The 57226-nt window shown below is 67.8% G+C and carries 50 protein-coding genes and 1 other RNA gene (2 of these 51 cut by a window edge); 18 read left to right on the plus strand and 33 right to left on the minus strand.

Annotated features, from left to right (window positions below; all coding sequences use genetic code 11):
* Positions 1–1135, minus strand: partial view of an aromatic ring-hydroxylating oxygenase subunit alpha gene (locus PI990_RS25150; RefSeq protein ID WP_271658818.1) — the 5' portion only. 68 nt of this gene lie to the left of the window's left edge; 1135 of the gene's 1203 nt are visible here — the first part of the coding sequence; the start codon lies at positions 1133–1135; the stop codon falls past the left edge of the window.
* A gap of 24 nt (positions 1136–1159) precedes the next feature.
* Complete coding sequence (locus PI990_RS25155; RefSeq protein ID WP_021219470.1) at positions 1160–1762, minus strand: TetR/AcrR family transcriptional regulator; 603 nt, start codon at positions 1760–1762, stop codon at positions 1160–1162.
* 101 nt (positions 1763–1863) lie between these two features.
* On the opposite strand from PI990_RS25155, the gene PI990_RS25160 reads away from it, so the two are divergent.
* Both PI990_RS25160 and PI990_RS25165 read left to right on the plus strand, forming a co-directional pair.
* Complete coding sequence (locus tag PI990_RS25160; protein WP_271658819.1) at positions 1864–2697, plus strand: crotonase/enoyl-CoA hydratase family protein; 834 nt, start codon at positions 1864–1866, stop codon at positions 2695–2697.
* A 33-nt stretch (positions 2698–2730) separates the two neighbouring features.
* Positions 2731–4464: an AMP-dependent synthetase/ligase gene (locus PI990_RS25165; RefSeq protein ID WP_271658820.1), complete on the plus strand. Its 1734-nt coding sequence runs from the start codon at positions 2731–2733 to the stop codon at positions 4462–4464.
* A 128-nt stretch (positions 4465–4592) separates the two neighbouring features.
* On the opposite strand, the gene PI990_RS25170 is transcribed toward PI990_RS25165, so the two are convergent.
* Together PI990_RS25170 and PI990_RS25175 are read right to left on the minus strand one after the other, a co-directional pair.
* The gene (locus PI990_RS25170) at positions 4593–7667 is read right to left on the minus strand and encodes an efflux RND transporter permease subunit (RefSeq protein WP_271658821.1); all 3075 of its coding nucleotides are present in this window, start codon (positions 7665–7667) and stop codon (positions 4593–4595) included.
* 6 nt (positions 7668–7673) lie between these two features.
* Positions 7674–8777 carry an efflux RND transporter periplasmic adaptor subunit gene (locus tag PI990_RS25175; protein WP_271658822.1) on the minus strand — a complete coding sequence of 368 codons (1104 nt, stop codon included), beginning with the start codon at positions 8775–8777 and terminating at the stop codon, positions 7674–7676.
* A gap of 93 nt (positions 8778–8870) precedes the next feature.
* Between PI990_RS25175 and PI990_RS25180 the strand changes: the two genes are divergently transcribed.
* Positions 8871–9533, plus strand: a complete 663-nt coding sequence (locus tag PI990_RS25180; RefSeq protein ID WP_271658823.1) for a TetR/AcrR family transcriptional regulator — start codon at positions 8871–8873, stop codon at positions 9531–9533.
* Here the strand turns inward: PI990_RS25180 and PI990_RS25185 are convergent.
* The 9 genes from PI990_RS25185 to ppc form a co-directional block, all read right to left on the minus strand.
* Positions 9511–10788 carry a cytochrome P450 gene (locus tag PI990_RS25185; RefSeq protein ID WP_271658824.1) on the minus strand — a complete coding sequence of 426 codons (1278 nt, stop codon included), beginning with the start codon at positions 10786–10788 and terminating at the stop codon, positions 9511–9513. The two genes, PI990_RS25180 and PI990_RS25185, sit on opposite strands and share 23 nt — an antisense overlap.
* Before the next feature lie 19 nt (positions 10789–10807).
* A complete protein-coding gene (locus tag PI990_RS25190) occupies positions 10808–11590 on the minus strand; it encodes a class I SAM-dependent methyltransferase (protein WP_271658825.1) in 783 nt (260 codons plus the stop codon).
* Positions 11591–11661: 71 nt separating this feature from the next.
* Positions 11662–12357 carry an extensin-like domain-containing protein gene (locus tag PI990_RS25195; protein ID WP_271658826.1) on the minus strand — a complete coding sequence of 232 codons (696 nt, stop codon included), beginning with the start codon at positions 12355–12357 and terminating at the stop codon, positions 11662–11664.
* A gap of 4 nt (positions 12358–12361) precedes the next feature.
* Positions 12362–13189, minus strand: a complete 828-nt coding sequence (locus tag PI990_RS25200; RefSeq protein ID WP_271658827.1) for an isocitrate lyase/PEP mutase family protein — start codon at positions 13187–13189, stop codon at positions 12362–12364.
* 61 nt (positions 13190–13250) lie between these two features.
* Positions 13251–14111 carry a DUF72 domain-containing protein gene (locus PI990_RS25205; RefSeq protein ID WP_271658828.1) on the minus strand — a complete coding sequence of 287 codons (861 nt, stop codon included), beginning with the start codon at positions 14109–14111 and terminating at the stop codon, positions 13251–13253.
* Positions 14111–14452 (minus strand): hypothetical protein, encoded by a 342-nt coding sequence (locus PI990_RS25210; RefSeq protein ID WP_271658829.1) that lies wholly within the window; start codon positions 14450–14452, stop codon positions 14111–14113. The genes PI990_RS25205 and PI990_RS25210 overlap by 1 nt, the downstream gene beginning before the upstream one ends.
* Before the next feature lie 109 nt (positions 14453–14561).
* On the minus strand, positions 14562–15242 hold the full coding sequence (tsaB, locus tag PI990_RS25215) for a tRNA (adenosine(37)-N6)-threonylcarbamoyltransferase complex dimerization subunit type 1 TsaB (RefSeq protein ID WP_271658830.1): 681 nt from the start codon (positions 15240–15242) through the stop codon (positions 14562–14564).
* Positions 15243–15330: 88 nt separating this feature from the next.
* The gene (gene adk, locus PI990_RS25220; RefSeq protein ID WP_043244036.1) at positions 15331–15978 is read right to left on the minus strand and encodes an adenylate kinase; all 648 of its coding nucleotides are present in this window, start codon (positions 15976–15978) and stop codon (positions 15331–15333) included.
* A 156-nt stretch (positions 15979–16134) separates the two neighbouring features.
* Positions 16135–18771, minus strand: coding sequence for a phosphoenolpyruvate carboxylase (gene ppc / locus PI990_RS25225; RefSeq protein ID WP_271658831.1), 2637 nt, complete (start codon positions 18769–18771; stop codon positions 16135–16137).
* Positions 18772–18973: 202 nt separating this feature from the next.
* Between ppc and PI990_RS25230 the strand changes: the two genes are divergently transcribed.
* The 4 genes from PI990_RS25230 to PI990_RS25245 all read left to right on the plus strand — a co-directional run bounded on the left by PI990_RS25230 (position 18974) and on the right by PI990_RS25245 (position 21725).
* Positions 18974–19318, plus strand: coding sequence for a hypothetical protein (locus PI990_RS25230; RefSeq protein ID WP_021219485.1), 345 nt, complete (start codon positions 18974–18976; stop codon positions 19316–19318).
* 303 nt (positions 19319–19621) lie between these two features.
* Positions 19622–20032 (plus strand): DUF4398 domain-containing protein, encoded by a 411-nt coding sequence (locus PI990_RS25235; RefSeq protein ID WP_442969299.1) that lies wholly within the window; start codon positions 19622–19624, stop codon positions 20030–20032.
* Between the two features lie 41 nt (positions 20033–20073).
* Positions 20074–20853 carry an OmpA family protein gene (locus PI990_RS25240; RefSeq protein ID WP_271658833.1) on the plus strand — a complete coding sequence of 260 codons (780 nt, stop codon included), beginning with the start codon at positions 20074–20076 and terminating at the stop codon, positions 20851–20853.
* A 134-nt stretch (positions 20854–20987) separates the two neighbouring features.
* Positions 20988–21725, plus strand: a complete 738-nt coding sequence (locus PI990_RS25245; protein WP_271658834.1) for a hypothetical protein — start codon at positions 20988–20990, stop codon at positions 21723–21725.
* Positions 21726–21835: 110 nt separating this feature from the next.
* On the opposite strand, the gene cadR is transcribed toward PI990_RS25245, so the two are convergent.
* On the minus strand, positions 21836–22303 hold the full coding sequence (cadR, locus tag PI990_RS25250; protein ID WP_271658835.1) for a Cd(II)/Pb(II)-responsive transcriptional regulator: 468 nt from the start codon (positions 22301–22303) through the stop codon (positions 21836–21838).
* Positions 22304–22378: 75 nt separating this feature from the next.
* Between cadR and PI990_RS25255 the strand changes: the two genes are divergently transcribed.
* Positions 22379–24658, plus strand: a complete 2280-nt coding sequence (locus PI990_RS25255; protein ID WP_442969300.1) for a heavy metal translocating P-type ATPase — start codon at positions 22379–22381, stop codon at positions 24656–24658.
* A gap of 819 nt (positions 24659–25477) precedes the next feature.
* On the opposite strand, the gene PI990_RS25260 is transcribed toward PI990_RS25255, so the two are convergent.
* The 19 genes from PI990_RS25260 to PI990_RS25350 all read right to left on the minus strand — a co-directional run bounded on the left by PI990_RS25260 (position 25478) and on the right by PI990_RS25350 (position 47006).
* Positions 25478–25978 (minus strand): O-acetyl-ADP-ribose deacetylase, encoded by a 501-nt coding sequence (locus tag PI990_RS25260; RefSeq protein WP_271658836.1) that lies wholly within the window; start codon positions 25976–25978, stop codon positions 25478–25480.
* Between the two features lie 7 nt (positions 25979–25985).
* A complete protein-coding gene (locus tag PI990_RS25265; RefSeq protein WP_021219492.1) occupies positions 25986–26309 on the minus strand; it encodes a hypothetical protein in 324 nt (107 codons plus the stop codon).
* Positions 26306–27187: an alpha/beta hydrolase gene (locus PI990_RS25270; RefSeq protein ID WP_271658837.1), complete on the minus strand. Its 882-nt coding sequence runs from the start codon at positions 27185–27187 to the stop codon at positions 26306–26308. Before PI990_RS25270 ends, PI990_RS25265 begins: the two co-directional genes overlap by 4 nt.
* On the minus strand, positions 27184–27930 hold the full coding sequence (locus tag PI990_RS25275) for a TIGR00266 family protein (RefSeq protein ID WP_271658838.1): 747 nt from the start codon (positions 27928–27930) through the stop codon (positions 27184–27186). The genes PI990_RS25270 and PI990_RS25275 overlap by 4 nt, the downstream gene beginning before the upstream one ends.
* A 94-nt stretch (positions 27931–28024) precedes the next feature.
* On the minus strand, positions 28025–29320 hold the full coding sequence (locus PI990_RS25280) for a flavohemoglobin expression-modulating QEGLA motif protein (RefSeq protein ID WP_021219495.1): 1296 nt from the start codon (positions 29318–29320) through the stop codon (positions 28025–28027).
* A 2-nt stretch (positions 29321–29322) separates the two neighbouring features.
* Positions 29323–29877, minus strand: a complete 555-nt coding sequence (locus tag PI990_RS25285) for a hypothetical protein (RefSeq protein ID WP_021219496.1) — start codon at positions 29875–29877, stop codon at positions 29323–29325.
* 70 nt (positions 29878–29947) lie between these two features.
* Complete coding sequence (locus tag PI990_RS25290) at positions 29948–30661, minus strand: TetR/AcrR family transcriptional regulator (protein WP_021219497.1); 714 nt, start codon at positions 30659–30661, stop codon at positions 29948–29950.
* A gap of 114 nt (positions 30662–30775) precedes the next feature.
* Positions 30776–32281 carry a lysine--tRNA ligase gene (gene lysS, locus PI990_RS25295; protein WP_021219498.1) on the minus strand — a complete coding sequence of 502 codons (1506 nt, stop codon included), beginning with the start codon at positions 32279–32281 and terminating at the stop codon, positions 30776–30778.
* A gap of 74 nt (positions 32282–32355) precedes the next feature.
* A protein-coding gene (gene prfB, locus PI990_RS25300) for a peptide chain release factor 2 (protein WP_184487585.1) occupies positions 32356–33451 on the minus strand; the annotation gives its coding sequence in 2 pieces (ribosomal slippage) (positions 32356–33378 and positions 33380–33451; 1095 coding nt in all).
* A gap of 103 nt (positions 33452–33554) precedes the next feature.
* On the minus strand, positions 33555–34901 hold the full coding sequence (gene xrtQ / locus PI990_RS25305; RefSeq protein WP_271658839.1) for an exosortase Q: 1347 nt from the start codon (positions 34899–34901) through the stop codon (positions 33555–33557).
* Entirely contained in the window at positions 34898–36937 is a 2040-nt protein-coding gene (locus PI990_RS25310; RefSeq protein ID WP_271658840.1) for a VIT domain-containing protein, read from the minus strand. The genes xrtQ and PI990_RS25310 overlap by 4 nt, the downstream gene beginning before the upstream one ends.
* A 374-nt stretch (positions 36938–37311) precedes the next feature.
* Positions 37312–38340 (minus strand): diguanylate cyclase, encoded by a 1029-nt coding sequence (locus tag PI990_RS25315; RefSeq protein WP_271658841.1) that lies wholly within the window; start codon positions 38338–38340, stop codon positions 37312–37314.
* 180 nt (positions 38341–38520) lie between these two features.
* Complete coding sequence (locus PI990_RS25320) at positions 38521–39510, minus strand: chemotaxis response regulator protein-glutamate methylesterase (protein ID WP_021217170.1); 990 nt, start codon at positions 39508–39510, stop codon at positions 38521–38523.
* Positions 39507–41780, minus strand: coding sequence for a hybrid sensor histidine kinase/response regulator (locus tag PI990_RS25325; RefSeq protein ID WP_271658842.1), 2274 nt, complete (start codon positions 41778–41780; stop codon positions 39507–39509). The genes PI990_RS25320 and PI990_RS25325 overlap by 4 nt, the downstream gene beginning before the upstream one ends.
* Positions 41777–42457, minus strand: coding sequence for a chemotaxis protein CheW (locus tag PI990_RS25330; RefSeq protein ID WP_184487579.1), 681 nt, complete (start codon positions 42455–42457; stop codon positions 41777–41779). The genes PI990_RS25325 and PI990_RS25330 overlap by 4 nt, the downstream gene beginning before the upstream one ends.
* Complete coding sequence (locus PI990_RS25335) at positions 42447–43712, minus strand: CheR family methyltransferase (RefSeq protein WP_271658843.1); 1266 nt, start codon at positions 43710–43712, stop codon at positions 42447–42449. Before PI990_RS25335 ends, PI990_RS25330 begins: the two co-directional genes overlap by 11 nt.
* Entirely contained in the window at positions 43709–44200 is a 492-nt protein-coding gene (locus PI990_RS25340; RefSeq protein ID WP_271658844.1) for a chemotaxis protein CheW, read from the minus strand. Before PI990_RS25340 ends, PI990_RS25335 begins: the two co-directional genes overlap by 4 nt.
* 1 nt (position 44201) lies before the next feature.
* Positions 44202–45821 (minus strand): methyl-accepting chemotaxis protein, encoded by a 1620-nt coding sequence (locus tag PI990_RS25345; protein ID WP_271658845.1) that lies wholly within the window; start codon positions 45819–45821, stop codon positions 44202–44204.
* Positions 45822–46286: 465 nt separating this feature from the next.
* Entirely contained in the window at positions 46287–47006 is a 720-nt protein-coding gene (locus PI990_RS25350) for a tellurite resistance TerB family protein (protein ID WP_271658846.1), read from the minus strand.
* Between the two features lie 317 nt (positions 47007–47323).
* Between PI990_RS25350 and PI990_RS25355 the strand changes: the two genes are divergently transcribed.
* From PI990_RS25355 to PI990_RS25400, 10 genes are all read left to right on the plus strand, one after another.
* A complete protein-coding gene (locus PI990_RS25355) occupies positions 47324–48235 on the plus strand; it encodes a LysR family transcriptional regulator (RefSeq protein WP_021217177.1) in 912 nt (303 codons plus the stop codon).
* 104 nt (positions 48236–48339) lie between these two features.
* Positions 48340–49845, plus strand: coding sequence for a gamma-aminobutyraldehyde dehydrogenase (locus tag PI990_RS25360; protein ID WP_271658847.1), 1506 nt, complete (start codon positions 48340–48342; stop codon positions 49843–49845).
* A gap of 77 nt (positions 49846–49922) precedes the next feature.
* The gene (ydcS, locus tag PI990_RS25365) at positions 49923–51074 is read left to right on the plus strand and encodes a putative ABC transporter substrate-binding protein YdcS (RefSeq protein ID WP_184487573.1); all 1152 of its coding nucleotides are present in this window, start codon (positions 49923–49925) and stop codon (positions 51072–51074) included.
* 61 nt (positions 51075–51135) lie between these two features.
* Positions 51136–51210, plus strand: a non-coding RNA gene (locus tag PI990_RS25370) — sX9 sRNA.
* 150 nt (positions 51211–51360) lie between these two features.
* The gene (locus tag PI990_RS25375; protein ID WP_271658848.1) at positions 51361–52389 is read left to right on the plus strand and encodes an ABC transporter ATP-binding protein; all 1029 of its coding nucleotides are present in this window, start codon (positions 51361–51363) and stop codon (positions 52387–52389) included.
* A gap of 1 nt (position 52390) precedes the next feature.
* On the plus strand, positions 52391–53341 hold the full coding sequence (locus PI990_RS25380; RefSeq protein WP_184487571.1) for an ABC transporter permease: 951 nt from the start codon (positions 52391–52393) through the stop codon (positions 53339–53341).
* Positions 53331–54137 (plus strand): ABC transporter permease, encoded by an 807-nt coding sequence (locus PI990_RS25385; protein WP_021217182.1) that lies wholly within the window; start codon positions 53331–53333, stop codon positions 54135–54137. Before PI990_RS25380 ends, PI990_RS25385 begins: the two co-directional genes overlap by 11 nt.
* Positions 54138–54204: 67 nt before the next feature.
* On the plus strand, positions 54205–55629 hold the full coding sequence (locus PI990_RS25390; RefSeq protein WP_271658849.1) for a gamma-aminobutyraldehyde dehydrogenase: 1425 nt from the start codon (positions 54205–54207) through the stop codon (positions 55627–55629).
* Positions 55630–55917: 288 nt separating this feature from the next.
* On the plus strand, positions 55918–56394 hold the full coding sequence (locus PI990_RS25395) for an ester cyclase (protein ID WP_021217184.1): 477 nt from the start codon (positions 55918–55920) through the stop codon (positions 56392–56394).
* Between the two features lie 67 nt (positions 56395–56461).
* Positions 56462–57226: the 5' end (the start) of an NAD(P)/FAD-dependent oxidoreductase gene (locus tag PI990_RS25400; protein WP_271658850.1), read on the plus strand. Its footprint extends 1098 nt past the window's final position; 765 of the gene's 1863 nt are visible here — the first part of the coding sequence; it begins with the start codon at positions 56462–56464; the stop codon falls past the right edge of the window.

The raw sequence follows: 57226 nt of genomic DNA on the forward strand, positions 1-57226 counted from the left end.
GGGAATCCCCCAGCGCCTCATCCAGCCCCTGGTGGAACCAGCGCAACGCCTGCTCGTAGCGCCCGTGCCAGAGGCGGTCGCTGGCGCCGGCGCGGATGCCGTCCTGCACCCGCGCGGCCATGGCGAAGTCTTCCTCCAGGGCGGAATAAAGAATCTCGTTGTTCTTCTCGAAATAGCGCCGGGCCTTGTCCGTCGCCGGTTCCTCCAGCAGCAGGTTGTAGCCCAGCACGCGGGTGGCCAGCGGGCCGCCGGGAAAGACGCTGGAGAAGTCGATATGGTCCGGCTCCACCAGCACCAGGGTGTTGGGCCAGATGAAGTACAGCAGGTTGCCGTGGCGCCGCAGGTCCCACTCGGATTCCGGCTGTTCCAGCACCTCGCGCAGGTTGCGCTTCACGTAGTAGTTGCGGATGTGCCGGCCGAAGCGCTCGAACAACCCCAGGTTGGGCCAGAACAGGGGGTCGATGGTGGCCTGGTGCGCCTTGGCCACGTGGTAGTTCTCCAAGAAGGTGTCGATGGTCAACTTCCAGTTCACCGGCCGGCGGATGTCGCGCGGGTCGAAAAGCACCTGCCCCTCCAGGGCGAAGCTGCTGAAGTCGGCCATCAGCTCGGGGCCGAAGAACGCCGGCATGTCCAGTGCGGGGCCAGGCGAGTGCCGCGCCCAGATGGCGCCGAAGCACTCGGCCACCGGCACCTCGGTGAGGTTCAGGCAGCCCCGGTCGACGCCCTCGAAACCGTAGCCATGGGGAATGCCGCGCAGTTGCCCATCGGGGTTGTAGGCCCAGGCATGGTAGGGGCAGACGAACACCCGGTTGGCCCCTTCCGCCTCCGCCACCAACTGGGTACCACGGTGCTTGCAGACGTTGAGGAAGCCGCGCAACCGTCCCGCCTCGTCACGCACCAGCAGCAATGGCGCCAGCAGGTCCCGAGTGATGAAGCGCCCCGCCGTCACCTCGCTGGAGCGTGCTACCAGCAGCGGTTCGCGGCGCAGCACCTCGTCCCGCTCACGTCGGTAACGCGTCTCGTCGAGGTAGCTGTCCACCGCCAACGATGAAGGCGCTTCCAGGCAATCGGACTGGCCCCGTTCGGCCAGCGCCAGCGTCTTCTTCAGCAGTTCCACCTGTGTCGCGTGCTGCATGCCTGCCTCTTCTTGTTGTTGGGGTCATGTCGGCTGGAGTGGCGCCAGGGCACCCCGGATGAAATGCCAGAGCTGCCGCGACAGCTGATCGGCCGGCGGGCGCGGCGAACGGCCGAGGGCTTCGAGCAGGGCCTGGTGCATGCCACCGAGGATCATCGCCGAGACCAGCTCCGGGTCGAGGCTGGCGTTCAGCTGCCCGGCAACCTGGCCCCGGCGGATGTTGTCGGCGCCCTGGCGCACGTTCTCAGTGATGCGCCGGGCCTCCAGCGCGGCCACCTCCGGCTCCCGCGCCAGGCTCACCAGCAGCAGCGGTGCCAGGGGCTCGGCATAGACGAACTGCACTGCGCGGCGCACCCGCTGCTCCTCGCGGCTGCACCAGTCCTCGGCGCCGGGCAGCGGGTCGGCGACCATCACCTCGGCCTGGTAGCGGTCGTGGAAGTCCTCGGCAACCGCGGCCAGCAGCCCGGCGCGGGAGGCGAAGTAGCGGTAGATCAGCCCCACCGAGACGCCGGCCCGCTCCGCCACCCGCCCCACCTCCAGGCCGCCGCCGAGCTCCAGCAATTCGTCGCGGGCGGCGTCCAGCAGGCTGGCACGGGTTCTCTGGGCCTTGGGGGAAAGATCGGTCATGGGGCTCTCGATAAAGCGCTGGACAGGAAAAGTGAATTCAGTTTACTTATTTCTCCCGACACGCCAAGCCCCGATCCAATAAAAAACCACGGAGCGCTTCCATGACCGATTCCACCGTCCACTACGCGGTCGACGGCCGCATCGCCACCCTCACCCTCAACCGCCCCGAGCGGCTCAACGCCATCGACGACCGCCTCCCCGCCGACCTCGAAGCCGCCGTGCTGCGCGCCAATGCCGACGACGCGGTGCACGTGATCGTCCTCACCGGGGCCGGCCGTGGTTTCTGCAGCGGCTACGACCTCAAGTTCTTCGCCGAGAACCCGCGCGGCATCTACGGCAGCCAGGAAATGCCCTGGGACCCGATGGTCGACTACGCGCTGATGAAGAAGAACACCGAGCACTTCATGAGCCTGTTCCGCAGCTACAAGCCGGTGATCGCCAAGGTGCACGGCCCGGCGGTGGCCGGCGGCAGCGACATCGCCCTGTGCTGCGACCTGATCCTGATGGCCGACGAAGCGGTGATCGGCTATCCGCCGGCGCGGGTCTGGGGCTGCCCGACCACCGCCATGTGGGTCTACCGCCTGGGCCCGGAGAAGGCCAAGCGCATGCTCCTCACCGGCGACCTCATCGACGGCCGCGAGGCCCAGCGCCTGGGCCTGGTCTACCAGAGCGTGCCCCTGGCCGAGCTGGACGCAGCGGTGGAAGCGCTCAGCGCGCGTATGCAGGGCATCCCAAGGAACCAGTTGATGATGCAGAAGCTGATGATCAACCAGGCCTTCCACAACATGGGCCTGGAAACCACACAAATGTTCGCCACACTGTTCGACGGCATCACCCGCCACAGCCCGGAAGGCGTGCGCTTCAAGGCGCGTTGCGAGGAAGTCGGGTTCGCCCAGGCGGTGAAGGAGCGCGATTCGGGCCAGCCCATTCCCTGAGCCCCGCCGTCCCACGAGTACAGGAGGTGTTCGATGACGACGCAACAACCGCCGGCCGAGCTTCCCAGCATCCCCGCCCTGCTCGCCTGGCGCGCCCGGCAGACGCCCGACTGGCCCGCCGCCCAGGTGCGGGCAAACGACGCCTGGCGCAGCCTCGACTGGGGCACCGTGGCACAGCGCAGCGAGGCCCTGGCCAGGGCCCTGGTCGCCGCCGGCGTCGAGCCCGGCGACCGCGTGGCGATCTGGTGCCGCACCCGCCTCGAATGGAGCCTGCTGGACTTCGCCGTGCTCATGGCCGGCGCCGTCAGCGTTGGCCTCTACCAGAGCCTCACCCTGGCGCAGGCGACCCAGCAACTGCAACGGGCGGATTGCCGTCTGTTGTTCGTCGAGCGCCTGGAACAGGCCCGTGGCGTCTCGCTGCCGGGCTTGCGCGTGGTGGCCATCGACACCGAGGCGGACGGCGCCGCGACGGGCCTGGACGCCTTCATCGCCGAGGGCGACAGGGTGAGCGCCGAGCAAGTCCGCCAGCGGTGGCAGGCCCTCGACCGCCAGGCCCTGGCCAACCTGGTGTTCACCTCCGGCACCACCGGCGAGCCCAAGGCCGCCATGCTCAGCCACGGCAACCTGCTGGCTGCCATCAGTGCCTACCAACTGCCGCCCCCGCGCTACACCGGGCTCGCCTTCCTGCCCATGGCCCATGTCGGCGAACGGGTGATTGGCCACTACCAGCGCCTCTGGTGTGGCGCCCAGGCCGCCTACGTGCCGGATATCAATGATGTGCCCCGGGCCATCGCCGAGGTGCAGCCGGACTTCTTCGGCAGCGTTCCCAGGCTCTTCGAAAAGCTCCACGCCGCCGTCATGGCCCAGCGTCAGACCCTGGCGCCCGGCAAGCGCCGCGTGCTCGACTGGGCCCTGCGCACCGGTATTCGCCAGCGCGGCGGGCTGCGCCTGCAACTGGCCCGGCGCCTGGTGCTCAACGGCCTGCGCCAGCGCCTGCTCGGCTCGCGCATCCGCGCCCTGGTCAGCGGTGGCGCGCCGCTGGACGCCGAGCTGGTGAACTTCTTCGCCGCCCTCGGCCTGCCCCTGTACGAAGGCTGGGGCATGTCCGAGTCCACCGCCTTTCTCACCAGCAACGAAGGCGGCCCGACCAAGGCCGGCTCGGTGGGCCGGCCCTTGCCCGGCGTGGAAGTGCGCATCGCCGACGACGGCGAGGTGCTGGTGCGCGGCCCCCATGTGTTCCAGGGCTACTTCCAGCAACCGGAGAAGACCGCCGAAACCTTCACCCTCGATGGCTGGCTGCGCAGCGGCGACCTGGGGCGGATCGACGCCACCGGCTACCTCTGGCTGACCGGCCGCAAGAAGGAACTGATCATCACCGCCGGCGGCAAGAACATCGCCCCGACGCCCATCGAGACGCGCCTCAAGCAACACCCGCTGGTGGAACAGGCCCTGGTCCACGGGGACCGGCGCAAGCACCTCAGCGCCCTGCTCGCCCTGGAGCCGCAGAGTCTGGCCATCTGGGCGAAACGCCAGGGCCTGGCGGGCGATGCCGATGCCTGGCTGCAGGCGCCGGCGCTGCTGGCGGAGCTGCAGGGGCACATCGACACCATCAACGCCGAGCTGTCCCAGGTGGAGCGGATCAAGGCCTGGGCCCTGCTGCCGCGCCTGCTCAGCCAGGAGCAGGACGAACTGACGCCAACGCAGAAGCTCAAGCGCCCGGTGGTGGAGCGCAACTTCGCGTTGCTGCTGGATGGGATGTACGAATGAATCGATGGGTTTCGCTGCGCTCTACACCACCCTACGGACAGTCCGTAGGGTGGCGCCGAGCGCAGCGAGGCCCAACGCGCGATGCCTGAGGTGGCATCGCAACGTTGGGCCTCGTACCTCAGCCCGGCCTACACGGCCCTGGGCACTTCCTTGACCCGGAACCAGGCCGCGTAGAGCGCCGGCAGGAACAGCAGGGTCAACGCCGTGGCGACGATCAGGCCGCCCATGATGGCGACGGCCATGGGGCCGAAGAACACACTGCGCGACAGCGGGATCATCGCCAGCACCGCCGCCAGGGCGGTGAGCACGATGGGGCGGAAGCGGCGCACCGTGGCTTCGATGATGGCGTGCCACTTGTCCAGGCCGGCGGCGATGTCCTGCTCGATCTGGTCCACCAGGATCACCGAGTTGCGCATGATCATCCCCGACAGGGCGATGGTGCCGAGCATGGCCACGAAGCCGAAGGGCTGGCGGAACACCAGGAGGAACAGGGTCACCCCGATCAGCCCCAGGGGCGCGGTGAGGAACACCATCGCCGTACGCGAGAAGCTCTTCAGCTGCAGCATCAGCAACGTCAGCACCACGACGATGAACAGCGGCACGCCGGCGTTCACCGACTTCTGCCCACGGGTCGAGTCTTCCACGGTGCCGCCTACATCCAGCAGGTAGCCGCTGGGCAGTTCGGCGCGAATCGGCTCCAGGGTCGGCAGAATCTGCGCCACCAGGCTGGCCGGCAGCGACTTGTCGTAGATGTCGGCGCGCACGGTCACGGTAGGCAGGCGGTTGCGGTGCCAGATGATGCCTTCCTCGAAACCGTATTCCAGGGTGGCGATCTGCGACAGGGGCACGCTCTTGCCACTGTCGGTGGGCACCGCCAGGCTCGGCAGCAGGGCCAGCTCCTGGCGCTCACGCGGGGTGCCGCGCAGGAGGATGTCGATCAACTCGTTGTCCTCGCGGAACTGGCTGACCGTGGAGCCGGTGAGCGAGCTCTGCAGGAAGCGCGACAGGTCGGCGGTGCTCACGCCCAGGGCGCGGGCGCGGTCCTGGTCGATGTTCAGGCGCACCACCTTGCTCGGCTCTTCCCAGTCCAGGTGCACGTTCACTACGTGGGGGTTCTCGCGCACCTTGTCGGCCACCTTGCGGGCGTAGGCGCGGACTTCGTCGATGTGCTCGCCGGAGACGCGGAACTGCACCGGGTAACCCACGGGCGGGCCGTTCTCAAGGCGCGAGACGCGGGTGCGCAGGCTGGGGAACTCGTCGTTGAGCGTCTGGATCAGCCAGCTGCGCAAGGCCTCGCGGTCCTCGATGGTCTTCGCCAGCACCACGAACTGGGCGAAGCTCGCCGCCGGCAGCTGCTGGTCCAGCGGCAGGTAGAAGCGCGGCGAACCGGTGCCCACGTAGGCCACGTAGTTATCCACACCCGAGTGCTCCTTGATCATCTTCTCCAGGCGCGTCACTTCGGCTTCGGTGTTGCTCAGCGAGGAGCCTTCGCCCAGCTTCAGGTCGACCATCAGCTCCAGGCGCCCGGAGGCCGGGAAGAACTGCTGGGGCACGAAGCGGAACATCGCGATGGCGGCGACGAAGGCCACCAGGGTCAGCACGATCACCGTCTTGCGCCGACGCACGCACCACTCCACCACGCGCCGCACGCGCTGGTAGAAGGGCGTCGCGTAGGGGTCGTGGGCGCCGCTGCCGCCATGCTTCTCGGCGTGGCGCTTGGCCAGGTCCGGCAGCAGGCGGTCACCCAGGTAGGGCACGAAGACCACGGCGGCGATCCAGGACACCAGCAGGGCGATGGTCACCACCTGGAAGATCGAACGGGTGTATTCGCCGGTGCCCGATTGCGCGGTGGCGATGGGCAGGAAGCCGGCGGCGGTGATCAGGGTGCCGGTGAGCATGGGGAAGGCCGTGCTGGTCCAGGCATAGCTGGCCGCCTTGAGCCGGTCGTAGCCCTGCTCCATCTTGATGGCCATCATCTCCACCGCGATGATCGCGTCGTCAACCAGCAAGCCCAGCGCCAGCACCAGCGCGCCGAGGGAAATCTTGTGCAGGCCGATGCCCAGGTAGTACATGGCGGCGAAGGTCATCGCCAGTACCAGGGGGATCGACAGCGCCACCACCAGGCCGGTGCGCAGGCCCAGGGAGAAGAAGCTCACCAGCAGCACGATGATCAGCGCCTCGGTGAGCACGCGGACGAATTCGCCCACGCCGGTCTTCACCGCCGCTGGCTGGTCGGAGACCTTGCGCAGCTGCATGCCGGCCGGGAGGGTTTCCTGCAGGCGGGCGAACTCGCCTTCCAGGGCCTGGCCGAGGATGAGGATGTCACCGCCCGCCTTCATCGAGACCGCGAGGCCGATGGCGTTTTCGCCCATGAAGCGCATGCGCGGCGCGGGTGGGTCGTTGAAGCCACGGTGCACGTCGGCGACATCGCCGATGCGGAAGGTGCGGTCACCCACGCGGATGGGGAAGTCGCGAATCTCCTTCACCGAGTCGAAGCGCCCGCTGACGCGCAACTGTACGCGGTCGCTGGCCGTCTCGAAGAAGCCGGCGGCGGCCACGGCGTTCTGCTCTTCCAGCGCCTGCTGCACGGCGGCCAGCGGCAGGCCCAGGGTAGCGGCCTTGGTGTTGGAGAGCTCGATCCAGATCTTCTCGTCCTGCAGGCCGAGCAGCTCGACCTTGCCCACGTCCTTGACCCGCTGCAGTTGCAGCTGGATACGGTCGGCGTAGTCCTTGAGCACGGCGTAGTCGAAGCCCTCGCCGGTCAGCGCATAGATGTTGCCGAAGGTGGTACCGAATTCGTCGTTGAAGAACGGCCCCTGGATGCCCTGGGGCAAGGTGTGGCGAATGTCGCTGACCTTCTTGCGCACCTGGTACCAGAGCTCGGGGATCTCGTTGGAATGCATCGAGTCCCGCGCGAGGAAGGTCACCTGGGATTCGCCGGGGCGGGAGAAGGAAATGATCTTGTCGTACTCGCCGGTCTCCATGAGCTTCTTTTCGATGCGCTCGGTGACCTGGCGGGAAACTTCCTCGGCGCTGGCGCCGGGCCAGTTGGTGCGGATCACCATGGCCTTGAAGGTGAAGGGCGGGTCTTCGCTCTGCCCCAGCTTGGTGTAGGAGATCGCACCGACTATGCCCAGCAGCAGCATGATGTAGAGGACGATCTGACGGTTCTTCAGCGCCCAGGCGGAAAGGTTGAAGTTCACTCTGCCCTACTCCTTGGCGATCAGCTTCACCGCGCGGTTGGCGCGGTCCACGGGGCGGACTTCCTGGCCTTCACGCAGCACCTGGACACCGGCGGCGACCACCCAGTCCTCGGGCTTCAGGCCTTCGAGCACGGGTACGCGGTCTTCACCGTAGGGGCCGACGCGCACGGGGCGGCGTTCGATCTTCGAGCTGTCCGGGTTAACCACCCAGACGTACGGCGCACCGGCTTCGGCGGTGAGCGCCGAGAGCGGTACCGACAGCGGCACCTCGCCGTTGGCCTGGATGTAGACGCGGGCGCTCTGGCCCAGCTCGGCGGGCACCTCGCCGGCGGTGAAGGCGATGCGCGCGGCGAAGGTGCGCGACTGCTGGTCGGCGGCCGGCGAGAGCTCGCGGATGCGCCCGGGGAAACGCTTGTCGGGCTGCGACCAGAGTTCAACGGCCACTTCCTGGCCGATCTTGAAGCGGTCGATGGCGTGCTCCGGCAGGCTGATCAGCACTTCGCGCTCGCCGTCGGCAGCCAGGGTGAACACGGTCTGCCCGGCGGCCACCACCTGGCCCACTTCCGCGCGGCGGGTGGCGATCACGCCGTTCTGCGAGGCGCGCAGCACGGCATAGCCGGCCTGGTTGCTGGCCACGTTGTACTCGGCCTGGATCTGTTTCAGCCGCGCCTCGCCGGAGCGGTACTGGTTTTCGACGTTGTCGAACTGCGAGGGGCTGATGAGCTTGCGGTCCAGCAGGGTCTTGTAGCGATCACGCTCGGCGCGCACCAGCTTGAGGTTGGCCTCGGCCGCCGTCACCTGGGCGCGGGAGGCTTCCAGTTGCAGGCGCACATCCTGCGGGTCGAGTTCGGCCAGCGGCTGCTCGGCCTTCACCCGGTCCCCCACGTCCACCAGTCGCCGGGTGATCTTGCCGCCGATGCGGAACGCCAGTTCCGGCTCCAGCCTGGCGCGCACTTCGCCCGGATAGGTCACCATCGCGTCGCCGGCGGGCTGTGGCTGCACCACCATGGCCGGACGTATCGATTGCTGGACGGTCTCGCTGTTGCCACAGGCACCGACGAGCAAAGAGAGTGTCAAAGGCAGAGCGAGGGGCAGGACATGGCGGAACATGGTGTATGACCTTTCGCAAAAGTGCTGTTGGAATATTTATACTGCCGAGTATAGTAAAAATAGCAAACTCACCAGTCCAGTATTTAAACGCGAATGTCTGACAAAACTTTACAAGCCAGCGGCCCCGGCCGCCCCAAGGACCCGGCCAAGCGTGCGGCGATCCTCGAGGCGGCCAAGTCGCTGTTCCTCAGCAAGGGTTACGACGGCAGCAGCATGGACGCCATCGCCGCCGAGGCCGGGGTCTCCAAACTCACCGTGTACAGCCACTTCACCGACAAGGAGACGTTGTTCTCCGCCGCAGTGAAGGCCAAGTGCATGGAGCAGTTGCCGGAGCTGCTGTTCGAATTACCCCTCGGTGGGACCATCGAAACTGTGCTACGCAACATCGGCATGGGTTTCCAGGCGCTGATCAACAGCAGCGAGTCCATCGAACTGCACCGTTTGATGGCCACCCTGGGCAACCAGGACCCGAAGCTGTCGAAGCTGTTCTTCGATGCCGGCCCGCAGCAGATCCTCAATGAGATGGAGCGCCTGCTGATCCAGGCGGACAAGGCCGGCAAGCTGCGCATCGACAAGCCGATCAACGCCGCCGAGCACTTCTTCTGCCTGATCAAGGGCGGGCACAACTTCCGCCTGCTGATCGGCTGCGCCACGCCCCTCCAGGGCGAAGAGGCCGAGCAGCATGTGCAGGAAGTGGTGGAGCTGTTCCTCCGCGCCTACCGCGCCGAGGACGTCACCCCCGTCGCACGAACCTGACCCGCGCCCGTTTGGGCCGCAGGGAGAACCAGCCCTGGGGCTCGATCGGCCCCAGCGGCTCGACGTCCCAGTGCTCGACCCACCAGGCCAGGGACACCGCCAGGTCCATCATCGCCATGGCCGTGCCCGGGCAGGCACGGTCCCCCAGCCCGAAGGGGAAGTAGGCGCCCTTGGGCCAGGTCGAAGGCTCGATGAAGCGTTGCGGGCGGAATTCCAGCGGCGCCTCGAACCAGCGCGGGTCGCGCTGGGTGATCCAGCTCGACAGCATGACGATGTCGCCCTTCTTCAGCCCCTGGCCGAACACCTCCACGTCCGCCGTGAGCTGCCGGGGCACCAGGCCATAGGCCGGCGGGTAGATGCGCAGGCTCTCCTGGATCACCGCCCGCAGCAGCGGGCACCGGCGCAGGTCGGCCACGCCCTGTACCCGGCTCCAGTCCACACCCTTGAGTTCGTCCCGCAGCGCCTCGCGCACCTCCGGGTGCTGGGCCAGCAGCAGCTGCGCCCAGGTCAGGGTCGCGCCGGTGGACTGGTGCCCCGCCATCAGCAGCGTGGCCAGTTCGTCGCGCTGCACTGCCAGCGGGCGGGGTGATTCGTCAGCGCAGCGCCCTACCACTTCCTGCAGCTGCGCCAGGGCCCAGCGCTTGCGCGGGCACAGCTTGCTGGGGAACCAGTGCCCCAGGGGAATACCGGTGCTGGTCTCCAGCAGCGCCACCCGCGACAGCAGGCGCACCGCACGGGCCACGCGGAAGGCGTCGTTTTCCAGGTCGATGTCGAAGAGCGCGCGCCCGGTGAGGGTGACGCTGTAGGCGGCCATTTCCAGATCGAGGTCGCGCTCGGCACCGGGCTCGATGCCCTCGCTCCAGCGCTCCGCCAGTTGCAGGATGTCGGCGGCCGAAGGCGCGGCGATATGCGGCCGCATTTCTTTGCGCCGCTCACGGGCGGGTTCACCCTCGCGCATCATGAAACTGCGCCCGTTCCACTGGCGCATCATGCACAGGCTGGGTTCCCAGCGTTTCAGGTGTTCGCGGTGGTCGACCATCAGCTCCTGCACCGCCCGGGGGTGGAACAGGCACCAGAGCCGGCTCAGCCCCATGCGCGTGACCGCCATGTCCGGCTGCTCGGCGTGCACCTTCTGCAACCAGGCCAGCGGGTCGCGCTGCATCGCCAGCCAATGGCGGGCACCGGCGCGGTCGTCACCGACCCAGGGCAGGTGCGCCAGGGTGCGGCGGATGGGGCAGCGGATGGCGTCGTCCATGGAATCCCTTCCCTCGCGGTCAGCCCTTGCTCAGGGCCTTCTTCGGATAGATGTCGTAGCGGCTGGACTTGCCCTCCAGCGCATAGCTGGGCTTGGCGCCCTCGATGATCGGCGCCTTGCGCGGACGCTTCACCACCACGCGGTGGCTGGCCAGCGCCAGGGCCGCGGCGAGCAGGGCCGGCGCATCCAGGTCATCGCCCACCAGCGGGCGGAACAGGCGCATTTCCTTCTTCACCAGGGCGCTCTTGTCGCGGTGGGGGAACATCGGGTCGAGGTAGATCACCTGGGGCGCCTCGCCCTGCCAGCCCTGCATCAGCTCGATGGCATTGCCGGTGTGCAGGCGCATGCGCGTGGCGATGGCAGCCACCTCGCCGTCACCCGCAGCGCGGGCCAGGCCGTCTTCCAACAGCGCTGCCACCAGGGGCTGGCGTTCGATCAGGTCCATCTCGCAACCCAGGCTGGCGAGCACGAAGGCGTCGCGGCCCAGGCCGGCAGTGGCGTCCAGCACCTGCGGGCGGATGCCCGGCTGCACGCCCACCGCCTTGGCGATCATCTGCCCGGCGCCACCGCCGAACTGGCGTCGATGGGCGGCCGCGCCCTCGACGAAGTCGACCCGCACCGGGCCCGGTGCCTGGGGCGACAGGTCCACCAGCTGCAGGCCGTCGTCACCCAGTTGCAGGGCGAAGTCCGCCTCGCCGCCCAGGGGCAGCCCAAGCCTGGCCGCCCATTGGGCCGCACCTGCCTGGTGCTGCGGCGCCAGTGCATCGACGCGCACCCGGGCCTGTTCCCGCTCATCGCTCATTGATCGAATCCGTTATTCCAAGATGCCCGGCATTTTGCCAGAGCCACGAGCCAGGCGCCCGTGCGCGGCACTCAGCGGCACAGGCGGAACAGGCCCATGTCGACATGGAAGTGGTCGTGGTGGGCGGCGTTGTACTCCGGCCCCAGGGTGGTGTTGAAGTGCTCGCAGGCGGCATCGCGCACCCGGCGCAGGAAACGCGCCTCGGTGTCATCGCCCGCCCAGTCGCGGGCCACGCTGATGCGCCGTCCATCGGCCAGGCGGAAGCCGGCGATGTCCAGCGCGTTGGCCGAGGCGTGCTGGCTGCGACGCTGGGTGCCGCCGATATTGCGGCAGGCGAAGCTGCCCAGGTGGTCGATGCGCGCCACCGGCTGGCCATAGAGCTCACGGGCGATGGGTTGCAGCCCGTGACGTTCGAACAGGGCGAAGGCCACGGCCACCTCGCAGGTGGCGATGAAACTGCTGCTGAAGGCCAGCCCCGAGCCACTGATGCGCACGCTGTTCTCGATGGGGCAACCGGCTGCCGGCGCGCTGTCCGGCAGCGTCGCGTATTTCAGGCTGGAGGTTTGCAGCGCCAGGCGGCACAGCGCCGGGTCGGCCTGCAGGCGCATCAGCTTGAAGGGGGTCAGCAGGTTGGGCTCATCGCGCACATCCAGCGGCGCCCAGGGGTCCCAGCGCGGCGGCAGCTGCACCCACTTCTGGTACACCGCCAGGGGTGCGCCGAGCACCAGCAGCAGGATCAGCAGCGGAATCAGCCGGCGCACGCGCACCCGTTCAGCCCTTGAACAGGTCGTTGATACGGTCGAAGGGCATCGCCCGCTGGGTGGCCGTGAGGTCGCCGCAGAGCAGGTCCTCCGCCGCGCGGAAGAAGGCGCCGTAGGCCACCCGCGCCAGGTTGGAGCCCAGGCTGACGCGCTTGACGCCGAGCTCGGCCAACTCCGCCAGGCCCACCTTCAACGCCGGCGAGCCCACCAGAATGTTGACCGGCTTGGGCGACACCGCCCGTACCACTTCGATGATCTGCTCGCGGGTGGTCAGCCCCGGCGCATAGAGCACATCGGCGCCGGCCTCGGCATAGGCCACCAGGCGGCGAATGGTGTCATCGAGGTCAGGGCGGCCATGGAGGAAGTTCTCCGCACGGGCGGCGAAGGTGAAGGGGAACGGCAGGCTGCGCGCGGCTTCCACCGCAGCACGGACACGCTCGACGGCCAGCTCGAAGGGGTAGATGGGCGCGTCGGCACGGCCGCTGGCGTCCTCGATCGAGCCACCCACCAGGCCGACCTCGGCGGCGAGGCGGATGGTTTCGGCGCAGGCTTCGGGGCTGTCGCCGTAGCCGTTCTCCAGGTCGGCGGCCACCGGCAGGGGCGTGGCCTCGACTATGGCGCGGGCGTTGACCAATGCCTCTTCACGGCTCACCGCGCCTTCGGCGTCACGGCGGCCCAGGGAGAAGGCCAACCCGGCACTGGTGGTGGCCAGGGCACGGCAGCCCAGGGCGGCGAGCATCTTCGCCGACCCGGCATCCCATGGGTTCGGCAGTACGAGAAGTCCGGCGTCCTGGTGCAGGGCGCGGAAGGTTTCGGCACGTTGGGCCTGGCTCGGCATGGCATCTCTCCCGGGTTGCAAAGGCCCGACCTTAACCCGCGCCTTGGGGAAAGCGACAGCCTCAGAGCAGGTCGAGTTGTGTCGATTCCTGCTGCGCGGCGCTTTCGGCCAATGCCGGCAGGCCCGGCAGGCGGGTCATCAAGCCGGCATGGAAGCGCTGTGCCTGGGCGGCCGCCAAGTGGTTGTCCGGGGTGTGCAGGAACACATGGGGCACCAGGCCTTCACCGATCCAGTCGGCCACCTTGTCCAGCCAGGGGTCGAGGTAGCGCTGGTTGGCGTCCAGGTCCGGGCCACCGATGAAGCGCACCTGGGGCGCAGCACTGAAGGCGGTCGGCCTGACCGGCACGCGCGGCTTCTTGGATTGCGCGTGGAGCACCGCCGGGTCGTCGGAGTCGCAGGCGAACAGGGCTCGCGAATCCAGGCAGATGCGCTCTACGCCGCGCTCGTGGAGCAGGCGGTTGAGGGCCTTCTCCTCCTCGCCCCGGGCGAAGAACGCGGCGTTGCGCACCTCCACGGCGATAGCGCGGTGGGAGAAGGTGTCCAGCCAGTCCGCCAGCTCGCCCAGGCGCTGCGGCCCGAAGCTCGCCGACAGTTGCAGCCACAGCGGCGCCACCCGTGCACCCAGGGGCTCGAGCAGACGCAGGAACTCCTGGGTGGCGCCGATGCGGTCGCGCAGGTCACCCTCGTGGCTGATGTCCCGGGGCAGCTTGGCGCAGAAGCGGAAATGCTCGGGCATGCGCTCGGCCCACAGCTGCAGCGTGGCGGCGGAGGGGCGGGCGTAGAAGGTGGTGTTGCCCTCCACGGCGTTGAACACGCGGGCGTAGTGCTCGAGGGTTTCAGCGGGGCGGGTATCGGCGGGGTAGAAGCTGCCGCGCCAGGCGGGCTCGTTCCAGGACGGGCAGCCGAGGAAGTACGGCAGCATCAGGCGTAGAGGTCGAGCCCGAGGACTTCCGGCGCGTCGGTCTCCGACGCGAAGCTGGCGGTGGTGGCGTAGCTGGCAATGGCCTGGTTGGCGCGATTGCTCAGGTTGCGCGGCTGCACGATGTCCTGGGGGCGGGCCGGCAGGCTGTTGCTGCTGGCATTGCTGGCCTCGACCTTGCGCGGCTGGGCGGCCTGCTCGAAGCCCTGGGTGCTGGCCGGGGTGGCCGGCACGTCACGACGGCTTTCGACCTCGCGCTGCACCTCGCGGAAAGCGGTATTCGCGCTGCCCTGGCGGGGGCTGCGATCCAGCGAGATGGATGAAGTGAAACCGTCGATGCGCATCAATGGAGGTCAGGCTGTCAAAGGGGTTGGCGAATGGGGTGGAATCTAGCCGGACATCCGGGGATTTTCAATCATCCCTGACGCCCGGCATTGCCGGTGGTCAGCTCGCTCAGCGCGGCGCCTTGGGCGTGGCGACGTTGTCGCGCAGGTAAACCGGTTGGGCCTCGTCGGCCACCACCGCCTCGCCGCGGCCCCAGGCGAAGGTGGCCAGGGTCAGCAGGTCCTGCGCGTGGGGCAGCAGGTCGGGCGCCTGGCCGCTCACCGCCACCGGGATGCGCGAAGCGAAGGTGCCCCAGCCAGTGCCGGCGCCGAACCACTCGCCCAGGCCGTCACGGGGCAGCTCTGCACGCTCGGGCGGCAGCACCGCTTCGCTGCCGGCAAGGCGCATCTCGCCGGCCTCCAGGCGGTAGCAACCCCAGTAGACCTCGTCCATGCGCGCATCGATGGCCGCGGCCACCTGGCTCACGCCCTGTTCGCGGTGGGCACGCTGGGCCAGCACCGCGAGGTTGGACACCGGCAGCACCGGGCGGTCGAGGGCGAAGGCCAGGCCCTGGACCACGCCCACGGCGATGCGCACGCCGGTGAAGGCACCCGGGCCACGACCGAAGGCGATGGCGTCGAGCGCGGGCAGGCCGACGCCGGCCTCGGCCAGCAGGGCCTGGATCATCGGCAGCAGGCGCTGGGCGTGCTGGCGCGGGATCACCTCGTAGTGACTGAGCACGCGGCCGTCATGCAGCAGGGCGACGGAACAGGCTTCGGTGGCGGTATCCAGGGCCAGCAGGGTGGTCATCGGTGCATCCAGATGGGTCGAAAAAGGCGCGCATTATAAACGCCAACGGCCCGCAAGCGGGCCGTTGGTCGAATCGATCAGCGATCGATCAGGAAAGCGCGGCGAACACCTTGCCGGTGATCTCTTCCACCGAGCCGACGCCGGCGATGGCGCTGTACTTCGGGGTGCCTTCGGCCGCGGACAGCTTCTGGTAGAAGTCCACCAGCGGCTTGGTCTGCGAGTGGTACACGGACAGGCGATGACGCACGGTGGCTTCCTTGTCGTCGTCGCGCTGGATCAGGTCTTCACCGGTTTCGTCGTCTTTGCCAGCGACCTTCGGCGGGTTGTGCTCGGTGTGGTACACGCGACCCGAAGCCGGGTGCACGCGGCGACCGGCGATGCGGCCGACGATCTCTTCGTCGTCCACGGCGATCTCGACCACGTGGTCGATGGTCACGCCAGCGTCCTTCAGGGCTTCGGCCTGGGGAATGGTGCGCGGGAAGCCATCGAAGAGGAAGCCGTTGGCGCAATCGGGCTGGGCAATGCGTTCCTTGACCAGGTTGATGATCAGGTCATCGGAAACCAGGCCGCCGGCATCCATCACGCTCTTGGCCTTCAGGCCGAGCTCGGTGCCCGCCTTGACCGCTGCGCGCAGCATGTCGCCGGTGGAGATTTGCGGAATAGCGAACTTCTTGGTGATGAAACCAGCCTGGGTACCTTTTCCGGCACCGGGCGCCCCCAGCAGAATCACGCGCATCGATGTGCTCCTCAAGATTGTTTTGAAGTCTCGGATTCGCCTCTTGGGGCCAATCTCAGTATCGGGTTTCGGCGTCGTTGAGCGGCCAAAAGGTTGATCAAGATACACAGCACCCCTATGCCGCACAAGCCACCGAAAGTCGGATAAGAAGCCCCTTCAACCGGTGTTCCGCAGGCCTGCCGCAATGCCCGCCACGCTCACCAGCAACGCCTGTTCCAGGGGGCCTTCGGCGCTGTTCTCGGCGCGCCTGGAACGGGCCAGAAGCTCCGTCTGGAGCAGGTGCAGCGGGTCGAGGTAGGTGTTGCGCACACTGATGGCCTCGCGGGTCTCGGGACTGGACGCCAGAAGCTCGGACTGCCCGGTCACCCCTAGTACGGTCGTACAGGCCTGCGACAATAGGTCGCGTAGATGCGCACCCAGCGGCAACAGCTGCTTTTCCACCAGTCGCGAGTCATAGAGTTCGGCGATGTTGCCGTCGGCCTTGGCCAGGACCATCTCCAGCATATCGATGCGGGTGGCGAAGAATGGCCAGCGCTCGCGCATCTCCCGCAACAGCGCCAGCTCGCCCCGCTCCACCGCGCTCTGCAGCGCCCGCTCCCAGCCCAGCCAGGCCGGCAGCATCAGGCGGGTCTGGGTCCAGGCGAATATCCAGGGGATCGCCCGCAGGCTTTCCACGCCACCGGCGCGACGCTTGGCTGGGCGGCTGCCCAGGGGCAGGCGGCCCAGCTCCTGCTCCGGCGTGGCCTGGCGGAAGTACTCGACGAACTGCTCGTGCTCGCGCACCACCGCCCGGTAGCCGGCCACGCCTTCGGCGGCGAGGCGGTCCATTTCGGTGCGCCAGGCAGGCTCAGGTTGCGGGGGCGGCAACAGGGTCGCCTCCAGCACCGCCGCCAGGTAAAGGTCGAGGTTCTGCACGGCGACGTCCGGCAGGCCGAACTTGAAGCGAATCATCTCGCCCTGCTCGGTGGTGCGGAAACGCCCCGCCACAGAACCCGGCGGTTGCGACAGGATCGCCGCGTGGGCCGGGCCACCGCCACGTCCCACGGTGCCGCCGCGGCCATGGAACAGCAGCAGCTCGACCTGATGCTGGCGGCAGGTTTCCACCAGCGCTTCCTGGGCGCGGTACTGGGCCCAAGCGGCGGCCGTGGTGCCGGCGTCCTTGGCCGAGTCGGAGTAGCCGATCATCACTTCCTGCGGGCCGTGCAGGCGCGAGCGGTAGCCGGGCAGGCCCAGCAGCCGGTCGATGGCCGGGGCGGCGTTGTCCAGGTCGGCGAGGGTCTCGAACAGCGGCACCACGCGGATCGGCCGCTGCAGCCCGGCTTCCTTGAGCAGCAGTTGCACGGCCAGCACATCGGAAGGCGCGCCGGCCATGGAGATGACATAGGAGCCCAGGGAGGCCGCCGGTGCCGAGGCCACCACGCGGCAGGTGGCGAGCACCTCGGCGGTTTCGGCGGACGGCTTGTGATGGGGCGGCAGCAGCGGGCGGCGGTTGTCCAGTTCGCGCTGGAGGAAGGCCAGGCGCGCGTCCTCGTCCCAGGCCGCGTAGTCGCCGAGCCCCAGGTAGTCGGTGATTTCTGCCAGGGCGGCGCGATGACGGGCAGAGTCCTGGCGCACGTCCAGGCGCACCAGGAACAGGCCGAAGCAAGCCGCGCGGCGCAGGCAGTCGAGCAACGCGCCATCGGCGATCACGCCCATGCCGCAGGCGTGCAGGGAGTGGTAGCAGAGTTCCAGGGGCTCCAGCAGTTGCTGGTTGTCCTGCAGCACCTCGGGGCCGGCCGCCACCTCGCCATCCAGCGCCGCCTGGGCCCAGGCGCGGGTGGCGCGCAGGCGTTCGCGCAATTGCTTGAGCAGCGCCCGGTAGGGCTCGGGGTGCACGCCCACGCGTACGCGCAACTCATCGCTGGCCTGGTGCATGGACAGCTCGGCGGCCAGGTGGTCGACATCACGCAGGTAGAGGTCGGCGGCCATCCAGCGCGCCAGCAGCAGCACTTCGCGGCTCACGGCAGCGGTGACATTGGGGTTGCCGTCGCGGTCACCGCCCATCCACGAGGCGAAGCGCACCGGCGCGGCGGTCAGGGGCAAGTGCAGGCCGGTGGCGGCATGCAGGGTGCGGTCGGTCTGGCGGATGAATTCCGGCAACGCGTGCCAGAGGGAATGCTCGATCACCGCGAAACCCCATTTGGCCTCGTCCACCGGCGTCGGCCGGCTGCGGCGGATCTCGTCGGTGAACCAGGCCTCGGCGATCAGCCGCTCCAGGGCGGTGTGCACCTTGGCGCGCTCGTCGGCGCTGAGGTCGCTGTGGTCCTGGGCCGCCAGTTGAGCGGCCATGGCGTCGTACTTCTGGATCAGCGTCCGCCGCGCCACCTCGGTGGGGTGGGCGGTCAGCACCAGCTCGATATCCAGCCGCGCCACCTGGCGTGCCAGCTGGTCCGGCGAATGCCCGGCAGCGCCCAGGCGCTGCAGCAGCTCCGGCAGCACGCGCTTCTCGAAGAGCTCCGGCTCCTGTGGCCCGCGCCGGCGGATGCGGTGGTACTGCTCGGCGATATTGGCCAGGTTGAGGAACTGGTTGAAGGCCCGGGCCACCGGCAGCAACTCATCGGCAGTGAGATCGTCGAGGGCCTCGTTGAGCTGCTGCTCGCCCTGCCGCGAGCCCTTGCGGGCCGCCTTGGCGCCCTTGCGGATGCGCTCGATCTTTTCCAGGAAGGCCTCGCCCTGATGGGCGCGGATGGTATTGCCCAGCAATTCGCCGAGCAGGTGAACGTCTTCGCGCAAGCGTGCGTCGATTTCCGCCATGACAGGCTCCCCAGAGAGATGTCGAGCCCCCAGAGTGCCGAGGGCGCCATCGACTTACAAGGGTGCGACACCATGCCGCTGCATCGTCCCCGGCGAGCTAGGCTGAAGACAGGCGGGCCCCAGAAGCGCCCGCCGGCCGACGGCACCGCGCCGCCGACCTCCAGCAGATGCCCGCCACGAGCGGGCCTGGCACGAGGTGACCATGAAGATCCGCGAACTGATCCGCCATTGGGAAGAAAACGCCAAGGGTCGCCTGACCCGCAGCCAGTACAGCATCCACCTGGATGTGGAATCCGCGGCACGACTCGCCGCCCTCAACGAGATGTACCCCAAGCGCAGCCTGGAGGAGTTGCTCGGCGAACTGCTCGGCGCCGCCCTCGAGGAGCTCGAAGCCAGCCTGCCCTACGTCAAGGGCAGCAAGGTGGTGGCCACCGACGAGCAGGGTGACCCGCTCTTCGAGGACATCGGACCCACGCCACGCTTCCTCGCCCTTTCCCGCAAGCACCTGCGCCAGTTCGACCAGCAGCACGACAGCACCGAGCACTGATCGCCCCCCTGCCCGGCCCCGCCCTGGGGCCGGCGCTGCCCGCCTATCTCGCCTACCTCCCCCTCGTTGCACGCCATGACATGAAGGGCTCGGCCCATCGCCCGCAGCCCTTGTGCGGCGGGCTTTCCAGGGTATTTACGTAAATTTTATTGAACATTTCCAGAATTGCCCCTGTCACAAAAAGCACGCCAGCGCATCAACCATTAGTCGGTGATTTTTGGCGGAAAATCGTCGATCTAGCGGCCCTAAGCATGCATCTGGCAGGCAAGTTGCCATGAGATCTGAAATGGCGAGGTAATTCCAATGGAGCTGAACATCATGAAGACAAGCCCTGCTGTAACGATTCGCAGAACAGTCCTGGCCGCCCTGGTCGCCGGCAGTAGCGCCCTGCTCGTCGGCTGCGCCGGAAATCCGCCCACCGAACAGTTCGCCGTGACCAATACCGTGGTCAAGAGCGCCGTCAGCGCCGGCGGCCCGCAGTACGCCCCGGTGGAAATGAAGAACGCCCAGGACAAGCTGGCCCAGGCCGAGAACCTGCTGCGTGAAGAGCGTTACGACGAAGCCCGCCGCATCGCCGAACAGGCCGAATGGGACGCCCGCGTCGCCGAGCGCAAGGCCCTGGCCACTAAGGCCCAGAAAACCCTGGACGACGCCCAGAAAGGCGTCCAGCAGATTCGCGAGGAAGGCTCGCGCCAGCCGATCATCGTGCAGTGATCCGCGCCGCCCTCTTTCCGCATCGATAAGGATGATCCGTCATGAATAAGCTGATCACAGTTTCCGCTCTCTCCGTACTCAGCCTGGCGCTGGTGGCCTGCGCCTCCAAGCCCAACCCTAACCTGGACCAGGCACGCAGCAACTACTCCGAGCTGCAGGCCGAGCCCCAGGCCAACACCCTGGCGGCCCTGGAAACCAAGGAAGCCGGCGACATGCTGAGCCGCGCCGAACAGGCCTACGCCGACAAGCAGGACCAGGTGCAGGTCGACCAGCTCGCCTACATCACCAACCAGCGCGTCGAGCTGGCCCGCCAGACCATCAAGCAGAAGGCCGCCGAAGAGGCCCTGGCCAACGCGCCGGCCCAGCGCACCCAGGCCCAGCTGGATGCGCGCAACCAGCAGGTGGATGTACTGGTCAACCAGCTCAAGGCCAAGCAGACCGACCGTGGCCAGGTGGTGACCCTGGGTGACGTGCTGTTCGAAGTGGACCGCGCCGAGCTCAACCCCAACGGCATGAGCAACGTCCAGCAACTGGGCAACTTCCTGGTGCAGAACCCGGATCGCCAGGTGGTGGTGGAAGGCTTCACCGATAACACCGGCACCGTCGACCACAACCTGCGCCTGTCCCAGGCCCGTGCCGACTCCGTGCGCCGCGCCCTGGTGGCCATGGGCGTGAGCCCCACGCGCATCACCACCCACGGCTTCGGCAAGGACTACCCGGTGGCCAGCAATGCCTCCGCGTCCTCGCGCACGCTGAACCGTCGTGTGGAAGTGACCATCGCCAACGGTCCCGGCCCGGTCGCCCCGCGCGCTGCGCTTTGATCCTTCGGTAATGAAAAAGCCCGCCTCCCCGGCGGGCTTTTTTGTGCGCGGCTTGGCGTCGCGCCGATCGCTGTTTCCGCAAGGCCGGCCGCCCCGCTAGGATGCATGCCATCGCGCCCCGGAGACCAGGGACCATGCCGTCATCCGCCCCCTCACGCCAGCGTCTGGCACTCGCCCTCTGCACCGCCCTGCCCCTTTTGGCGCAGGCCGGGCCTGCGCGCTTCGACGGCTACGAGGCCTTCTACCGGTCCCTGGGTGGCAACCTGTTCGAAGGGGCCGGCAGCGCGCTGTCCCTGGCCTGCACCGGGGCGCAGCAGTGCCTCTGGGTCAACGCCATGGCGGCTGCGGTGAAACGCTACGACTCGGAGCAATGGAGCGCCCCCGGCACATTGGAAGGCGAGCCGCCAGCGGGCATGCCCGAGATCGCCTTCGACGGCCAGCGCCTGGATATCGGCAAGCGCCACTGGAGCCTGGCAGCTGTCACCGACCTCGCCCCGACCGATTGGCAGGCCGGCGCCTCGATCGACCCGGAGGGGCTCTACAGCCTCACCGCCTGGCGCAACGGCGAATCCTTCTGCCTGGAGCTGCCGGCCAAGGGCAGCGGCCGCGCCGATCGCTACACCCAGGTGCTGCTGGTGCAGGGGCAGAGGCTCTACAACCTGCCCCCGCTGTTCGCCTCCTGCGCGGCAGTGCGTGAAGCCCCCCAAGGCAGCGTCCTCTACCCGAGCAATGCCTACCTGGAAGAGACGGTCGATAACGAGCCGGCTGGCCTGCGAGTGGACTACCTGCAACCCGGCAGCAAGACACCGGCGGAACAGCACCGCCTGCGGTTCCCCGATCCGCAGAACCCTTTCATATTCGAAATCCGGTAGCCCCGCAGGCCACCGCACGGACATGACCGCTTTGTAGGGTGGATGACGCTCTTCTCATCCACCAGGCGGAGCCGAGAACGGCACACCGTTGCAGATGAAACGCCGCACCCTCAATGCCGCTTGTGCACCCCCGGCACATGCAGGTGCCCGGCCTCGGCGCAGGAATCGGAAATGACGCTCGGCGGCGCCGGCTGCTCCAGCTCACGGAGAATCCCGCAGGACTCGCTGCTGCCGGCAATCTGGCAATGGGCACGCAGGGCACGCAGCTGCTCCTGCAGGGAACGCAGTTCCGCAATGCGCACCTCCACATGGTGCATGTGCTCGTCGATCAGCCGGTTGGCGGCGGTGCAGTCCGCCTCGGGGCTGTCGCGCAGGCGCAGCAGCTCGCGGATTTCCTGCTGGGTCATGTCCAGGGAACGGCAGTGGCGGATAAAGGCCAGGCGCTCGACGTGGGCCTGGGTGTACTGGCGGTAGTTGCCCTCGCTGCGGGACGGCTCCGGCAGCAGCCCTTCGCGCTCGTAGTAGCGGATGGTCTCCACCGAGCAATCGGTCAGTCGTGCCAGCTCGCCGATCTTCATGGTTCATTCCCCTGCTTGACTCTGTAGTTGCTACAGGGTGTGCAATCAGCACCATTCCCGTCAATGGAGTCCGCGATGAGCCAGGACAACTGCTGCAACCACGATCATTCGAACCCGCGTCCCAGCCCGGCGCGGCACGATCATGGCCATGCGCACGACCATGAGCACGGCCAAGACCATCACCATGACCACGACAGCCATGCCCACGAGCATGCCCAACCCGCCCTGGCGACCGAGGCCATGGACGCGCCCTTGGGCGAGCTGCGCTGGAGCAGCCTGCGCATCGACGCCATGGACTGCCCCACCGAGGAACGCCTGCTGCGGGATGCCCTGGGCAAGGTCGCGGCGGTGGAGGCGCTGGAGTTCAACCTCATGCAGCGCGTGCTCAAGGTGCAGCACCGCTTCACCGAGCTGGCACCGCTGCAGAAGCTGGTGGCCCAGCTGGGCATGCAGGCCGAACCGCTGGACGCCGCCTCGCCCGCCGCCAAGCCCGCCGACAAGCCCTGGTGGCCCTTGGCACTGGCCGGTGTCGCCGCGCTCGCCGCCGAAGCCTGCGAATGGTTCGGCTTTGGGCCCGTGTGGCTGGAAGCCGGCCTGGCGTTGCTGGCCATCGCCACCGCCGGCCTGCCCACCTACCGCAAGGGCTGGATCGCCCTGAAGAACCGCAACCTCAACATCAACGCCCTGATGAGCATCGCCGTGACCGGCGCCCTGCTCATCGGCCAGTGGCCCGAGGCGGCCATGGTCAGCGTGCTCTTCGCCCTCGCCGAGCTGATCGAGGCCAAGTCGCTGGACCGCGCGCGCAACGCCATCCGTGGCCTGCTCGACCTGGCCCCGCAACAGGCCACCGTGCAGGTGGACGGCCAGTGGCGCGAGGTGCCGGCCAGCGAGGTGCGCCCCGATGCCCGGGTGCGCGTGCGCCCCGGCGAGCGCATCGCCCTGGACGGCGAGCTGCTGGTGGGCCGCTCCGGCGTCAACCAGGCGCCCATCACTGGCGAGAGCCTGCCGGTGGACAAGGAGCCGGGCGACCCGCTGTTCGCCGGCACCATCAACGGCGAGGGCGAGCTGGAATACCGCGTCACCCGCGCCGCCAACGACAGCACCCTGGCGCGCATCATCCACGCCGTGGAAGAGGCCCAGGGCACCCGCGCACCGACCCAGCGCTTCGTCGACAGCTTCTCGCGCATCTATACGCCCACGGTGTTCGTCCTCGCCCTGCTCACCGCCGTGCTGCCGCCGCTGCTGATACAGGGCGCCTGGCTCGACTGGGTGTACCGCGCCCTGGTGCTGCTGGTGATCGCCTGCCCCTGCGCCCTGGTGATCTCCACCCCGGTGACCCTGGTCAGCGGCCTGGCCGCCGCCGCGCGCCGTGGCGTGCTGGTCAAGGGCGGCGTGTACCTGGAAATGGGCCGCCAGCTGGCCTGGGTCGCCCTCGACAAGACCGGCACCCTCACCGAAGGCCGCCCGCAGCAGACCGACTATGTGCCCCTGCGCGAGGGCAGCGCCGATGAGGCGCGCGCCCTGGCCGCCAGCCTCGCCGCGCGCTCGGACCACCCGGTGTCCCAGGCCCTGGCCCGCGCCGCCGAGGCCGACGGCATCGCCCTGCACGGCGTCGACGACCTGGCCGCGCTGCCGGGCCGTGGGGTCAAGGGGCTGATCGGCGGGCGCCTCTACCACCTGGGCAACCATCGCCTGGTGGAAGAGCTGGGGCTGTGCTCCAGCACCCTGGAGATGCGCCTGGATGGTCTCGAGCGCGAAGGCAAGACAGCCATCGTCCTGCTCGATGCCGAAGGCCCGATGGCCCTGTTCGCAGTGGCCGACGGCGTGCGCGAAACCAGTCGCGAGGCGGTGACCGAGTTGCATCAGCTCGGGGTGCGCACCCTGATGCTCACCGGCGACAACCCCCACACCGCTGCCGCCATCGCCGCCCAGGTGGGCATCGACGAAGCCCTGGGCAACCTGCTGCCCGAAGACAAGCTGCGGGAAGTGGAACGTCGTCAGCAGGGCGGCCAGCGCATCGGCATGGTCGGCGACGGCATCAACGACGCCCCGGCCCTGGCCCGCGCCGATATCGGCTTCGCCATGGGCGCCGCCGGCACCGACACCGCCATCGAAACCGCCGGCGTGGCGCTGATGGACGACGACCTGCGCAAGCTGCCGCTGTTCATCCGCCTCTCGCGCCGCACCCACGCAGTGCTGGTGCAGAACATCGTCCTGGCCCTGGGCATCAAGGCGCTGTTCCTCGCCCTCACCCTGGCCGGCATGGGCACCCTGTGGATGGCCGTGTTCGCCGACATGGGCGCCAGCCTGCTGGTGGTGTTCAACGGGTTGCGGTTGTTGCGTGGGGCGCGGTGAGCGAATGGCGGCGCTGCGCGCCGCTTGGCGACTCAAGTCGCCCCTACAAAAGCAGCCGGCCCCGCCACACGGGCATGACCGCTGCGAGGTGGAGGTCGCTCTTTACCTCCACCAGGGGGGCGTCAGGACAACTGCGTAGCCCGGGCTTCAGCCCGGGAGTGGAGTACCCGGCATCCCCGGGCTGAAGCCCAGGCTACAAGGCCGCACCAGGCGACGTAAGGAACGGTACGGGGTCCGAGTAAACCGATGGAGAGCGGTGGGCTGAAGCGGAGCGCCGCCCGGCCCACCCTACGCCCACTGCACTGGACATTTCGCGAATGAATTGGCTCTGTCTGCGTTAAGTGTTGCTAGAGGATTTGAGCCCAGCTGATTGCCGAGCTCTGGTGATATTTCTGGTTTCGCCCACCCGGGCGAGTCCCTTTTCCAATCGTTGAAAAGGAACCAAAAAACTTGCCCCATCATCCGGCCCGACTGCGTCGGGTTCCCTCACTCCATCGCCGCTCTGGGGGCCGGCGCGATGGGCCATCCATGGCCTGGCGCGCCTCTCGCGGCATCCATGCCGCTCGTCCCCCGGCGCAACGACTGCGTTCGGCCTCCTGGAGGGGCGTTGGTGGCTGCTCCAACTTTCTTCGTCCAACGCATCACCACGTGGTGCGCACGGGCTTTCGTAGGATGGCGTAGAGCGAAGCGAAACCCATGCGGTGGAGGTGGCACGAACCCTCGGGCACCCGGAAAGGGCCGTGCTTGAGCGCCTGCATTAAAACCACAACAGCTAACGCCGACAGAGCCAATGAATTCGCTCCCACAAAAGCCGCCAGATCAGGCCAGGGCTTCGCGGTAGAGGCGTGCCATGTCTTCGGAGAAGGCCACCAGCAGCGCGCGTTGCAGGGTGCTGCCCGCCGGGCGTGGGCGGCGCAGTTCGGTGACGGCGATGCGCACGGCGGCTTCCAGCGGGTAGCCATAGACGCCGCAGCTGATGGCCGGGAAGGCGATGCTGGCGACGTCGGCGGATTCCGCCAGGGCCAGGCTGTTGCGGTAGCAGCTGGCGAGCAGCTCGGGCTCGCGCTGGCTGCCGCCGGCCCAGATCGGGCCGACCGTGTGGATGACGAAGGTCGCCGGCAGGCGGAAGCCCGGGGTGATGCGCGCCTCGCCGGTGGGGCAGCCGCGCAGCTCACGGCAACTGGCGAGCAGCTCAGGACCCGCGGCGCGGTGGATCGCACCATCCACGCCACCGCCGCCGAGCAGCGAGGAATTGGCCGCGTTGACAATGGCGTCCACGTCCAGGCGGGTGATGTCGCCCTGCCAGACCTCGACCTTCATCCTGCCCTCACTTGACCTCTTGCGGGGTCTCCTGGCCCATGCAGCGCACGGCCTGTTTCTTGTTGTTCACCAGCACGCCGGTCAGGCCTTTCTGCTCGGTGTCGAACAGCACCAGCACGCCGTCGATGCACTGGGCGACTTGGGTGGCGGGCGTCAGCGAGACCTTGTAGTCCTCGCCGGGAACGGTCTTGAGCATGGTGAAGTCGGACAGCAGCAGCGCATCTTCCGGTTTGGCGAAGTGCAGGTAGCCGTAGTACCAGAGGACCATCACGGTGCCGATGATGGTGCCGACGCCGGTGAGGATCAGCGGGATGGGGTTGCGTTCGCTCATTGGGGACTCTCTGTATTCGGGACTTCAGCCAGCCGTCGCAGCCCGACGAAACCGTTCGGGTCTTCGAGGTAGCGCAGCATCACCTCCCGCCAGGTGGGGTCGGCGAAGGTCTGCACATGGCCGCCACGAGTCGGCTGGAACACCCGCGGCGGCGGCGCAGCTTGATACAAGCGCACGCCATTGGAAAGAGGCACCACCTGGTCGTCGATGCTGTGGTAGATCAGCATCGGCAAGCCCTGCAGACCGGCAATCGCACCGATCGCGCTGTCGCCATCAGGCACCAGCCAGGACAGCGGCACCTGGAGCGGCCAGGTTAACCAGGCATTGCCCAGGGTGAATTGAGCCACGTCACGGTAACTGGCCGGCGCGCCGTCCAGCACCAGCGCGCGCAGCTGGGCGCGGCGCTCGGGGTGCTCGCTCAGGTAGTGCACCGCCATGGCGCCCCCCAGGCTCTGGCCCAGCAGCACCAGCGGCTTGCCCTGCACCTCGGGCGCGCGGTCGAGCCAGGCGAAGGCGGCGTCGATGTCCTGGTACGCCCCCGCCAGCGAGGGGCTGCCCTCGGAGCGGCCGTAGCCACGGTAGTCCAGCAGCAACACCTGGTAGCCCTGCTCCGGCAGCCACCAGCTGCCGCCCAGGTGGGAAGCGACGTTGCCGCCATTGCCGTGCAGGTGCAGCACCGTGCCCTTGACCTCGACACCCGTCGCAGCCGGCAGCCACCAGCCATGCAGGCGCAGGCCATCGGCGGTGATCAACTCGACATCGCGGTAGGCCAGGCCGGCACGCTCGGGGGTGAAGGGCAGTTGCCGCTCGGGGTAGAACAGCAGCCCGCTGCAGCCCTGCAGCAGCAGGACCAGCAGCAGGAGGCAGGAGCGGGTCACTGGCCGCCGGCGCGGGTTTCCTCACGCGCCTTGTAGGTGGCCTCGTAGATGCGCTCGGCCAGACGCGAGAAGGGCAGGCTCTGGATCCACACCGTGCCGGTGCCCTTGAGGGTGGCCAGGAGGATGCCCTCGCCGCCGAAGAGCATGCTCTTCAGCCCGCCGGCCAGGCCGATGTCGTAGTCGATGCCCGTGGTGAAGGCCACCAGGCAACCGGTGTCCAGGCGCAGGGTTTCGTTGTTCAGCTCCTTGCGGATCACCGTGCCGCCGGCATGCACGAAGGCCAGGCCGTCGCCTTCGAGCTTCTGCAGGATGAAGCCCTCGCCGCCGAAGAAACCGGCGCCGATGCGCTTGTTGAAGGCGATGCCGATCTGGGTGCCGTGGGCGGCGCAGAGGAAGGCGTCCTTCTGGCACACCAGGCGCCCGCCGACCTGGGCCAGGTCGATGGGCACCACGGTGCCCGGGTAGGGCGCGGCGAAACCCACCCGCTGCTGGCCACGGCCCTCGTTGGTGAAATGGGTCATGAACAGCGACTCGCCGGTGATCAGGCGCTTGCCCGCCCCCCACAGCTTGCCCAGCACGCCGCTGGAGGAACCGTCGCCCATGCGCGCTTCGAAGCGGATGCCTTCGGTCATGTAATTCATCGCCCCGGCTTCTGCGATCACCGTTTCCTGCGGGTCGAGGATGATCTCAACGGTCTGCGCCGAAGCGCCGAGGATTTCGTAGTCGAGCTGATGGCTGGGCATGGGGGAACCTTCGGTTGGCTGCAAGCTTCAAGCGGCAAGCTGCAAGAGCACCAGGGACTCGCCCCTTGCGGCTTGTCGCTTGCAGCTTGCCGCTCTAAAGAATATTCGCGTAATCCGCCTCGATGCGATCCAGGCTCAGGTGATTGAGGAAGTTGGAGAAGCACATCCAGGCCGACAGCGCGTTGAGGTCGCGGAACTGCGGGGGCAGGTACTTGGGCGGTGCCACCAGGCCTTCGTCCACCAGCTGGCGCAGGGTGCGCATGTCTTCCAGGGTGGTCTTGCCGCAGAACAGCAGCGGGATCTGCTCCAGCTTGCCTTTGCGCACGGCGAGCTGGATGTAGTTGTAGATCATGATGAAGCCCTTCAGGTAGGACAGGTCCTTGGTGAAGGGCAGGCCGTCCGGCGAGGAGCCGCGGAACACCCGGCTGGCGTTGCCGTAGCTCTCGGCCATGCCGTAGCCCTGCTCGCGGTAGAAGTGGTAGACCTCGAGGAAGTCGGCCCCCTCCTCCGCCATGTGGATGGCGCGGGTGCGGTTGGTGAGCTTGCGCAGGCGCGTGGGGTAGGAGGCGAAGGCGATCACTTCCATGAGGATGGCCAGGCCTTCCTGGGTCACGGTGGACGACGGCGGGCCCTTGGCCAGGAAGGTGCAGATCGGCTGGTTCTGGCCGTTCAGCGTGGTGCCCACATGCACCAGCCCCTCGTGCACTTCCAGGGCGCGCACGTCGCGTTCGTTGAACATCGCGTCGGCGCGCACCTTGATGTAGTCGGCGCCGGCGGCGGCGTCGGCGACGATGCCGTCGGACTCGAACACGCGGATGGTGTCGTCGCCCTCGCCGAATACCGCGCTGAGGCGGCTCTGCAGCATGGCCACGGCGTCCTTGGCGGTGAGCGTCTTGGGCTCGTCCTTGAGGTCGCCACGGTCGTCGATCTTGTTCAGGTAGTCCGAGAGCATCAGCCCCAGGTCGGAGAGGGTCGGGTCACCGGCATGGAAGGCGTCCGAGGCGGCGCCGTAGAGCTCCTGGGAGATCAGCCCGAAGTCGGCGGTGCCGCGCGCTTCGAGCATGCGGATCACCATGCGGTATTCCTTGCACATGCGCCGCATGATCTGCCCCACCGGGTTGAACTGCCCCAGCTGGCGGGTGATGTCGCGCTCGATGTTCTGGAATTCCAGCTTCTTCGCCGAGGAGTCGAAGGCCAGCGGCCGGCTCTCGTAATAGGCGCGGTCCACCTCGGGCATGGCCTTGCCCTTGTGCTTGAGGAAGCCCTGGCGAACGCTGTCGTCCCATTTGATGGCGTCCAGCACGCGGATCGGCGTCTGCGCGTGGACGATACGGTCGGACAGGGTACGGACGATGTTCTGGTAGTCGTCGGGCAGTTGGCGCCGGCTCATGCTCACTCCTCGGTGGAACGCTGGTAGCGCGCCACCTCGACGAAGACGTCGGAGTTGGCCGGGTCGTCCAGCCAGGCCTGGATCTTCTCCCAGGGCGTGTTCAGCAGCACGCCGTCACCCTCGGGCATCTCCACGCTGGCGCCCTCGAAGGTGCCGTGCTCCAGCTCCTGGTGCAGGCGTTCGACATCGAGGTTGTAGATCACCAGTTCGTTGTCGGTGGTGAGTTCGAAGCCGGCGACGGCGAAATTGGCGCCCCACTTCTTCGGCAGCCCGGCGGAGAGGTACCAGCGGCGGCCATGGTGGGCGACGGTGAAGCCGTACTCCTGGAGGCTGTCGAGGTTGTCCTTGCTGCCTTCGTAGGTACGGGCCTTGTACAGGTTGGAGCCGGCGCGGCTGATCTCCAGGTAGAGACGCTCGCCCCACTCGTCCTTGCGCGTCCAGTCGCCCAGCAGCGGGATGGGCGCCGGCTCATGGGCCGGGATCGGGTCCCGCAAGGTGACCAGGCACCCGCTCAGCAGCAGGAAGGACAGGGCGACCAATGCGCGCCAGGGTTTCATTTCGCTCTCCTTGTGACCATGAAAAACCCCGCAAGACAGGTGGCCTGAATGCGGGGTCTCGTACCGTGTTCTAGAGCCCCATCACCAGGTAGAGGTAGCGCTTGAGCACGGCTCGCATCTCGTCGATATCGAGGTTGTCCACCCCATCGAGCAGGCCCTGATATTCCATCCGCAGAATGATGGCCGTCAACACCTTGGCGTCCTCGGCCGGCTCATCCGAGCCCAGCACCTGGAAGAAGTGCTCGGCGCCCTGGGAGAGGATGCCACGGTGGGCATCGGCCAGCGGCCGCAAGCCGGCGTTGATCAGCGCCTCCTGGCGGAACGCCTGCTCGGCCAGCAGCTGCACGCGGTTCTCGATCAGTTGCCGGCGCACATACTGGATGGCCATCTCGACGATCTCGTCGGTCATCTGCCGGCGCGAGGCACCGTCGCGGCTCAGAGCCGCCGCCATGCCCTGCAGGTCACCCTCGACGCTGCCCCAGAACGCGGCCATGGCTTCGGCGCTGCGCTCGACGAACTGGGCGAAGGTGTCGGTGATCAGGTCGTTGATGTCCTTGAAGTAATAGGTGGTGGCCGAAAGCGGCACTTCCGCCTCCGCCGCCACGGCGCGGTGGCGCACCGCGCGCACGCCGTCACGCACGATGATGCGCATGGCGGCATCGAGGATCGCCTGGCGGCGTTGCTCGCTGCCCTGCCGGCTGGCCTTGCGGCCCTGGTACTGGACACTTTCGGCGAGGGCGCTGGCCGCCTGGGCGGCACTGTCGCTACGGGACGACTTGGGCAAGATGCATGGACCTCCGGGTTCAGCTGGGATGCAAGACAGTTTCGACCATTTCTCCGGCTATTCAACTCAACGCCGGCCAAGAAAAAACCGCCCGAAGGCGGCTTTTCTCACGCGTCAGGCCTGGGGCCGCATATGCGGGAACAGGATGACGTCACGAATAGACGGCGAATTGGTCAGCAACATCACCAGGCGGTCGATACCGATGCCTTCACCGGCGGTGGGCGGCATGCCGTATTCCAGCGCGTTGACGAAGTCGGCGTCGAAGTGCATTGCCTCGTCATCACCGGCGTCCTTCTCCTTGACCTGCAGCATGAAGCGCTCGGCCTGGTCTTCGGCGTCGTTCAGCTCGGAGTAGGCGTTGGCGATCTCGCGGCCACCGATGAACAGCTCGAAGCGGTCGGTGACGCTCGGATCGTTGTCGTTGCGGCGCGCCAGCGGCGAGACTTCGAAGGGGTACTGGGTGATGAAGTGCGGCTGCTCCAGCTTGCTCTCCACCAGTTCCTCGAAAATCATCACCTGCAGCTTGCCCAGGCCTTCGTGGCCGAGGACCTTGGCGCCGGCGTTCTTGGCGATGACACGGGCCTTCTCGACATCGTTGAGGTCAGCCGCGGTGATTTCCGGGTTGTACTTGAGGATGGCGTCGAACACGGACAGGCGCGCGAAGGGCTCGCCGAAGTGGAACACCTTGTCGCCGTAGGGCACGTCGGTGCTGCCGAGCACGGCCTGGGCCAGCTCGCGGAACAGCTCCTCGGTCAGGTCCATGTTGTCTTCGTAGTCGGCGTAGGCCTGGTAGAACTCGAGCATGGTGAACTCGGGGTTGTGCCGGGTGGAAACGCCTTCGTTACGGAAGTTGCGGTTGATCTCGAAGACCTTCTCGAAGCCACCGACCACCAGGCGCTTGAGGTACAGCTCCGGCGCGATACGCAGGAACATGGCCATGTCCAGGGCGTTGTGGTGGGTTTCGAAGGGCTTGGCTGCGGCACCGCCGGGGATGGTCTGCAGCATCGGGGTTTCCACTTCGAGGAAACCGCGATCGGAGAGGAAGCGACGGATGTGGGCGATGACCTGGGAGCGCACGCGGAAGGTGTGGCGGGTTTCCTCGTTGACGATCAGGTCGACGTAGCGCTGGCGATAGCGCTGCTCGGTGTCGGTCAGGCCGTGGTGCTTGTCCGGCAGCGGGCGCAGGGCCTTGGTCAGCAGGCGCACGTTGGTCATGTCGACATACAGGTCGCCCTTGCCGGAGCGGGCCACGGTGCCTTCGGCGCCGATGATGTCACCCAGGTCCCAGGTCTTGATCTCGGCCAGGGTCTCTTCCGGCAGGGTCTTGCGGTTCACGTAGACCTGCAGGCGGCTGGTGCTGTCCTGCAGGACGATGAAGGAACCACGGTTGAGCATGATGCGACCGGCGACCTTGACCGGGATGGCTGCGGCTTCCAGCTCTTCCTTGGTCTTGTCCGCGTACTGTTTCTGCAGGTCCGCGAAGTAGGCATCGCGGCGGAAGTCGTTGGGGAAGGCGATGGCCTTCGCCTCACGCACGGCTGCAAGCTTTTCCTTGCGCTGGGCGATCAGCTTGTTCTCTTCCTGTTGCAGTTCGTGCTGGTCGGGTTGTTGGTCGCTCATGGTCTTGGTGGTTCCTGCTTCGGCGTGTTGGCGCCTGGTGAAAAGTTATCGCTAAAAGAACAAGCGCAGCGGCTTTAGAGACCTTGTTTCAGGCTGGCTTCGAGGTACTCGTTGAGATCCCCGTCCAGCACCTTGTCGCAATCGCTGCGCTCGACGCCGGTACGCAGGTCCTTGATGCGCGACTGGTCGAGCACGTAGGAACGGATCTGGTGGCCCCAGCCGATATCGGACTTGGTCTCTTCCAGCGCCTGGGACGCGGCGTTGCGTTTCTGCATCTCCTGCTCGTACAACCGGGCCCGCAGCATTTTCATGGCGGTGTCCTTGTTGGCGTGCTGGGAGCGTTCGTTCTGGCACGCGACCACCGTGTTGGTCGGTACGTGGGTGATACGTACGGCCGAGTCGGTGGTGTTCACGTGCTGACCGCCCGCGCCGGAGGAGCGGTAGGTGTCGATGCGCAGGTCGGCCGGGTTGATCTCGATCTCGATGTTGTCATCGATCTCGGGAGAGACGAACACCGCGGTGAACGAAGTGTGGCGACGGTTGCCGGAGTCGAACGGGCTCTTGCGCACCAGGCGGTGCACGCCGATCTCGGTGCGCAGCCAACCGAAGGCGTATTCGCCCTTGATGTGCACGGTGGCGCCCTTGATGCCGGCGACTTCGCCTTCGGACAGTTCGACGATCTCGGCGCTGAAGCCGTTCTTGTCGGCCCAGCGCAGGTACATGCGCAGCAGCATGTTGGCCCAGTCCTGGGCTTCGGTGCCGCCGGAACCGGCCTGGATGTCCAGGTAGGCGTTGTTCGGGTCCATCTCGCCGCTGAACATGCGACGGAATTCCAGCTTCTCGAGGATCTCGCGCAGGCGCTCGACTTCGGCGGCAACGTCGTTGACCGCGCCTTCGTCGTTCTCTTCGACCGCCATGTCCAGCAGGTCGCGGGAGTCAGCCAGGCCACCGGTCAGCTCGTCGAGGGTTTCGACGATCTGCGCCAGGAGCGAACGCTCACGGCCAAGATTCTGGGCGTACTCCGGGTTGTTCCAGACGTTGGGGTCTTCGAGTTCGCGGTTTACTTCGACGAGACGATCATGCTTGTGATCGTAGTCAAAGATACCCCCGAATGGTCTGGGTACGTTCGGAGAGGTCCTTGATGCTATTGAGGATCGGGTTGATTTCCATGGCTGGAAGCGCTCTCAGGCAAAACTTTCGGAAAAGCCGGCGAGTATACCCGACTCGAAACCCGCCGGGCAGCCCGCCCGACCACCGTAGACCCGGCGTCGGACTACAGCGCTTCGGCCACCGTCACCGCCCGCCAGGGCCCGCTGGAGCGGCCGCTGAGCGCCGCCCAGTACCAGCTGGAATTGTCGCTGAAGCTCTGCCCGGCGGCGTCCTCGATGTACTCGCAGACCTGCAGCGCCGGCCCCTGCCCCTCGGCCACGAAGCAGCGCTGCAGCCCGCCATTGCCGGGGCGCTGGCGCAGTGCGATGGCGCGGATCACGTAACCCAGGCCCTGGTAGCAGTCCGCCGCCGGGTGCAGCTTGCGCGTGGCCGCCGTGACATGGCGCAGGGTGACCACCCGCGAGCCGGTGCTGAAGCGGGCGATGGCCCCAGGGAACTGCGCGGCGAAGCGCTGCTCCACCGGCGACAGCGCCAGGGGCCGCAGGCGCTCGCCCTCGAAACGTTGCGGCCACTCGACGAAGGCGGCAACGGGGCGGGCCTCGGCCACCGGCCGGCCCAGCAGCGACCCCACGCCCAGCAACAGGAACGACGCCGCCACCAACCAGCGCCCGTGGCGCCAGGACTCCACGCCGGTCGCCATCGTGGTGGGCAACGCCAGCGCAGCACCCTGCCCCGCCGCCACGGTGCGCAGCACCAGGGCGCAGACGCCGATGAACACCCCCAGCCCGGTGGCCTCGTGCATCCACGCCGGCCAGTTCGATTGCCCGGCCTCCTGCAGCACCAGCAGGGTGTTGCGCAGGCTGTTGCCGCCCAGCACCAGCAGGCCTATCCACGGCAGGCGCCGCAGCAGCTGCCTGTCCCCCAGGCGCAGCCAGGCGGCAGTGGCGAAGGCGGTGAAGTAGGCCACCCAGGCCATGTGCACGCCCGAGCAGGGCGCATCCACCATCACCAGTTGCCCGTTCACCTGCAGCGCCGTGCCCAGGCGCTGCACCTCGTGGCCCAGGCCACGCAGCAGCCAGAGGCTGGCTTCAGCGGTGACCAGGCGCAGCGGGTAACCGGCGAAGAACTGCAGCGACGAGAGGATCGGCAAGGCCAGCAATCCCAGGCCCAGCCAGGCCAGCACCGGCTGGCCCGGGCGGCGCAGCGCCAGGGTGGTGGCGATCAGCGCCAGCACCGCCAGCACGCCGCGCCCCAGCGCCGGGACCCACGCGCTGCCGAGAATGGCCAGCGCCGCCAGGGCCAGCGACACCAGCAGCCAGCCACGCCGGGGCGTCGCCAGGAGGCTGCGGCGCTCGCGCCACAGCCCCAGCAGCAGGGCCACCAGCGCCACCACGCCGTAGGGGGCGTCCGAGCCGTCGCCCATGCGCCGCAGGCTCCACAGCCACACCGGCCACAGCGCCAGCACCGGAGCCAGCAGCCAGGCCCAGTCCGGCAGCGCGCGGGCCTTCACCCACGCACCTGGCGGCGGGTCACCCAGCCCATGCCCAGCAGGGCCAGCGCCAGCATCGCCCAGGTGGCCGGCTCCGGCGTGCTCGGCACGGGGATGCCGGCGGTGGCGGAGCTTGCCTCGGCGGTGCCGACGGCCTGGGCGCTCACGCCCTGGGGCAGCGGCAGCGGTTGCTTGACCGTGACGCTGCCGGCCGGGTCGGGGTTGCGCACCACCTGGTCCACGGCGATGAACGAGGTGTAGGGCGTCAGCAGGCTGTACTTCAAACCCAGGTCGAGAATCTGCTGGCTGTAGCCAAAGCCGCCCTCCAGGGCCTCCTGGTCCATCAACGACGCGATGCGGTGCCGCGCCCACAGATGGGTCAGCGCCTGGTCGCCATCGAGCACCTTGCCCGCCTCGATCGGCACCTCGCTGCGCCAGGGGCCGCTGGCGGCGATGCCTTCGGCCTGCAGCACGCCACGGGGCTCGCCGCGCCACTTGCCGAACACCACCAACGGACGCTGGGCGAAAAGGTCGGGCAGCGCCAGCGGCTCGACGTCATAGGTCTCCAGGCCACTGAAGGACAGCTTGGGGTGCACCAGCACCGGCGAGTCGATCATCCGCCGCAGGCGCTCGGCTTCGGCTTGCGCCGAGCTGTCGTCGAGCACCACGAAGGGCTCGCCCTGCCCGGCCCGTGCCAGGCCCTCGATCAGCTCGCGGTTCACCGAACTGCCGATACCGAAGGCGAACAGGTTGGCCTTGCCCAGGTTGTTGCGCACCAGTTCGAAGGCCTCGGTTTCCACCGTCACGTAGCCATCGGTGACCACCACGAAGCTGCGCGAGCGCTCCGCATCCGCCGGCATCGCCAGCGCCTGGCGCAGGGCCGGCAGCAGCTCGGTGCCGCCGCTGCCCATCTGGGTGTCGAGCATCGTCAGCGCCTGCTCGATGTTGGCCTTGGTAGCCGGCTGCGACTGCGGCGCCAGCAGGCTGCTGCTGCCGGAGAACAGCAGCACGTTGAAGCTGTCCACCGGGCGCAGACCGCCGATCAGCCGGCGCAGCAGGACCTTGGTGGTGTCCAGCGGGAAGCCGTGCATGGAGCCGGAGATATCCACCACGAAGATGTATTCGCGCGGCACGATGCTGCTGGCCTTCACCGCCGCCGGCGGCGCCACCATGGCCAGGAAGAAGTTCTCCTCGGCGCCACGGGACAGCAGCACGCCGCTCTCGAACACCTCGCTGCCCAGGCGGTAGTCGAGGATGAAGTCACGGTCGTTGCCCGGCCCCTGCCCCTCTTCCAGGGTCACCCGGGTGTGCCGGGGCGCGATGGCCTGGCGGGCGATACGGTGGGTGCGCGAGACGACTTCGCCGATGGCGGTGGGCGATTGCAGGTCCACCTGCAGGGAGAAGGTGCTGCGGCCAGGGTCGCCCTCGGCCAGGTGCGATGTGGAGACCCAGGGCTCGGCCTTGTGGCTCGGCTGCCCCGGTGCGCCGTTGTAGCGCGGCCCGACCACGGTGGGGAAGACGAAGTGGTAGGTGCCATCGGTGGGCAGCAGCAGCTCGGTGTAGCGCAGCTCCACGTCCACCACGTCGCCGGGGAGGATGTTGGCCACGCTCATCTGGAACACATTGGGGCGCTCCTGTTCCAGCAGGGCGGCGGTCTTGCCAGCGCTCTTGGCCTCCTGGTACTCGCGCTGGGCGCTCTGTTTTTCGCGGATCTGCGCATGCAGCTCGCGATCGCCCAGGCGCACGGTCATGCCATGCACCGCCGCGCGGGTGGAGCCGGGGAACACATAGCGCGCCTCCAGGGCCCGCGAGCCCTCGTTACGGTACTGCTGGATCACCTTCACGTCGGCGATCACCCCCAGCACCTGCACCTCCACGCGGGTGGACTTCAGCGGCAGGCCATCGACGCCCGGCTCGGCGTTATCCACCGCGAAATAGGGGCTCTCGCCGCGCTCCGGGGCCACCTCCGCCAGGCACGGCGCCACGCCGAGCAGCGTGAGGAACAACGCCAGCAGCCAGCGGCCGGGCGAGCGGGAAGACAAGGGCGGGCGGTACATGCGGTGCACTCCATGGAAAAGGATCGTGCAGCCATGTTCGCCAGCCTGTGTGGACGCAATTTGCAGGGCCCGTGGTGTTTATGTGGAGTTATGCGGTGATCGCCAGACGCGAATGAATTCGCACCTGCGAGTTCAGCCCTGCGGACCTGACCGGCGCGTAGGGTGGAGGTCGCTTTTTACCTCCACCGGCTTTTTTGCCTTGAGGCAGCGCAGCGATGGACGCGCAGAGGAAGGACGATGCGCCCTGGGAACGACCGTTCGCGAATGAATTGGCTCCCACGAGAGCGGCGGCGCTGCGCGCCGCTTGGCGACTGAAGTCGCCCCTACAGGCCCCTGCAGGCCCCTACATGTCTGTGCGGAGCACAGGCAAAAAGCTAGGCGCCGGGCGTATCGGCTACCAGCCCCACCTGGTTGCGGCCGTTGTTCTTGGCCATGTACAGCCCCTGGTCGGCGCGGTCCACCAGCAACAGCGACACCTGGCCGGTCTTGGGCGTCAGGGTCGAGACGCCAATGCTCACACTCAGCGAGGCTCCGTCCTGGGGCAGGTCATGGGGGATGCCCAGGGCCTCCACCGCACGCCGGACCTTTTCCGCCAGCAGGCGCGCGCCGCCGCTGGAGGTGCCCGGCAGCACCATGGCGAACTCCTCACCGCCATAGCGCGCAGCCAGGTCGGAGGAGCGCGTACAGGATTCGCGCAGGGTTTCGGCCACGCGGCGCAGGGCATCGTCCCCGGCGATATGGCCGAAGTGGTCGTTGTAGCCCTTGAAGTAGTCCACATCGATCATCAGCAGCGACAGCGAGGTCTGTTCACGGAAGGCACGGCGCCATTCCATTTCCAGGTACTCGTCGAAGTGGCGGCGGTTGGACAGCCCGGTGAGGCCGTCGGAGTTCATCAGGCGCTGCAGCACCAGGTTGGCTTCCAGCAGCTGTTGCTGGCTCTCGCGCAGGGCGCGGTAGGCCTCGTCGCGCTGCTGCAGGGCGAGGTAGGAGCGGGAGTGGTAGCGGATGCGCGCCACCAGCTCGATGGTGTCGGGCAGCTTGACCAGGTAATCGTTGGCGCCGGCGGCGAATGCGGTGCTCTTGATCGCTGCGTCGTCACGGGTGGACAGCACGATGATGGGGATGTCACGCAGCTCGGCGGCGGCTCGATAGTCGGCCAGCAGGCTGATGCCGTCGACGCCGGGCATCACCAGGTCCTGGAGGATCACCGTCGGGCGTATCTGCCGGGCAACCTCGACGGCCGTCAGCGGGTCCGCGCAGAAATGGAAATCGATTCCGACCTCATCGGCCAGGGCGCGGCGCAGGGCCTCTCCGATCATCGCCTGATCATCGACCAGCAGCACCATCACCTTGTTCTCGATGAGCGAGTAGGTTTCGGCCTGATTGCGATAGGGGTAATTCATAGCTTTCTCCAGGCCTACAGGCCTCACACGACACGCAGGCAACATCTGTGTGCGGCCAATGATAATGCGCGGCACGGGTACGCCGCCGCCAAAAAATCGAGCCGCCCGGCTTGTGCGTCGATGCCCAGGGCTGCACGAACGCACCAAGACCCAACCGCAGCGCCCCGGCCCGAGAAACCATCAACGCGAGAACGCCTCCACGAGCCTGGGTGCGATCCGCTGCAAGGGCAGGATCTCCACGGCCGCATCCAGCGCCGCCGCAGCCTTGGGCATGCCGTATACGGCGCTGCTGGCCTGGTCCTGGGCGATGGTGAGGAAGCCCCTTTCACGCATGGCCTTCAGCCCCTGCGCGCCATCACGGCCCATGCCGGTGAGCAGCACGCCCACCGCCTCGCCCCGCCAATGCGCCACCAGGCTGTCGAAGAACACATCGATGGAGGGCCGGTATACATGGCTGCGGGGCTCTTCGGTGTAGGCCAGTTCACCGTTGCGCAGTAGGCGCATGTGGTTATTGGTACCCGCCAGCAATACCTGGCCGGGCTGCGGCGGCTCGCCCTCGCGAGCCAGGCGTACAGGCAGGCTGGACTCGCTGCCCAGCCACTCGGCCATGCCGGCGGCGAAGGTTTCGTCGACGTGCTGCACCAGCATCACCGCCGGCGCGAAGCCGGCCGGCAACTGCTTGAGCAACTGCGCCAGGGACGCGGGCCCGCCGGCCGAGGCACCGATGGCCACCAACTGCCGGCACGAGGGCTCGCGAGCCCCGCGACTGCCCACGCGCTGGCCGATCAGCCAGCCGATGTTCTGGATCTTGCGCAGCAACGCCGCCGCGTCGCGCTCGTGGTCGGTGCCCAGCGCAGGCGTGTCCACCGCATCCAGGGCGCCGTGGCCCATGGCCTCGAACACGCGATGGATGTTCTGTTCCTTGTCCACGGTGACGATGAGGATCGCGCAGGGCGACTGGGCCATGATCCGCCGGGTCGCCTCGGTACCGTCCATCTCCGGCATCAGCAGGTCCATCAGCACCAGGTCCGGGGTGTCCTCCTGGCAGAAGCGCACCGCTTCGGCGCCGTTGCCGGCGATCCAGACGATCTGGTGGGCCGGCTCACGGGCCAGGGCCCGGCGCAGCGCCTCCACCGCCAGGGGCATGTCGTTGGCGATCCCTATCCTCATCCCTGCGCCTCCCCGATCAGCACGACCACCGCGTCCAGCAACGCCTCGTCGTGGAAACTGGCCTTGGCCAGATAATAGTCGGCACCGGCGTCCAGGCCACGGCGTCGGTCCTCTTCACGGTCCTTGTAGGACACCACCATCACCGGCAGCGATTGCAGGCGGCTGTCGCGGCGCACCAGGGTCACCAGCTCGATGCCGTCCATGCGCGGCATGTCGATGTCGGTGATCAGCAGGTCGAAGGCTTCGGAGCGCAGAGCGTTCCAGCCGTCCATGCCGTCCACCGCCACCGCCACCTCGTAGCCACGGCCGAGCAGCAGCTTGCGCTCCAGTTCGCGCACGGTGAGCGAGTCGTCCACCACCAGCACGCGCTTGCGGCGGCTGCCCGCGCCCTGCCGGGCCAGGCCGCCGACGCGCTCCAGACGGCCGCTGCCGAGCAGCTTGCCCACCGACTTGAGCATGTCCTCGACATCGAGGATCAGCACCGGCGTGCCGTCGTCCAGCAGCGCACCGGCGGACACGTCCTGGACCTTGCCCAGGCGCGGGTCCAGCGGCATCACCACCAGGGTGCGCTCGCCGATGAAACGGTCGACCACGATGCCGTAGAGCGCCTCGCGCTCGCGCACCAGCACCACTGCCAAGCCGTCGCCATCGCTTTCGCCCTCGGGGCGTTGCAGCACCTGGCTGGCGGCCACCAGGCCGACGTGGCGCTCTTCGTGCCAGAAGTGCTGGCGGCCTTCGAGCTGCACCAGCGCCTCGGCGGGCACCCGGGTCATGCGTTCGATATGGGCCAGGGGGAAGGCATAGGCCTCGCCGCCGATCTCCACCACCAGGCTGCGCACCACCGACAGGGTCAGCGGCACCTCCAGGTGGAAGCTGGAGCCCTCGCCCTGGCGCTGCTCCATGCGCACGCCGCCCCGCAGCTGGCGCACCATGTGCTGCACCGCGTCCAGGCCGACGCCGCGCCCGGACACCTCGGTGACCTGCTCGCGCATGCTGAAGCCGGGCAGGAAGAGGAAGGCCAGCAGTTCATCTTCGTCGAGCCGCGCGCCGGTCTCGACGGTGGCGAAACCACGCTCAATCACCGCGCTGCGCAGGCGCTCCAGGTCGACCCCGGCGCCGTCGTCGCGCAGCTCCAGCACCAGCATGCCGGCGTGATGACGGGCGCGCAGGAGGATGCGCCCCTCCTCCGGCTTGCCACGCTCGGCCCGCAGTGCCGGGCTTTCGATGCCATGGTCGACGGCATTGCGCAGCAGGTGGGTCAGCGGCGCTTCGAGCCTCTCCAGCACGTCGCGGTCGACCTGGGTGTTCTCGCCCTCGATATCCAGGCGCACCTGTTTGCCGAGGCTGCGACCGAGATCGCGCAACATCCGCGCCTGGCCGGCGAGCACGTCGGCGAAGGGGCGCATGCGCGAGGCCAGCGCCGCGTCGTACATGAGCTGGGCACGCTGGCCGCCCTGCCAGCCGAACTCGTCGAGATCGGCCATGTGCCGGGCGAGCATCTGCTGGCATTCGCCCAGCAGTTGCCGGGCCTCGGCCAGCATGGCGCGGGAGGCCGCATCCATGGCGTCGTCCTGCACCGCCTCGCGCACGCCGTCGAGGGTACGCACGGCGCTGGCCTGCAGGCGCTTGAGGCGTTGCAGCGAATCCCCCAGGGGCTTGATGCGCTGGAACTCCACCAGCGACTTGCTGGAGATGTCCAGCAGGTGGTCGAGTCGCTCGGCGCTGACCCGCAACACCCGATCACGGTTCTCGCCGGCCGCTGGGGCGGATGCCACGGGTTCTTCCTCGGGTGCGGCCACGGCGGGCGCCGCCACGGGTTCGGCAGCGGGCTCGGGCCGGGCCACCGGCTCGCGGGGGGCCACGCGCTGCCCGCTGGCCAGCGCCTGCAGGCGCTCCACCAGGGCGTCGATATCCGCGCGGCCGTCCTTGTCGGCCCAGTCGGCACCGGCCGCCGAGCCCAGGCGCAGCAGCAGGTCGGAGCCTTGCAGCAGCGCGTCGATATGCTCGGATTGCAGGTGCAGGCGGCCTTCCTGGGCGCCCACCAGGCAGTCTTCCATCACGTGGGCGATGCGCACGCCGGCATCGATGCCGACGATGCGCGCCGCGCCCTTGAGCGAGTGGGCAGCACGCATGCAGGCTTCCAGCTGGTCGGCCTGGCGCGGGTTGCGCTCCAACACCATCAGCCCGCTGCCGAGCACCTGGGTCTGCGCCTCGGCCTCCAGCTTGAACAGCTCCAGCAGCGAGGCATCACGCATCTGGTCCGGGGTCATCCAAGGCTCCTGGCGATGGCTTGCTGCAACATCGATTCGTCCAGCAGGGTGACGCTGCGCCCGCGCCACTGCACCACGCCGGAAGCGAAGGGCCGCGCCACCTGGGCGGCACCCCGGCCGGCCTCCACCACCGCGCCCAGGGGAATGGCGTGGATGCCGTCCACCTCGTCCACCGGTGCCACCACCGGGCCGTCGTCGCTGGCGACGATAAGCATGCGCGGCACCACGCGGCGCTCCTGGGGGCCGCCCTGGCCCGGCTCCAGGCCGAGCACTTCCACCAGCGACAGGCAGGCCACCAGGGCGCCACGCACATTGGTCACCCCCAGCAGCCCGAGGGAGCGCTGGTGCGGCAGGGAGTGGATCAGCGACTGCGGCGCCACTTCAACCAGCTGCCGGGTGGCCAGGCCGAGCCAGGCGTCGCCAAGGCGGAACACCAGGGTGGAGCGGGTTTCGCCGAGGCTTTCTTCCTCGGCCGCCTGCTCCTCGTCCAGCTCGCGGTGCAAGGCATAGCGGTCCAGCAGGCGGGTGGCGGCGGCAGCGTGCACCTCGCAGTTGCGGCAATGGATGTGTTCGTGCAGACGCTCGCAGCTCTTGTCGCCATGTACGCCGATGCGGTTCCAGCAGTCGTCGATGGGCGCCTGGGCGTCGTCCAGGCGCAAGGTATGGCTATCGATCATGGTCGTTCACTCCACGACTGGCGCGCTCCTGCAAGCGCCGGGCGCCGGCCAGGTCGCCGCGCGCGGCGAGCAGCGCCGCCAGGTGGGCCAGGGCTTCGGCGTGCCCAGGCTGCAAGTAGAGAGTCTTGCGGTAGTAGTCCTGGGCCTCCTGCTGCTGCCCGGCCACGTCGCAGAGCAACCCGAGCCAGTAGAACACCGCAGCCGAGGGGCCGTGGGCCGCCAGGTGGCGCTCGCAGGCGGCGCGGGCTTCGGCACTGCGCCCGGCATTGGCCAGCGTGGCGATCTCCAGCAGTTCGGCGGCGCCGTCCCGGCCCGGCGCAGGCGCGGGCACCACCGGCCGGGGCGCGCTCGGGGTGTGCAGCGGGCGAGCGAAGGCCGGCGGCGCCTTGGCCTTCGCCACCGGCGCGGCGGGTCGCGCGGGCGCCACAGTCGGACGCGGCGTAGCGACAACGCGCGGAGCCTGGGCGGTGCCGGGGAGGAAGACGAAGGACTGCGGCAGATCCAGCGCGCGCATGCCGTCCTGGCTCACCAGGCTGGCTTCGGCGGGGCCGACGAACAGCGCGCCCTCGGAACTCATCAGGCGCTTCAGTACTGCCAGCACCTGGGCCTGGGTGGGTCGGTCGAAGTAGATCAGCAGGTTGCGGCAGAAGACGAAATCGTAGGGCGCCTCGCCGGCCAGCAGCCCCGGCGCCAGCAGGTTGCCGTGGCGGAAGTTCACCTTGCGCCGGACCTGATCGGTGAGGACATAGCCATCCTCGACGACCAGGAAGTGGCGGTCGCGGAAGCCCAGTTCCTCGCCACGGAACGAATTGCGCCCGTAGACGGCCTGGCGCGCGCGCTCCAGCACCTTCTCGCTGACGTCCAGCGCATCCACCTGGAACAGTGCCGGGGCAAAGCCTGCATCGAGCAGCGCCATGACGATGGAGTACGGCTCCTCGCCGCTGGAGCAGGGCAGGCTCAGCACCCGCAGCGGGCGCCCGGAGGCGAGGCGCGGCAGGCGCTCGAAGGCCAGCCGGGCCAGGGCTACGAAAGACTCGGGGTAGCGGAAGAACCAGGTCTCAGGCACTACGACGGCCTCGACCAGGGCCTGCTGCTCGCCGTGGGACGACTCCAGGCTCAGCCAGTACTCGTCCTCGCCCCGGCAGCCGATGGCCTGCATGCGCAGGCGTATGGCGCGCTCCACCAGCTCACGGCCGACCGACTCGACATCCAGGCCGATGTGCTCCTTGAGCAGGCGCTCGAAGCGCGAATTCATGATGCGGCCTCCGCATCGGTGGGGAACAGCAGTGCGCGCGCCTCTTCACCGAGCAGCTCGGCGACCTCGACCCGCTGCACCAGCCCTTGTGCACTGCGGAAAACCGGCCCCAGGTAACGCGCTTCGCCCCCATCGAGCCCGTAGTCCTGGAACGCCTCGGGTTGGCAGCGCAGGGTCTCGGTGGCCTGCTCCAGGATCAGGCCGAGACTGTGCCCGGCATACCGCACCATCACCAGCCGGGTGCTGGTGCGCGGGCGGGCGGGCTCGCCGAAAGCCAGGGCGCCGAGATCAAGCACCGGAACCGGCGAGCCGCGCCAGTCGAAAACGCCGGCCACCCAGGTGGGCGCTCCGGCCAGGCGCTTGAGCTGGCGCAGGGGCATCACCTCCAGTACGTCGCGTACGTCCAGGGCGTAGCGGTCGCTGCCCATGCCGAACAGCAGGTACAGCCGCCCCCGTCGCGGCTGCTGGCGAGTCGTGCGGATCGTCATATCAGACCTTGAAGCGGCTGACGCCGGCCCGCAGGCCCTGGGCGACATGGTTGAGCTCATCGATCGCGGAGCTGGCCTGGCGCAACGATTCCACCGTCTGCCCGGTGGCTTCGCCCAGTTGCACCAGGGCCTGGTTGATCTGCTCGGCACCGGTGGACTGCGCCTGCATACCTTCGTTGACCATCTGCACGCGGGGCGCCAGGGCCTGCACCTGCTGGATGATCTGCGACAGCTGCTCGCCGACCTGGCCGACTTCGGACATGCCGCGACGCACCTCCTCGGAAAACTTGTCCATACCCATGACACCGGCGGACACCGCGGACTGGATCTCGCGCACCATCTGCTCGATGTCATAGGTGGCCACGGCCGTCTGGTCCGCCAGGCGGCGCACTTCGGTGGCGACCACGGCGAACCCGCGGCCGTACTCGCCGGCCTTCTCCGCCTCGATGGCGGCATTGAGGGACAGCAGGTTGGTCTGGTCGGCGACCTTGACGATGGTGGTGACCACCTGGTTGATGTTGCCGGCCTTCTCGTTGAGGATCGCCAGCTTGGCGTTGACCAGGTCGGCGGCGCCCATCACCTGGCGCATGGTGTCTTCCATGCGCGCCAGGCCCAGCTGGCCGGAGCCGGCCAGGGTGGAGGTCTGTTCGGCGGCGCCGGAAACCTCGGTCATGGTGCGCACAAGGTCCCGCGAGGTGGCGGCGATTTCCCGCGAGGTGGCGCCGATCTCGGTGGTGGTGGCCGCGGTTTCGGTGGCGGTGGCCTGCTGCTGGCGGGTGGTGGCGGCGATCTCGGTGACCGAGGTGGTGACCTGCACCGAGGAGCGTTGGGCCTGGGACACCAGGGTCTTCAGCTCATCGGCCATGCTGTTGAAGCCGGTCTCGATGGAATCGAACTCGTCCTTGCGCCCCAGGTGCAGGCGCGCGGTGAGGTCGCCCGAGGCAAGCGCCTGCAGGTTCTGCACCACGCGCTGTACCGGATCGGTGATGGCCCGCACCAGCAGCGCGCCACAGACGAAGGCGGCAGCGATGGCCAGGAGCACCGAGACGATCATGCTCAGCTCGGCATTGCGCGCGGCGTCGACAATGTCGCCGGTCGCCCCCTCGGCGGTCTTGCGGTTGTAGCTGATGAGTTCGGTCAGGCCATTGCGTCCTTCGTTCCACAGCTTGGTGAGGTCACCGGTGAGCAGCGAGCGGGCTTCGCCCAGTCGCTTCTGCTGGTGCAACTCGATGACCGTGGAAAGGCTCGCGTCATAGCGCTTGCGGCTCTGGTTGAAATTTTCCAGGAGCACCAGGTCGTTATCGTCGCGGATGGTCTTGCGGTAGTCAGCCAGGACCGCATTGAGCCGTTCGTCGAGCAGGCGCAGGTTGTCCAGGTCGACCTTCTCCAGCGGCTGGTCCGAGGCGCCTAAACGCTCCAGGGTCTGGATGAACACATCGGTCCAGGCACTGCGTACCTGGGTGATGAGGAACATGCCGGGCATGGCGTCCTCCGCCAGGCGCTCCGCCCCCTTCTGCACCGTGAACAAGCGCACATAGGAGGTGACGGCCATCAGCAGCATGATCGCGATGATGATGGCGAAACTCGCCTGGATGCGCAGTCGTACCGACCAGTTCTTCACGTAGACCCCCGTTTGCCAAACCCTGTCATTTACCGCGCCGAATGTCGCACGCGTCACAAAGCGGCGACTCTAGAGACTCGCCCCACCCCCTTGCAAGACAAAGCCCGTTGGCGGGCCCGCCTGAAAGTCTGGCAGAAACGGGGAGTTATGCAGGGGTACCTGGGGATGACCGGGCATTCGGTGGGCTGAAGCGGAACGCCGCCCGGCCCACCCTACCCGAACGGCGGTTCTGCAAGAGTGGGTCGGGCGGCGTTGCTCGAAGCCCGAAACCCATCAACGCAGTGCATCAGGCATAAGCCCGTGCCAGGGCCCGGCTCCACCTGGTGGAGGTAAACAGCGAACGCCACCCTACGCAGCGGTCATCTCCATTCGCCGGGCCGACCCTATCGGGGCGCTGTAGGGGCGACTTCAGTCGCCAAGCGGCGCACAGCGCCGCCCCGCAGACTTACAGCCAATATCGACCTCCTAGCTCGCCTGCAACTCCTGGCGCACTTGCCCTTCCAGCTCGGTCTTGAGCGCGGGGTCGAGCTTGAGCTGACGGGCCAGCTCGTCCAGGTAGGCGCGCTCCATGAAGTGCTCCTCATCCACCATCAGCACGCTGGCGAGGTACATCTCGGCGGCCATCTCCGGGGTGCGCGCGGCGCGGGCGACGTCGGCCGGGTCCAGCGGCTTGTTCAGTTCCAGCTCCAGCCAGGATTGCAGCTCGGCGTCCTGGGTCAGCTTGCCCAGCTCGCCTTCGATCAACTGGCGTTCACGGGCGTCGACATGGCCATCGGCCTTGGCTGCCGCCACCAGCGCCTTGAGGATGGCCTGGCTGTGCTGCTCGGCCTGGGGCGCGGGCAGGCGGTCGAGGGTCTGCGGCTCGCCCTGGGGCGCACCGGCCTGCTTGGCCTGCCAGTTGCCATAGGCCTTGTAGGCCAGCACGCCGAGCGCGGCCAGGCCGCCATAGGTCAGCGCCTTGCCGCCCAGCTTGCGGGCGCTCTTGTTGCCCAGCAGCAGGCCCAGCGCGCCAGCAGCCAGGGCACCACCACCGGCGCCGCCGAGCAGACTGCCGAGGTTGCCGCCCAAGCCACTGGAGCCAGCGGAACCGCCACCGGAGAAACCGCCGGACTTGCCGCCGGTTTTCTGCTGCAGCAGGTCCTGGCCGGATTTGAGCAGTTGATCGAGCAATCCACGGGTGTTCATCACAACCTCCTTATTGGTAGGTAAGTCGAGCAATGGACTGCACTCTAGCCGCCGAGTTTCCAAGCCCGTGAGCGCCGGATTGCTTCGGGATATTGCCGCTGCGCCGGGCCCGCCCCGACCGCCGGACAGACATCAGTCCGTAGGGTGGGCTTCAGCCCACCAGCAAGGCATCGCGTGGGCTGAAGCGGAGCGCCGCCCGGCCCACCCTACAAAGCCGCCAATCGCGCACATTGAGCATTCGATAAAAAAGAATCACCCGCTCGATTTTCGATAAACCATACTGTCGCGCAGCATTTCCACCTGCGGAATACCGCCCCATGATGACCCTGCGCCAGATCCGCCACTTCATCGCCGTCGCCGAGACGGGCTCCATCTCCGCCGCCGCCCAGGCGGTGTTCATCTCCCAGTCCACCCTGACCCTGGCCATCCAGCAGTTGGAGGAGGAGATCGGCGTCAGCCTGTTCAACCGCCACGCCAAGGGCATGTCCCTGACCCACCAGGGCCACCAGTTCCTGCGCCAGGCGCACCTGATCCTGGCCACGGTGGACAACGCCAAGCGCAGCCTGCAGCAGAGCACCGACCAGGTGGCCGGCAGCCTCACCATCGGCGTGACCAGCCTGGTGGCCGGCTACTACCTGGCCGACCTGATCACCCGCTTCCAGCGCGCCTACCCCAACGTGAAGACCCGCGTGGTGGAGGACGAGCGCCCCTACATCGAGCACCTGCTGGTCAGCGGCGAGATCGATGTCGGCGTCCTGATCCTCTCCAACCTGGAAGACCGCCACGCCCTGCAGACCGAGGTACTCACCCACTCGCCCCACCGTCTGTGGCTGCCGGCCCAGCATCCGCTGCTGGAGCACGACAGCATCAGCCTGGCGGACGTCGCCGGCGAGCCGCTGATCCAGCTCAACGCCGACGAGATGGGCCTGCACACCCAGCGCATCTGGTCCCGCGCCGGGCTCACGCCCCAGGTGACCCTGCGCACCGCCTCGGTGGAAGCGGTGCGCAGCCTGGTGGCGGCCGGGCTCGGCCTGTCCATCCAGCCGGACATGACCTACCGCCCCTGGTCCCTGGAGGGCGACATCATCGAAGCGCGCCCGCTGGTGGACCTGGGCGAGCCGCTGGACGTGGGCCTGGCCTGGCGTCGCGGCACCGCGCGACCGGCGCTGGTGGACCCCTTCCTCACCCTGGCCCGCGAACAGCCGAACGCCCGCAAGCCTTCGATTTAATCGAACGCTGCTTTCAATATTTAGAATTTGTCGACCTCAAGCCCGCCCACTAGGCTCTGTGCCCTATAAACAGAGTCATGCCGGGCGCCGCCAGGAGCACTGGAATGACTGAAGAACAAAAACCCAGGAAGAAAAGAGCCCCGAAGATGGCCGGCACTGCGAGCACGCCCACCCTGCATTCCCATTTGCTGATCGACGGCCAGCTGGTCATCGGTGAAGGCCTGGCCGAGCCCATCCTCAACCCCGCCACCGGGGAAACCCTGATCACCATCGCCGAAGCCTCCATCGAGCAGGTGGAAGCCGCCGTCTTCGCCGCGCACAAGGCCTTCGCCGGCTGGTCCCGCACCACCCCCGCGCAGCGCGCCGCCGCCCTGCTGGCCATCGCCGACGCGGTCGAGGCCAATGCCGAGCACCTGGCCCGCCTGGAATCCCTGAACTGCGGCAAGCCGCTGCACCTGGCGCGCCAGGACGACATCCCCGCCACCGCCGACGTGTTCCGCTTCTTCGCCGGCGCCGTGCGCTGCCAGCAGGGCCAGCTCGCCGGCGAGTACGTGCCCGGCCACACCAGCATGGTGCGCCGCGACCCGGTGGGCGTGGTCGCCTCCATCGCGCCCTGGAACTACCCCCTGATGATGGCCGCCTGGAAGATCGCCCCGGCGCTGGCGGCCGGCAACACCCTGGTGTTCAAGCCCTCCGAACACACCCCGCTGTCGATCCTGGCCCTGGCCCCCGCCCTGGCGGAAATCCTCCCGGCCGGAGTGATCAACATCGTCTCCGGCGGCGGCGAAGGCGTCGGCAGCCACCTGGTCAGCCACCCCAAGGTGCGCATGGTGTCGCTCACCGGCGATATCGTCACCGGGCAGAAGATCCTCCAGACCGCCGCCCGCACCCTCAAGCGCACCCACCTGGAGCTGGGCGGCAAGGCACCGGTGATCGTCTGCAACGACGCCGACCTCGAGGCCGTGGTCCAAGGCGTGCGCGCCTACGGCTACTACAACGCCGGGCAGGACTGCACCGCCGCCTGCCGCATCTATGCCCAGGCCGGCATCCATGACCGCCTCGTCAGTGAACTGGGCGACGCTGTTTCCAGCCTGCGCTTCGCTCGCAAGCGCGACCAGGACAACGAGATCGGCCCGCTAATCAGCTCGCGCCAGCGCGACCGCGTGGCCAGCTTCGTCGAGCGCGCCCTCGGCCAGCCGCACATCGAGCGCGTCACCGGTGCCGCCGTGCATTCCGGCGCCGGCTTCTACTACCAGCCCACCCTGCTGGCCGGCTGCAAGCAGGGCGACGAGATCGTCCAGCGCGAAGTGTTCGGCCCGGTGGTGACCGTGACCCGCTTCGACCAGCTCGACCAGGCGCTGGACTGGGCCAACGACTCCGAGTACGGCCTGGCCTCCTCGGTGTGGACGCAGAACCTCGACAAGGCCTTCCAGCTGGCCAACCGCCTGCAGTACGGCTGCACCTGGATCAACACCCATTTCACCCTGGCCAGCGAGATGCCCCACGGCGGGCTGAAGCGCTCCGGCTATGGCAAGGACCTGTCCAGCGACTCGTTGCAGGACTACAGCGTGGTGCGCCACATCATGGCGCGCCACGGCCAGGACTTCTAAAACAACAAAGGCCGGAAGGCCCGCGAAACGACGTTCAACTGCCCCGACCAATAACTAGTCAACAAGAGGGAACATCAATGTCCGCGCGCAAAACCGCTCTGCTCAGTGCGCTCTCCACCGCCCTGCTGGCCAGCGCCAGCCTGCAGGCCGCCGAGCCCCTGAAACAAGTCGGCACTGGCGAAGGCCAGCTCGACATCATCGCCTGGCCCGGCTACATCGAACGCGGCCAGACCGACAAGAACTACGACTGGGTCAGCCAGTTCGAGCAGGACAGCGGCTGCAAGGTCAACGTCAAGACCGCTGCCACCTCCGACGAGATGGTCAGCCTCATGGCCAAGGGCGGCTACGACCTGGTCACCGCCTCCGGCGACGCCTCGCTGCGCCTGATCTACGGCAAGCGCGTGCAGCCGATCAACACCGCGCTGATCCCCAACTGGAAGAACCTCGACGAGCGCCTGAAGGACGCACCCTGGTACACGGTGGACGGCCAGCACTACGGCTCGCCCTACCAGTGGGGCCCCAACGTGCTGATGTACAACACCAACACCTTCAAGGAAGCGCCCACCAGCTGGGCGACCATCTTCGAAGCCCAGGACCTGCCCGACGGCAAGGCCAACAAGGGCCGCGTGCAGGCCTACGACGGCCCGATCTACATCGCCGACGCCGCCCTCTACCTGAAGGCCACCCAGCCGGCCCTGGGCATCCAGGACCCCTACGAACTGAACGAAGAGCAGTACAGCGCCGTGCTCGACCTGCTGCGCAAGCAGCACGCGCTGATCCACCGTTACTGGCACGACACCACGGTGCAGATGAGCGACTTCAAGAACGAAGGCGTGGTCGCCTCCAGCGCCTGGCCGTACCAGGTCAACGCCCTGCAGCTGGAGAAGCAGCCGATCGCCTCCGTGGTACCGAAGGAAGGCGCCACCGGCTGGGCCGACACCACCATGCTGCACGCCGAGGCCAAGCACCCGAACTGCGCCTACAAGTGGATGAACTGGTCCCTGGAACCTAAGGTTCAGGGTGACGTCGCCGCCTGGTTCGGCTCCCTCCCCGCTGTCCCCGCCGGCTGCAAGGCCAGCGAGCTGCTCGGCGCCGAAGGCTGCGCCACCAACGGCTTCGACCAGTTCGACAAGATCGCCTTCTGGAAGACCCCGCAGGCACAGGGCGGGAAGTTCGTGCCCTATAGCCGCTGGACCCAGGACTACATCGCCATCATGGGCGGCCGCTGAAAAACACTCAGCCCGCTTCTGCGCGTGCCTGATCCGTGTTCGGGCAGTGCTCGGAATCCTCACGTACGGTCGTACGCTCCGGTTCCTGTGCGCTGGCCATCCACGGCTGAGGCCCGCTCGCGACGTGGGCTGAACGTTTTTTCCAGCCGCTTTCTAGTTGTCCCCCTCTCCCTGCGGGAGACGGGAGGCCGGTTCCAAGGCAGTACCTGAAGATTTCCCCTCGCCTGCGGGCGGGGGGACCGTTTCGCCACACCTGCACCCTTTCGTTTTACCGGAGCACCGCACCATGACGCTTGCAGTCCAGTTCACCCAGGTTTCCCGTCTCTTCGGCGAGGTGAAGGCCGTCGACCGGGTATCCATCGATATCCAGGACGGCGAGTTCTTTTCCATGCTCGGCCCATCCGGTTCCGGCAAGACCACCTGCCTGCGCCTGATCGCCGGTTTCGAGCAGCCCAGCTCGGGCTCCATCCGTATCCATGGCGAGGAGGCCGCCGGCCTGCCGCCCTACCAGCGTGACGTCAACACCGTGTTCCAGGACTACGCGCTGTTCCCCCACATGAACGTGCGCGACAACGTCGCCTATGGCCTGAAGGTCAAGGGCGTGGGCAAGTCCGAGCGCCTGAACCGCGCCGAAGAGGCCCTGGGCATGGTGGCCCTGGCCGGCTACGGCGATCGCAAGCCGGCGCAGCTTTCCGGTGGCCAGCGCCAGCGCGTGGCCCTGGCCCGTGCCCTGGTCAACCGCCCCCGCGTGCTGCTGCTGGACGAGCCCCTCGGCGCGCTGGACCTGAAGCTGCGCGAGCAGATGCAGAGCGAGCTGAAGAAGCTGCAGCGCCAGCTGGGCATCACCTTCATCTTCGTAACCCACGACCAGAGTGAAGCGCTGTCGATGTCCGACCGCGTGGCGGTGTTCAACAAGGGCCGCATCGAGCAGGTGGACACCCCGCGCAACCTCTACATGCAGCCGGCCACGCCCTTCGTCGCCGAGTTCGTCGGCACCTCCAACGTGCTGCGCGGCGCCGTGGCGAAGGAGCTGACCGGCAACGAACAGCCCTTCTCCATCCGCCCCGAGCACATCCACTTCGCCACCGCCGAGGCGGCCCTGGCCGGCGAGGTGCAGATCAGCGGCCTGCTCCACGACATCCAGTACCAGGGCGCCGCCACCCGCTACGAGCTGCGCCTGGATAACGGCCAGAACCTGTGCATCAGCCAGGCCAACAACCAGTGGCAGGCCGCCGCGCCGACCTTCCAGCCCGGCGAGCGCATCACCGTGCGCTGGGCCCGCGAGGCCATGGTGCAGCTGAGCGAGGGCGTGTGACATGAGCGCGACCCTGACCGCCCAGGCACAGGCCGCCCCCAACGGGGCCATGCGGCGCCTGTCCAACCTGCTCTACCGCCGGCCGACGCTGTACCTGTCGATGCTGCTGATCCCGCCGCTGCTGTGGTTCGGTGCCATCTACCTGGGCTCGTTGCTGAGCCTCTTGTGGCAGGGCTTCTACACCTTCGACGACTTCACCATGGCGGTGTCCACGGACCTGACCCTGGCGAATTTCTCGGCGCTGTTCCAGGCCGCCAACTTCGACATCATCCAGCGCACCCTGACCATGGCCGTGGCGGTGTCGATCGGTGCCGGCCTGCTGGCCTTCCCCATCGCCTACTACATGGCGCGCTACACCACGGGCAAGACCAAGGCGTTCTTCTACATCGCGGTGATGATGCCCATGTGGGCCAGCTACATCGTCAAGGCCTACGCCTGGACCCTGCTGCTGGCCAAGGGCGGCGTGGCCCAGTGGTTCGTCCAGCAGTTCGGCCTGGAGCCGGTGCTGCAGTTCATCCTCGGCATCCCCGGCGTCGGCGGCAGCACCCTGTCCACCTCGCACCTGGGGCGCTTCCTGGTGTTCGTCTACATCTGGCTGCCGTTCATGATCCTGCCGATCCAGGCCTCCCTGGAGCGCCTGCCGCCGAACCTGCTGCAAGCCTCCGCCGACCTTGGCGCCAAGCCCCGCCAGACCTTCACCCAGGTGGTGCTGCCGCTGTCGATCCCGGGCATTGCCGCCGGCTCGATCTTCACCTTCAGCCTGACCCTCGGCGACTTCATCGTGCCGCAGTTAGTGGGCCCGCCCGGCTACTTCATCGGCAGCATGGTCTACGCCCAGCAGGGCGCCATCGGCAACATGCCCATGGCCGCCGCCTTCACCCTGGTGCCGATCGTGCTGATCGCCGTCTACCTCTCCATCGTCAAACGTCTGGGGGCATTCGATGCACTCTGAGAAAGCATCCTGGGGCCTGAAAGCGGCCGCCTGGGGCGGGCTGGTGTTCCTGCACTTCCCGATCCTGATCATCTTCCTCTACGCCTTCAACACCGAGGACGCGGCCTTCAGCTTCCCGCCCAAGGGCTTCACCCTGCACTGGTTCAGCGTGGCCTTCGCCCGCGAGGACGTGCTGGAGTCGATCAAGCTGTCGCTGCAGGTCGCCTGCGTCGCCACGCTGATCGCCATGGTGCTCGGCACCCTGGCCTCGGCGGCGCTGTACCGGCGCAGCTTCTTCGGCAAGGAAAGCATCTCGCTGATGCTGATCCTGCCCATCGCCCTGCCCGGCATCATCACCGGCATCGCGCTGCTCTCGGCGTTCAAGAGCCTGGGCCTGGAACCGGGGCTGCTGACCATCATCATCGGCCACGCGACCTTCTGCGTGGTGATCGTCCACAACAACGTGATCGCGCGCTTCCGGCGCATCTCCCACAGCCTCATCGAAGCCTCGATGGACCTGGGCGCCGACGGCTGGCAGACCTTCCGCTACATCATCCTGCCCAACCTCGGTTCGGCCCTGCTGGCGGGCGGCATGCTGGCCTTCGCCCTGTCCTTCGACGAGATCATCGTCACCACCTTCACCGCCGGCCACGAACGCACCCTGCCGCTGTGGCTGCTCAACCAGCTCAGCCGCCCGCGCGACGTGCCGGTGACCAACGTCGTCGCCATGCTGGTGATGCTGGTGACCATGCTGCCGATCCTCGGCGCCTACTACCTGACCAAGGGTGGCGAAGGCGTCGCCGGCAGCGGCAAATGACAACCGCCCCCGCCCGGGTGGCGGGGGCTCCAACCCGGATCAGCGAACCCCGACTGGAGGATTCACCATGCAGACCAAACTCTTGATCAACGGCCAACTGGTCGCCGGTGAAGGCGCCGCGCAAGCCGTGCTCAACCCCGCCCGTGGCACCACCCTGGTGGACATCCCCGAAGCCAGCGAGGCCCAGGTCGACGCCGCCGTGCGCGCCGCCGACGCCGCCTTCGACGCCTGGTCGCAGACATCGCCCAAGGACCGCTCCGCCCTGCTGCTCAAGCTCGCCGACCGCATCGACGCCGGCGCCGAGGAACTGGCGCGCCTGGAATCGGACAACTGCGGCAAGCCCTACACCGCCGCGCTGAACGACGAGCTGCCCGCCGTCGCCGACGTGTTCCGCTTCTTCGCCGGTGCCAGCCGCTGCATGAGCGGTTCCGCCGCCGGTGAATACCTGCCCGGCCACACCTCGATGATCCGCCGCGACCCGGTGGGCGTGGTCGCTTCCATCGCCCCCTGGAACTACCCGCTGATGATGGCCGCGTGGAAGCTCGGCCCGGCCCTGGCCGCCGGCAACACCGTGGTGCTCAAGCCCTCCGAGCAGACCCCGCTGACCGCCCTGAAGCTGGCCGAGTACCTGGCCGAGATCTTCCCCGCCGGCGTGGTCAACATCGTCTTCGGCCGTGGCCCCAGCGTCGGCGAACCGCTGACCACCCACCCCAAGGTGCGCATGGTCTCGCTCACCGGCTCGGTGGCCACCGGCTCGCGCATCATCGCCGGCACCGCCGACACCGTTAAGCGCATGCACATGGAACTGGGCGGCAAGGCCCCGGTGATCATCTTCGACGACGCCGACATCGACGCCGCCGTGGAAGGCATCCGCACCTTCGGCTTCTACAACGCCGGCCAGGATTGCACCGCCGCCTGCCGCATCTACGCGCAGAAGGGCATCTACGAGACGTTCGTCGAGAAGCTCGGCGCCGCCGTCTCCACCATCAAGTACGGCCTGCAGGACGACGCCGACACCGAGCTCGGCCCGCTGATCACCGAGCAGCATCGCGAGCGTGTGGCCGGCTTCGTCGAGCGCGCCGCCGCCCAGCCGCACATCCGCATCGTCACTGGCGGCAAGAAGGTCGAAGGCCCCGGCTTCTTCTTCGAACCCACCGTGATCGCCGACGCCCAGCAGGACGACGAGATCGTCCGCCGCGAAGTCTTCGGCCCGGTGGTCTCGGTCACCGCCTTCGACGACGAGGCGCAGGTGCTGGCCTGGGCCAACGACTCCGACTACGGCCTGGCCTCTTCGCTCTGGACCGCCGACGTCGGCCGCGCCCACCGCCTCTCCGCGCGCCTGCAATACGGCTGCACCTGGGTCAACACCCACTTCATGCTGGTCAGCGAAATGCCCCACGGCGGCGTGAAGCTGTCGGGCTACGGGAAGGACATGTCGATGTACGGACTCGAGGACTACACCGCCATCCGCCACGTCATGTTCAAACACTAATTCTGAGCTGTTGCGCTAGGCCAGGCGTTGTTGGAAGCCGGCTCGAAATGCTCATGTACAAACGTACATTCCGCTTTCTCGCCGTCTTCCGCCTAGCCTGGCCGTCGCTTACGACGCTCAGAACTCCGCACGTTTTTCGTGGGAGCGAATTCATTCGCGATCCGGCCCGCAGGGCCGGCAGGTAATCGGCTGGCCGCTACGCGGCTTTCGCGAATGAATTCGCTCCCACAGGTTCCTGTTCCCACAAAGGCTTCACCACCGCTGCACCCAAACCCCAGGAGAACCGAAATGCGAACCACCCTGCGTAGTTTCAGCTTCATCCTGCTGTGCGCCGCCACCGGCCTGGCCCAGGCCGCCGGTGATGCCAAGTCCGTGGTCGAGGGCTACATGGCCGCCTGGAATGCCCACGATGCCGACAAGGCCGCCACCTTCCTCGCCGAGGATGCGGAGTACTTCGACGCCACCGTCGGCACGCCGCAGAAGGGCAAGGCCGCTGCCCGCGACAACGTCATCAAGGTGTTCATCGGCGCGGTGCCGGACCTGAAGTGGAGGATGACCAGCGAGCCCATAGTCGGGCCCGACGGCATCGCCTTCCAGTGGGAGTTCAGCGGCACCAACAGCGGTGCCTGGGGCGCGGAAACCCCGGCCACCCACAAGCCCCTGAAGTTCGAAGGGGTGAGTTTCGTCCGCATCAAGGACGGCAAGATCGCCTACCAGGGCGACTACTACGACGCCCTGGGCTTCAATAAACAACTGGGCTGGTAAGCCCGACGTGGCGCCCGGCACGACCCGGGCGCCATGCATAAAAACGACAACGCCTTGCAGGTACACCATGACCATCACCCGCCGCGACTTCCTCAACGGCGCTGCCCTCGCCATCGGCGCCGGACTCACCCCGCTGCAGCTGCTCCAGGCCGCCCCCTCCGGCCGCTACTACCCGCCCGCCCTCACCGGCCTGCGCGGTAGCCACCCCGGCGCCTTCGAGGTGGCGCACCAGATGGGCTGGGAGAAGAAGGTGTTCGACACCGACGGCCTGAAGATCGAAGAGGAGTACGACCTGGTGGTGGTCGGTGGCGGCCTCAGCGGCCTCGCCGCAGCCTGGTTCTACCGCCAGAAGCACCCGCAGGCGCGGGTGCTCATCGTCGAGAACCACGACGACTTCGGCGGCCACGCCAAGCGCAACGAATTCCAGGCCGGCGGACGGATGATCCTCGGCTACGGCGGCAGCGAGGCCTTCCAGTCGCCCAAGAGCCTCTACAGCAAGGAGGTCAACGGCCTGCTCAAGCAGCTGGGCGTGGACATCGACCGTTTCGAGACCGCCTTCGACCGCGACTTCTACCCGGGCCTGGGCCTGTCCCGCGGGGTGTTCTTCGACAAGGCCGGCTTCGGCCAGGACAAGCTGGTGACCGGTGACCCGACGCCCATGGTGGCCGACGACATCGCCCCGGAAAAACTCAACGCCCGCAGCTGGCGTGCGTTCATCAATGACTTCCCGCTGCCCGAGGCCGACCGCCAGGCGCTGATCGACTTGCACGAGGCGCCCCGCGACTACCTCGCCGGCAAGAGCCGCGAGGAGAAGGAAGCCCACCTGGCCAAG

It is taken from the genome of Pseudomonas sp. TUM22785, from assembly GCF_028198105.1.
GTDB classification, from domain to species: domain Bacteria; phylum Pseudomonadota; class Gammaproteobacteria; order Pseudomonadales; family Pseudomonadaceae; genus Metapseudomonas; species Metapseudomonas solani.

Bases quoted from the DNA above. Each gene is read 5' to 3' on its own strand.
- PI990_RS25155 (WP_021219470.1), bottom strand. From the start codon at position 1,762: ATGACCGATCTTTCCCCCAAGGCCCAGAGAACCCGTGCCAGCCTGCTG.
- PI990_RS25160 (WP_271658819.1), top strand. From the start codon at position 1,864: ATGACCGATTCCACCGTCCACTACGCGGTCGACGGCCGCATCGCCACC.
- PI990_RS25165 (WP_271658820.1), top strand. From the start codon at position 2,731: ATGACGACGCAACAACCGCCGGCCGAGCTTCCCAGCATCCCCGCCCTG.
- PI990_RS25175 (WP_271658822.1), bottom strand. From the start codon at position 8,777: ATGTTCCGCCATGTCCTGCCCCTCGCTCTGCCTTTGACACTCTCTTTG.
- PI990_RS25180 (WP_271658823.1), top strand. From the start codon at position 8,871: ATGTCTGACAAAACTTTACAAGCCAGCGGCCCCGGCCGCCCCAAGGAC.
- PI990_RS25185 (WP_271658824.1), bottom strand. From the start codon at position 10,788: ATGGACGACGCCATCCGCTGCCCCATCCGCCGCACCCTGGCGCACCTG.
- PI990_RS25190 (WP_271658825.1), bottom strand. From the start codon at position 11,590: ATGAGCGATGAGCGGGAACAGGCCCGGGTGCGCGTCGATGCACTGGCG.
- PI990_RS25200 (WP_271658827.1), bottom strand. From the start codon at position 13,189: ATGCCGAGCCAGGCCCAACGTGCCGAAACCTTCCGCGCCCTGCACCAG.
- PI990_RS25205 (WP_271658828.1), bottom strand. From the start codon at position 14,111: ATGCTGCCGTACTTCCTCGGCTGCCCGTCCTGGAACGAGCCCGCCTGG.
- PI990_RS25210 (WP_271658829.1), bottom strand. From the start codon at position 14,452: ATGCGCATCGACGGTTTCACTTCATCCATCTCGCTGGATCGCAGCCCC.
- tsaB (WP_271658830.1), bottom strand. From the start codon at position 15,242: ATGACCACCCTGCTGGCCCTGGATACCGCCACCGAAGCCTGTTCCGTC.
- adk (WP_043244036.1), bottom strand. From the start codon at position 15,978: ATGCGCGTGATTCTGCTGGGGGCGCCCGGTGCCGGAAAAGGTACCCAG.
- ppc (WP_271658831.1), bottom strand. From the start codon at position 18,771: ATGGCGGAAATCGACGCACGCTTGCGCGAAGACGTTCACCTGCTCGGC.
- PI990_RS25230 (WP_021219485.1), top strand. From the start codon at position 18,974: ATGAAGATCCGCGAACTGATCCGCCATTGGGAAGAAAACGCCAAGGGT.
- PI990_RS25235 (WP_442969299.1), top strand. From the start codon at position 19,622: ATGGAGCTGAACATCATGAAGACAAGCCCTGCTGTAACGATTCGCAGA.
- PI990_RS25240 (WP_271658833.1), top strand. From the start codon at position 20,074: ATGAATAAGCTGATCACAGTTTCCGCTCTCTCCGTACTCAGCCTGGCG.
- PI990_RS25245 (WP_271658834.1), top strand. From the start codon at position 20,988: ATGCCGTCATCCGCCCCCTCACGCCAGCGTCTGGCACTCGCCCTCTGC.
- cadR (WP_271658835.1), bottom strand. From the start codon at position 22,303: ATGAAGATCGGCGAGCTGGCACGACTGACCGATTGCTCGGTGGAGACC.
- PI990_RS25255 (WP_442969300.1), top strand. From the start codon at position 22,379: ATGAGCCAGGACAACTGCTGCAACCACGATCATTCGAACCCGCGTCCC.
- PI990_RS25260 (WP_271658836.1), bottom strand. From the start codon at position 25,978: ATGAAGGTCGAGGTCTGGCAGGGCGACATCACCCGCCTGGACGTGGAC.
- PI990_RS25265 (WP_021219492.1), bottom strand. From the start codon at position 26,309: ATGAGCGAACGCAACCCCATCCCGCTGATCCTCACCGGCGTCGGCACC.
- PI990_RS25275 (WP_271658838.1), bottom strand. From the start codon at position 27,930: ATGCCCAGCCATCAGCTCGACTACGAAATCCTCGGCGCTTCGGCGCAG.
- PI990_RS25280 (WP_021219495.1), bottom strand. From the start codon at position 29,320: ATGAGCCGGCGCCAACTGCCCGACGACTACCAGAACATCGTCCGTACC.
- PI990_RS25285 (WP_021219496.1), bottom strand. From the start codon at position 29,877: ATGAAACCCTGGCGCGCATTGGTCGCCCTGTCCTTCCTGCTGCTGAGC.
- lysS (WP_021219498.1), bottom strand. From the start codon at position 32,281: ATGAGCGACCAACAACCCGACCAGCACGAACTGCAACAGGAAGAGAAC.
- PI990_RS25310 (WP_271658840.1), bottom strand. From the start codon at position 36,937: ATGTACCGCCCGCCCTTGTCTTCCCGCTCGCCCGGCCGCTGGCTGCTG.
- PI990_RS25315 (WP_271658841.1), bottom strand. From the start codon at position 38,340: ATGAATTACCCCTATCGCAATCAGGCCGAAACCTACTCGCTCATCGAG.
- PI990_RS25320 (WP_021217170.1), bottom strand. From the start codon at position 39,510: ATGAGGATAGGGATCGCCAACGACATGCCCCTGGCGGTGGAGGCGCTG.
- PI990_RS25325 (WP_271658842.1), bottom strand. From the start codon at position 41,780: ATGACCCCGGACCAGATGCGTGATGCCTCGCTGCTGGAGCTGTTCAAG.
- PI990_RS25330 (WP_184487579.1), bottom strand. From the start codon at position 42,457: ATGATCGATAGCCATACCTTGCGCCTGGACGACGCCCAGGCGCCCATC.
- PI990_RS25335 (WP_271658843.1), bottom strand. From the start codon at position 43,712: ATGAATTCGCGCTTCGAGCGCCTGCTCAAGGAGCACATCGGCCTGGAT.
- PI990_RS25340 (WP_271658844.1), bottom strand. From the start codon at position 44,200: ATGACGATCCGCACGACTCGCCAGCAGCCGCGACGGGGGCGGCTGTAC.
- PI990_RS25350 (WP_271658846.1), bottom strand. From the start codon at position 47,006: ATGAACACCCGTGGATTGCTCGATCAACTGCTCAAATCCGGCCAGGAC.
- PI990_RS25355 (WP_021217177.1), top strand. From the start codon at position 47,324: ATGATGACCCTGCGCCAGATCCGCCACTTCATCGCCGTCGCCGAGACG.
- PI990_RS25360 (WP_271658847.1), top strand. From the start codon at position 48,340: ATGACTGAAGAACAAAAACCCAGGAAGAAAAGAGCCCCGAAGATGGCC.
- ydcS (WP_184487573.1), top strand. From the start codon at position 49,923: ATGTCCGCGCGCAAAACCGCTCTGCTCAGTGCGCTCTCCACCGCCCTG.
- PI990_RS25375 (WP_271658848.1), top strand. From the start codon at position 51,361: ATGACGCTTGCAGTCCAGTTCACCCAGGTTTCCCGTCTCTTCGGCGAG.
- PI990_RS25380 (WP_184487571.1), top strand. From the start codon at position 52,391: ATGAGCGCGACCCTGACCGCCCAGGCACAGGCCGCCCCCAACGGGGCC.
- PI990_RS25385 (WP_021217182.1), top strand. From the start codon at position 53,331: ATGCACTCTGAGAAAGCATCCTGGGGCCTGAAAGCGGCCGCCTGGGGC.
- PI990_RS25390 (WP_271658849.1), top strand. From the start codon at position 54,205: ATGCAGACCAAACTCTTGATCAACGGCCAACTGGTCGCCGGTGAAGGC.
- PI990_RS25395 (WP_021217184.1), top strand. From the start codon at position 55,918: ATGCGAACCACCCTGCGTAGTTTCAGCTTCATCCTGCTGTGCGCCGCC.